Here is a 56,292-nt window from a genome sequence, read left to right as displayed (position 1 = left end):
CGTCTACAGCCGCAGCGGCCTTACCTACCAGGCGCAGGTGCTCGACGAGCGCGGACTGGTGACGCGCGCACCATCGGCCGACGACGAACGCAGCACCACCGTCACGATCACCGACGCCGGGCGCGACGTCCTCTCCCGCGTCTTCCCCGGCCACATCGCGGTGCTCGACGAGCTGCTCTACGAGCCCCTTGCCCGGGCAGACGTCGAAGCGCTCGCACGCATCCTGGGAGCGGTCCGCGACCACATGCGCTCCGCCCCGCCCCGTTCCGCTGCGCCGCGGCGCCGCGCGGCGCGCTGAGGTCCGCTCCGCGCTCCGGCGATGCTCCCAGGCCAGAAGGTCGCCTGGACAACGGAGGCATAATGAGCGGATGCCGAAGATCTCCGCCCCCACCGTCGCCGAGCATCGCGTCGCGAAGCGCGCAGCCCTCCTGACGGCGACAGAACACCTCCTCGTCGACGTCGGACTCGCCGGGGTCACCCCGCGGTCGATCGCCGAACGCGCCGGACTCGCGCGGTCGAGCTTCTACGAGTACTTCGGCTCCCGCGACGACATCCTGGCCGCCGTCGCCATCGCGGCATTCGATCGCTGGGCGGAGGAGATCGACGAAGCGCTGGCCGGCGTTCCGGAGTCCGACCGGATGCGCGCGTACGTCGAGGCGACCATGCGCATGACGGCGGACGGAAAGCACTCCATCGCGTCCATCCTGCAGCAGGCGGACATCTCGCCGACCAAGTACGACGACATCATGGCCCTGCACACCACGCTGCTGCGACCCATCAACACCCTTCTCCGCGAGACGGGTGTGCCCGACCCGGATGCGCACGCGACCCTCATCCAGGGCCTCCTGAACGCCGGTGTGCAGCTCGTCACCCACGGCGTCGACCCGGATGCTGCGACCGCCATGATCGCCGACCTCCTCGCGAAGGGACTGCCTGCAGACGCGTCGATTTGAGATCAGCGAGGTTTAGTGACAGACTGTCGGTATCTTTACCGACACACTGTCGGTACCCCTCGCCCTCTCCAAGGATGTGTCATGTTCCTCGCTCTGCGCGAACTGCGGTTCGCTCGAGGCCGCTTCACCCTGATGGGCATCGTGATCGCACTGATCGCCGTGCTCGTGGTGCTGCTCTCCGGCCTCTCCTCCGGTCTCGTCAACGACGGTGTCTCCGGCCTGAAATCCATGCCGGCCACCGCGTTCGCTTTCGACAAAGGCACCATCACCGACAACGCCTTCAGCCGGTCGCTCGTCGACAAGAAGCAGCTGAACTCCTGGCAGGATGCCGACGGCGTCGCTCAGGCGGAGCCGATGGGCGTCAGCATCGTCAATGGCGTCACAGACTCCGACAAGCAGGTGGACCTCACTCTGTTCGGCGTCGAGCCTGGCGGCTTCCTCGACCCCGCCGTCTCCAGCGGAACCCGGCTCTCCGGCCCGGCGGGAATCGTCGTGTCCGAGACCGCGAAGGACGCCGGGCTGAAGCTCGGCAGCACGGTGAAGCTGGATCGCTCGAACGTGGAGTTGACCGTCGTCGGCTTCACCGAAGGCCAGGCGACCTTCGGCCACGTGGACGTCGCGTACCTCCCCATCGGCACCTGGCAGCTGATCGCCTCGAACACGGCCCCGGCCGGTGCGCCGACCCAGGCCGCGATCGACCAGGTCGCATACGACTACTCGAGCGTCGTCGCCATCAAGGCGAAAGACGGCGTCACCCCCGACTTCGCCGCGATCGACAAGACGGCGGGCACCATGACGATGACACGCACGGCCGCATTCAACGCCTCCCCCGGGTACGAGGCCGAGACGATGACGCTGACCATGATCCAGGTGTTCCTCTACGCCATCTGCGCCCTCGTGGTCGGAGCGTTCTTCACGGTGTGGACCATCCAGCGCACCCACGAGATCGCCGTGCTGCGGGCGGTCGGCGCATCCACCGGCTACCTCCTGCGTGACAGCCTCGCCCAGGGAACGATCCTGCTCGTCGGCTTCACCGCCCTCGGCGTCGCAGCGGGTGTCGGGATGGGCGCGCTCATGCCGGACGCCATGCCGTTCGACCTGGAGGCCGGCCCGATCGCCATCGCCTCCCTTCTCACCATCGTCCTCGGGATCATCGGAGCCGGGATCGCCGTCCTCCGCATCTCCCGAGTCGACCCCATCACCGCTCTCGGAGGACAACGATGACCGGAAACACCACCACCCCAGCACTCGAGATCGTCGGAGCACGCCTCGAGCTCGGCGACGGAGACGCCCGCGTCACCGCCCTCGACGACGTCTCGCTCACCGTCCAGCCCGGCGAGTTCGTCGCCGTCGTCGGTCCATCCGGCTCCGGCAAGTCGTCCCTTCTCGCGATTGCGGGAGCGCTCGGCCGGCCGGACAGCGGAACGGTGCGCATCCACGGCACGGACATCACCACACTCAGCAAAGGCGCGGCGGCACGCTTCCGCCTGTCGACGATCGGTTTCGTCTTCCAGTCCGGCAACCTCCTGCCCGCTCTGACAGCCTCCGACCAGCTGCGACTGACCGCCCGTCTGGCGGGCAACCGCGACGCGGACCCCGCAGCCCTCCTCGACGCGGTCGGCATGAGCCACCGCGCCGGCAACCGCCCCGGGCAGCTCTCCGGAGGCGAGCGCCAGCGCGTCGGCATCGCCCGCGCCCTGGTGAACAACCCGTCGCTCCTCCTCGTCGACGAGCCGACGGCTGCGCTCGACCGCGCGCGCAGCCACGAGGTGGTGAGCCTCCTGGCCGAGCGAGCCCACGCATCCGGAGTCGCCGTCGTCATGGTCACCCACGACCGCGGCGTCCTCGACTACTGCGACCGCGTGCTGGAGATGACTGACGGCCGGTTGGCGGAGCTCAGCCCGGTGGTGTGAGCGGACGCGCCGTGCGGGTCGCGAGGAACGGCAGATACGACGCCGCGTGATCGTGCCCGCACGCGCACCGCTCCACGTCCCCGTGCAGCAGCTGCCGCGGCGTCAGACCGGTCAGCCGCAGGCACTCGCGGTTGAGGTGGGCCTGGTCGGCGTATCCGGCGTCGACCGCGAGCCCCGCGATGCCGTCGTCTCCGCGCCTGCCGCTCGGGGCGATCCCGGCCTGCGCCAGCGCGAGGAAGCCCTGGAACCGCAGCGTTCGCTGCAGCACCTTCGGGCTGAGGCCCACCACCTGCAGGGAGCGGCGGCGCAGCTGGCTCTCGGAGAGCGCGACGTGTTCGGCGACGTCCCCGATCCCGACGGGATGCCAGGGCATCAGCACCGCCACCGCCTCCCGCACCTGGCGGTCGCCGCCGCGCTCCGCCCTCCTGAACTCGTGGAGGAGCGTCTCTTCGAGCACGGCGACCGCTCGGCGCACATCCCCCGCCTCCGCCATCCGGTCGGAGAGCCGGTCGGCCAGGCCGCCCCAGGCGTCGCGCAGAACGATCCGCGTGTCCACCAGCTCGTCCAGCACCACGGGCAGCGGCGGCGGGGCACCGGGGAAGAACCGCACCCCCACGATGGTCGTGTGCGGCGGGATGCACTCGATGCTGTGCGCTGTGAGCGGCCCGATCATGGTCGGCGCGCCACCGATCGGGATGTGCAGCTCGACACCCCCGGTCGGCAGGTGCCGCTGCACGTACGGAGCGTCGCCGGTGCGGTGCACCCACACGGTTCGGATCACGTGCGCGAGCGCAGGCGATGGCCGCCGCTCGATGTACGACTCCGTCATCCGTGGCACCTCCCCACCCGCGAATACTAACGGTCGTTGCCCGCGCGCCAGGCCACGTAATCGGCCACCGCCGCCCGCAGGTCGAACCGCGGCGCGAACCCGGTGGCGGCCGTGAGCCGCCGGATGTCGAGGTACGGATCGTCGCCCGCGTCGGAGGAACGCCCGTCCAGCAGGTCGACCCTGGTGCCCGGCAGCGCGGCAGCGAGCGCTTCGACCAGTTCCCGGTTGGTGTAGCGCGTGCCGCTCGACACGTTGTACGCCGTGTGCTCGAGCGTGTCGGCGGTAATCAGCAGCGCGATCGCCCTTCCGTTGTCCGGCGCGTATCCCCAATCGCCGCCGTCGTCGGCGTACAGCGGAGGCGGTTGCTCGCCCCTGCGGAGCGCTCCGACGTATGGCGGGATGATGCTGAACGGCGACTCCGGATCCATCAGCGGCCCCCAGGTGCCGCCGATGCGCAGCAGCACGGGCTGCACACCGGTCCCCGCGAGGGCGAACAGGGTGAGCGGCTCGACCGCCTTCTTGAACGCGACGATCGCGTGCGGCAGGTCCGCGAGCGGGAGCGCCAGTTCCTCGTCCCACGGGATCTCCGGGCGCCCGGTGTAGACCCCGATGCTGCTCGCGACCGCGAACCGGCGCACCGACCACGCCTGCGCCGCCTCCAGCATGGTGAGCAGCCCGGCCAGGTCGTGCCGGAAGAATGCGAGAGGGTCGCCGTCCGGGATGCTCCCGGCGAGGTGCACGATGTCCCGGATGTCGTACCGCTCCCCCAGAGCCAGAACCGCGTCCCTGTCTGTGACGTCGATCGTCTCCACCTGCACGCGCCCGGCGAGGAACGACGGGATGCGCGTGGAGCGGTGCGCGGTCACCACCACCTCCTCCCCGCTGTCGGCGAGGGCGGCGGCGGTGTGCGCCCCGATCATCCCGAGCCCTCCGGTGACCAGGATCATCGCTCGACCTCGAAGTGCAGGTGGGTGACGTCCGGCGCGGACACGACCTCCAGGATGCGCAGCCGGATGTGGCCGGGCAGTTCGTGGAAGAAGCGACGGCCGGCCCCGAGCAGGATGGGCACCTGGTGCAGGATCAGCTCGTCCACAACCCCCGCCGCGAGGGCCTCGGTCACGAGCACCCCGCCCATCAGGCCGACGTCCTTACCGCCGGCCGCGCGTTTGGCCGCAGCGACCGCATCCACGATCCCGGTGCTCACGATGGTCTGACGCTCGTTCTCCGGCGGGAACGCCGAATGGCTGAGCACCACGAGCGGGGCGGTGGGGTGCGGTGCCCCTCCCGCGAAGTCGTTGGAATCCGTGTACGTGGTGTGACCGGCGAGGGTTGCGCCCACCCGGGAGGCGAGCTCGTCGAAGACGCGAGCGCTCGGCTCTGTCAGCCGGAACCCGTCGAACACCCTGCTCTGCACCTCGCCGCTGCCGTACCAGTCGAAGAGCGCTCCGCCGTCTCCGAGCCCGCGGCCGGGACCGGGATCGCGCCCGGTGATGTACCCGTCGACGGAGACGGACAGGCCGCAGATGACTTTGCTCATGATCGAACCTCTTTCGTGTCGTGTTTCGTGGTGCCCGGATCGATCGCTTGCGGGAAGCGGAAGAAGCCGTGCGGGTCGTAGTGCCGCTTCACCTCCGCGAGACGCGCGGCGTTGCCCGCGTGGTACGCCGCGACGGGATCGGTCAGGGCGGCATCCGGGAAGTTCGGGTAGACCCGGCCGGACGCCTCCGGATGCGCTGTCGTCCACGACACGTCGACCCAGTCGTCTCCCGGCGCGGCGGCGTGCTCGAGGAGGAAGCGCTGGCCGCGGTGCGCGAAGGCCGTCTCGTGCTCGGCGACACGGTCGTATCCGCCGCCCATCGGGGTGAAGGTCAGCCGGCGCGTGCCGCCTCCCCGCTCCGCGGCGGTGACGGCGGTGGCGGTGAGCGCCGTGGCGAGCCGGACGAGCGTCCCCTCGGACAGCTCCCCGTCGAAGAACTCCGAACGGATGCGCAGCGGCTGTCCGTCCGCTGAGCGCGCGTCGTCGGCGAGCGTGTCTTTGAGAGCCGAGAACGGCATCGGCCCGCTCAGCCGCAGCTCGATCGGCACCGGCGCCGTCGCGGCGAACGCGTCCAGCAGCTCGCGGGTGTGCACCACCGGAAGAGTGGATGCGCCGGATAGGCTCACCAGAACGCCTGGCCCGCCGGATGCGCCCTCGACCGTGAGGCAGACGGTGAGTGCATCCGGAGCACCGGGAGCCCACCGCTGCCACGCCCCGATCAGCCCGGCGGCCGCATCGAGATCGAGGACGTGCGGGCGTGCATCCACCCGCACGGTGTCGGGTTCGGCGATGGTGGCGAACCGGAACGAGGTCACCACCCCGAACTGCCCTCCTCCCGCGCCGCGCAGCGCCCAGAACAGGTCGGGTTCGCGTTCGGCGTCGCAGTCGACCACCGCGCCGTCGGCGAGCACGACGCGCGCGCCGACCAGCCGGTCGGAGGTGAGCCCGGCCGAGCGGCCGAGCAACCCGATCCCGCCGCCGAGGGTGAGACCGGCGATCCCGACACCGGCGCCGCAGCCGCCGGGAAGCGTGCGACCGTGCGCGCAGAGCGCCCGGTACACCTGCCCGAGACGGGCGCCGGCGCCGATCGACGCCGTCCCGTCGCTCCGTACGTCGATCCCCGACAGTGCGGAGAGGTCGAGCACCATGCCATCCGTGCTCGACCGCCCGGCGAAGCAATGTCCTCCGCCGCGCGGGGCCAGGCGAAGGCCCGAGCGGGCGGCGTACCGGACAGCGGCGACCGCATCCCGTTCGGAGCGGCACAGCACGATCGCGCGGGGCCGCACATCGGCGAAGGCGACGTTGCGCGGCCGCCGCACGTCGTCGTATCCGGCGACGCCCGGGGTCAGCAGTTCCCCGTCGAGCGTGGCACCGAGCACTCCGAGATCGGACATGGCTCGACCATAGAAGCGGGCGGGGGTGCCCCTCTTGAACAAATCGTGCACGGGAGCCGAGCCCTGACTGCGCACGCGCGTGGGCGGACGGCTCTCGTCCGGACCTACCCCTGCAAGATCTTCACCCGACGCTGGTGCCACACGATCGGCGTCGGGAGCTCGTCGCTCATCATGGCGAGGACGCGGAGCACGATGATGTCGTGGTCGCCCGCCGGATAGCTGTGCTCCACCACGCACTCCAGCCAGGTGGGCGAGCCCTCCAGGAAGACCGCGCCGGAGCCGACCTCGGCCTTGCGCACCCCGAGGAGCCTGTTCCTCTTGTCGCGAGAGGCGAGCTGGCTGGTCTTCTCGGCGTGACCCTCTCCGAGGATGGACACTCCGATCACCGGCGCCGCCGCGAGTTGCGGCCAGGTGGTCGAGCTGCGCTGCGCTGCGAACGACACCATCGGCGGTTCGTAGGACACTCCGACCGAGAAGGACGACGCGATCATCACCACCGCCTCCCCGTCGATCGACGCGGCGAGGGCGGCGACCCCGGAGGGGAAGCCGGAGAAGGCCGCGCGCATCTCTTCCGGGTCGGTGGTGAAGTCGTACATCATGGTCATGGCGATCACTTCTCTCGAACGAAACCGAGGATGGCGGGTGCCCACGCGGCGACCCACGTGTCGAGCGAGCCCTCGTCCGCGTAGCGCGAATCGAGTTGGTAGAGGCCCTGGGCCGGGCAGATCGCCCCGAGCTCCACGAGCACCGGCTTGAGGCTGAGCTCAGGCGCGAGCGCGTGAGCGGGGCCGGCGCCGAGCATCACCGGCACTGCGACCTGACCGGCCAGGCCGGTCCCCGTCGCGAACTGGTCGAGGAAGAGCTTGAGCAGGCCGGTGTACGTGCCTTTGAACGTGGGCGAAGCGGCGATGACGATGTCCGCGCGCTGCACGTGCGCCACCGCGTCGGCGACCAGCGGGTCGCCGAACCCGAGCAGGCCGGCCCCCAATTCGGACACCTCCACGGTCGTCGACGTGGCCCCGAGGGCTGCGGCGAGACGCTCGGCGGCGTCGCGGGTGCGGGAATGGGGTTTCGGGTTGCCAACGATGACTGCTGCTGTGACCATCAGACCTTCGTCCGTTCTACTCGGTGCTGGATTTCTGTCTCTCCGTGCCGGCTTTCGGCGAGCAGCGACCGGGCGCCGCGCTCGTCCTCGCGCATCGCGTCGATCAGCTCGTCGGCGTTCGCGAACGTCCGCTGGGCGCGGATCAGTCGGTCGGTGCTCACCTCCGCGCGCAGTCCGTACAAGTCGCCGTCGAAGTCGAGGACGTGCACTTCGATCGTGTGCGCGCGACCGGGGAAGGTGTCGTTCGTCCCGATCGAGACGAGCGCAGGCAGTGGGGCCGGCCACGAATCCGCACGGAACCCACCGAAGTAGACACCGTCAGCCGGCGCGGCGACCGGATGCTCGACCGCCAGGTTCGCCGTCGGGTAACCGAGTCCGTGCCCAGCGCCCTCACCGGGCACCACGACGCCCACGAGGAGGCCGCTCACCTCGGGCTTCGGCGGCGTGAGCCGGAGCAGCGACGCTGCCACGACGCTCAGCACCCCCACGGCGGCGAGCACGCCGAGCGCGACGGCGTTGCCCGCGGCTGCGAGCACCACAGCGGTGACCGCGCTGCCGAGGACGGCGCCGAGCTGTTTCAGCGAGTTGAAGGTGCCGGAGGCCGCTCCGACCGACGACCGGTCGACCGAGGTCACCGTCGCGATCGAGAACGGCGACCAGATGAACGAGTTGGCGATACCGAACAGCGCGAACGCGACCGAGATCGTCCAGAGCGGAGCCGCCACCGCGATGAGCGCAGCCGTGCCGCCGATCGAGACGACGAGCGCCACGGCCCCGATGATCGCGACCACCCGCGGCCCGACCGAGTTGTTCATCGCGGCCGAGATCGGCGCGGCGACGAGGCAGACGACCCCCATCGGCACCAGCACGAGCGACGCGGTCAGCACAGCCAGCCCTCGGTCGTCCTGCAGGGCGAGCATGAGCGGGATGGGCGCGGAGCCGACACAGAACGCGGCGGCCGCCGCTCCCCACGACGCGGTGACGAACCCCCGGCTGCGGAACAGCGAGAGGGGAAGGAGCGCACGGTCGGCCGCTCGCCGCTGCAGCCAGATGACCGCAGCGACCACCAGAGCACCAGACACCGCCAGTGCCCAGCGCGGAACGCCCGCCACGGACGCCGACGACGCGACCGTGCCCTGGATCCCGAGCACCAGCGTGAAGAGCCCCAGCGCGTTGCCGACCATCGCCCACAGCGGGATGCGCGCAGACCGGCGCTCCGAGACGGGCACCCAGAGCAGCACCGCGACCGCCGTGATCACCCCGATCGGAATGTTGACCGCGAAGATCGCCGGCCACCCGGCTGTCCCGACCAAGAGCCCGCCGACGAGAGGACCGGCGACCGTCGCTGCCCCGCCGACCGCTCCCCAGATCCCGAGCGCGACCGCGAGTCGCGGCGCGGTGAACAGCGACCGGATGATCGTGAGGCACTGCGGGGTCATCAGCGCCGCCCCGACACCCTGTGCGACGCGCCAGCCGATGAGCCAGCCGACCGACGGGGCGACGGCGCACAGCAGGGATCCGATCGTGAACGCTGCCAGCCCCACGAGATACACGCGCCGGTGCCCGAACCGGTCGCCCAGCCTGCCCGCGATCAGCAGCGGCACTGCGTATGCGATGAGGTATCCGCTGTTGACCCAGATCGCGAGGGTCTGCGTCGCGCCCAGCCCGGTCATCATCGCCGGCAGGGCCACCGACGTGATCGTGCTGTCGAGGAGCAGCATGAAGAAACCGAGGCACAGGCTGCCGAGCGCGAGCCAGTCGCGTGTCCCCTGTCGCACGACGCCGTTCACGTCACACCGCCAGGTTCTCGCGCAGCGTCGCACCCGGATAGCGCGGGGCGAGTGCGCCCCGACGCCGCAGCTCCGGCACCAGCGACTCGCTCAGCTCGGCGAGCCCGGACGGCATGGAGAGCGGGCTCGACAGCATGTACCCGCCGCGCGACCCGGTCAGCGCGAAGTTCTCCTCGAGCGCGTCCGCCACCGTCGCCGCGTCGCCGACGATCGTGTGGTCGAGGCCGGTCGCCGCCTCCCAGCCGTGCTCGAAGAACTCCGTCCTCGACATCGTGTGCTCGCCGCCGAACTCCGCGACCAGTGCACCGACGAATCCGGCCGGGCTGGCGTTGGCGGCGACGATCTCGTCCCGCAGCTCGCCGAGGCGGAACGATGCCGGCAGCGTGGAGAAGTCGTAGCCGGCGTTGTGCGACAGCATGGTGCCGACCGCCTCGTCCGTCCAGAAGTCCACGACGGCGTCGCGGCGGGTCTGCGCCTCCTGCGCGGTGCGGCCGACGATCACCTGGGTCGCCCAGAGGATGCCGATGTGCGCGGGGTCGCGCCCTTCGGCCACGAGGGCTTCGTCGAGCATCCGGCGATGGCGCTGCTGCCCGGCGAGGTTGCCGCCGAAGCCGAAGATCAGGTCGGCGAACGACGCGGAGCCGGCGATCCCACGCGGGGAGTTGCCCGCCTGCACGATCACCGGATGCACCTGCGGGCTCGGCACCGACGCCAGCGGTCCCTTGACGGTGAAGAACTGCCCGTCGTGGTCGATCGCCCGCACCTTCGACGGGTCGGCGAACCGGCCCGTCGCCCTGTCGCGGATGATCGCATCCGGGGCCACCGAGTCCCACAGGGCACGGCAGACGCCGATGAACTCCTCCATGCGCTCGTAGCGCAGGTCGTGGTCGATCAGCTGCGCGTATCCGTAGTTGGCCGCATCCGCGCCGCGGCTCGACGCCACGACGTTGAACGCGATCCGGCCGCCGGTCACGTGATCGAGCGAGTTGAGCAGGCGCGCGACGTAGAACGGGTGCATGAACGTCGACGAGTACGTGAGCCCGAACCCGATGTTCTCCGTCACCGTCGACATGGCGGCGATGATCGGCGACATGTCCTGGCGCGGCCACTGGATGCCCCACTCCACGGCAGGGTCGATGCTGCCTCGCCACGTGCTGGGGATTCCAGAACCGTCGCCGAAGAAGAGCATGTCGACGCCCGCGCGCTCTGCGGTGCGGGCCACCTCCATGTACATGCGCACGTCGGGGAACTGCTGGCCGACCCACGACCCCGGTTGCGTCCAGCGGCCCTCGGTGTGGGTGAAGGAGAGGTCGTACGCGATGTGCATGCCGCTCACGATGTGGCCTTCTTCCAGAGGCCGACGACCTCGTCCACGTCCGAGATCACGGCGACGTTGAGTTCGAGCTGAGTCAGCGCGGCCTCGTGGACCGCCAGGTCGTACGCCGCTGTCGCGTCCCTCGGCACCACGACGGGCCAGTCGAGCTGCATCGCATCCTGTGCCGTTGCGTCGACGCAGCACTCGCTGGTGAGCCCGACGATGGTGAGCCAGTCGTAGCCGTTCGCCCGCAGCCGCTCGTCGAGGTCCGTGCCGAGGAAGCCGCTGTATCCGCGCTTGACCACCCGGAGCTCGTCGGCGGCGGGCTCCATCCGGTACCACTCGGCGCCGGCTGTCCCGACGATGCACGGCTCGGTCTCGCCCATCGGTGCGTCGTAGTCGCCTTCGCGCAACCAGTTGCTGGACTTCCACGGCCGGGCCGGATCGCTGCCGAGCTCCACCCAGACCACCGGCACGCCGAGCTCCCTGGCACTGTCGACCAGCGCCGCGATGCGGGAGACGGTGGCGTCGAGCCCGGCGACGACCTCGTCGGTCAGGCCGTACGCACCGAGCGCAGCCGGGTCGCCGAAGTCGCGCTGCACGTCGACGACCACCAAGGCCGGCTTGCTGCCGGGGGCGGTGAGCCGGCCGAACTGGGCTTCGCGGAGGGCGCTCATCGGGTTCCCGCCTCGTCGTGCGCGCGCAGAGCGGGGAGAACGGTCTCGCCGAACAGCACCATGTCCTGGTCGTATTCGGGGAAGATCAGCATCAGCCCGTCGAGGTCCGCCTCGCCGACGATGTACTGGATGTGCTCCGTCACGGTCTGAGCGGACCCGGCGACGTACGCCGTCTGGAACGCGGCCTCACCGACAGCGCCGGATGCCCAGGCCCGCGCCTGGTCCTCCGGCACACCCCAGGATGCGCGCATGTTGGCCAGCGCTTCGCGGTCGACGCCTGCTCCCCACTCCTTCACCTTCTTGTCGGCGAGCGCATCCGTCTCGTCCTGCACGACGGTGAGCATCGAGTACGTCTTGCAGGTCCGGCCGTTGGCGGCTGCGCGGGCGTGAACGTCGGCGGAGAGTTCCGTCATCTCCTCCAGGCTGTCGCCCGCGAGGAACGCGCCGTCGGCGAAGCGGGCCTGGAACGCCCGCGCGGCCTCCGATTTGCCCGCGCTGATGATGGTGGGCTGCGACGAGGGGTGCGGCCGCGATTCGCAGTCGACCAGGTCGAAGTAGGGGGTGTGCATGGTCACGGAGTCCTCGCTCCAGAGCCGGGTGACCGCTTCGGTCCACAGCTCCGTCATCGCGTACCGGTCGGCGTGACTGAGCGTCTCGTCCCAGATGCCGAACTGCTCGAACTCGCCCGCGTACGCGCCGTTCACGATGTTCATGCCTGCGCGACCGCCGGAGACGTCCTGCAGGGTGGCGTACATCTTCGCCGCGACGGCAGGGTTGTGCACGTTGGCGTGCATCGTCGCCCAGATCTTGACGCGATCGGTCGCTTCGGCGAGCGCCGACATCATCGTCATGGATTCGAGAGAGCGGCCCCAGTGGTCGGTGGTGCCACCGAATCCGCGCCATTTGGCCATCGACATGATGAAGTCGAGTCCGATGTTCTCGGCGTGCAGCGCGGCTCGCTTGTTCCAGGCGTATGAGGCTTCCGGATGCGGGGCGGTGGTCGAGAGCATCCATCCCCCGTTCCCGATGGGGAGGAAGATTCCATAGTCTTTCGCTGACATTCTGCGGGCCTTTCGGTGCGGTTCCGTGCTGGTGCTGAGGCTGGTGGTACCCGGGGCGGGGAGGCGTTTCCCCGCCCCGGGGTCGGTGCTGTCCGGGCTACGGCGCGGGCCAGATGAGGGCGTCGCCCTTGTAGATGGCCTTGATGTACGAGTCGTCGAACCAGTCGGCGGCTTCGGTCCCGGTCACGCCGGCCGGCACGATCTCGAACTGGTGCAGCATGTCGACGAGCTTCGTGATGTTCTCCGCATCCATCCCGCCGAGCGGCTGGCCGGGAGTGGGGTTGTCTGCGACGACCTGGGTCTCGGTCTTCCAGATGGTGGCGTTGAGCTTCGTGTCGTAGGTCGCTCCGCCGGACAGGTCGGCCGCGAAGCCGACACATTTCTCGATGTTCGCGTCATTGGCCGTGCAGTATTCGTAGGCGTGCAGCGCGGCCCGGAGGACGTCCTGCACCGCGGTCGGATGCGCCTTGGCGAACGCCGGGTTCACCGCCATCGCACCGAGCGAGCTCGGGATGCCGTACTTCACCGGCTGCCAGACGGTGACCTTGTCCCCGGCCGCTTTGAGCTGGTTGGGCTCGTTCGAGATGAATCCGGTGAGGGCGGCGAGGCCGTCCTGCTTGCGAGGAAGCACCGACGGGTCGTAGCCCTCCTTGACCAGCTTCAGCGAGTTCCAGTCGACGCCGGCCTTCACCATCATCGCTTCGACGGAGGCGGGCACGTAGCCCTTGTGGCCGACGACCTGACCGTCGAGCTGCGTGAGGTCGGTGATGCCGGGGTTCGTCATCAGGATGTCGAGCCCAGCGTTCGAATAGGAGGAGATGCCCTCGATGTCGATGCCGTTCGCCCTGGCCTGGATGAGGTCCTGCTGGGAGATGGCGGACACGGTCGCCTGGCCGCTCGCGAGGAGCTTGGTGTTCTGGGCCGTGTCGCCGCTGCCCGGCTTGAGCTGCACATCCAGGCACAGGTCGGAGAAGTAGCCGAGCTTGCTCGCGGCGATGTATTCGAGGATCGACGCCGACGACTGGAACTGGTATCCGGAGAGGTAGTTGATCGTTCCGGCTGCCTTGTTCTTCGCGCAGCGGTCGGCGGAGATCGCGCTGCCGGCCGATGCGGAATCTGCCGGGGCGCCGGAGCTGCACGCGGCGACGCCGAGTGTCAGGACGACAGCGGCGACGGTCGCGAGACCGGTCTTGATGAAGCGGTGCTGCATGGGTCACTCCTTCGGGGATGGGTGGTGCAGGGGGGGGTGCAGGGGTGCTGTGGGTGGGTGGAGACACGGGACGACCGCCGTTGCCGCGGGAGCGGCAGCGTGAGGTGGTCGGTGAGCGGCGGTCGGCTAGTCCGTCGAGCTCTCGTGCCAGTGCAGGACGCGCCGCTCGATCAGCGTGATGAGTGCGAGCAGAAGGACGCCCATGACGGCGAGGACGAAGATCGAGGAATACACGACGGCGAGCTGGTTCATCGACGATGCGACGCTGATGACCGTGCCGAGTCCGCCCGTCGAACCGGATGCGGAGAGCTCGGCCACGACGGCGCCGATGATCGAGAGCGGGAAGACGATGCGCAGCGCGGCGAAGATGTACGGCAGGGCGTTGGGCACCCGCAGGTGCACGAGCATCTCGAGCCGGGAGGCGTTCATCGTCTTGTACACCTGCATCACCTGCTGCGGCACGGACCGGAGGCCCACCGCGGTGTTGATCAGGATCGGGAAGAAGCAGATCAGGGCCGTGATGATCAGTTTCGGCAGCGGCCCGAAGCCGAACGCGACGACCAGCGCAGGAGCGATGGCGACGAGCGGCGTGACGTTGAGCACGACGGCGATCGGCATGATGGCTCTCCGCGCCACCGGCAGCTCGCTGATGAGCACGGCGACCACGAAGGCCGCGACGAAGCCGATCGCCAACCCGGCGGTCGCCTCCCCCAGCGTGATCAGCGCGTTGCCGAGGTAGTAGCCGAGGTTGCCCGCCAGCGAATCGCCGATGGCCTGCAGCGGCGGCAGCAGGTACGGCATGGATGCTGCGCCCCACTGCCAGAGGACGGCGAGGACCGCGAGCATCACCACCAGCGGCAGCCAGACGGCCGGCCGGATCCACGCGATCCGCGACCGGGGATGCTTCAGGCTGAACCGCGAGAGCTCGGCAGGCGGCTCGACCTCGACGTGCTGCGACACGGGGACCCGATTCGTTGCGACAGTCATCTCGATCTCCCTCACGCCGCATCCGTCGATCGCCACGCGGTGTGCAGGCGATCTCTGATCAGGTCTTCGTATTCGTGGAACCGGCGCTCTTCGAACAGTTTCTGGTTGCGCGGGCGGGGCAGGTCGATGTCGATCACATCGACGATGCGCCCCGGTCGCGGCGCCATGACGACGACGGTGTCCGACATGCGCACGGCTTCGGAGACGGAGTGGGTCACGAACACCACGGTCGTCTTCAGCTCATCCCACAGGTCGAGCAGCTGGTCCTGCAGGCTCTCGCGCGTGAACTCGTCGAGCGCGGAGAACGGCTCGTCCATCAGCAGCACATCCGGTTGCAGCCCGAACGCCCGCACGATGGCGACCCGCTGCTGCATCCCGCCGGAGAGCTGGGCGGGGAGCTTGTCGGCGGCCTCGGCGAGTCCGGCGCGGTCGAGCAGCTCGAGCATGTCGGGGGCGCCGCTCCCCTCCTGGCGGGTGGCCAGGTCGCCGATGCGCTCCCGCCGCTTGGCAGCGCCAGGGTTGATCTTCCGCGGCAGCGTCACGTTCTTGAGCACGGACAACCACGGCAGGAGTGCCGGGGTCTGCGGAACCAGCCCGATCAGTTTCGCCGCTCCGGCCTCCGCGGGCGTCACGTCGTGCACCCGCACGTCTCCGCGATCGGCGGTCTCGAGGCCGGCCACGATCCGGAGGAGCGTCGACTTGCCGCATCCACTCGGCCCGATCAGGCTGACGAACTTCCCCGGTTCGATGGACAGCTGAACGTCGTTCAGCGCGATCATCGCCGACGGGCCGTATCCGTAGACCTTGCCGACGGAACTCAGCTCTACCGCTGGTGTAACCATTCGCACCCTCCATACCGTGTACGGACACACATGCCCGTTCCCAGATGGCGGAGAGCGTGCGTAGCGAGTTCGATGTCTGCCACGCGGAGTCCGCTTGTTATGACCCCAACCTATTCAGGCCGTGTTTCGTGCAGCAGCACCGCAAGATTGCGCGCACGTTAACTCTGGCGGGGCAGCGAGGCCACCTCACGGCCGTCGAACACGTAGACCTCGACGCCGAGGTCGGCGGCAGCGACGGCCACCCAGCCGTTCAGCGCCTGGGCGGTCAGCGCGGTGACCACGAGCACGGCGCGCTCCACCTCGGGAACGCTCGACCGCAGCCAGAGGAGCTTGAACATGTCGGCCATCACCTTGTTGCGATACGACGGCTTGTACGCGCCCTGGTTCGCCACGAGCTGCACCACGACGGTGCCGGCCGGATCCATCCCCTCGACTTCGACCCTCGTGCCGCCCGCCAGGGTGAGCGACCGCGGGCGCAAGGCCACGCCGACGCGGTGACTGAGTGCGACGAGCATCTCCCGCTCGATCGAACCGTCGGTGAATCGCCGCCACTCCCCAGACCCGCTCGTATTCGACGAGGACATGGCGCAAGCGTAGATGCGCGACGTTTCACGGGTGTTTCCGCCCGATCGCGGCCGCCGCGCTATCGTCGTACCGTGTCAGAGTCAGCTCCCGTCATCGTCGAGTTCACTCACGCCGGTGCGACACTGATCGCCGAGGAGCGCGGCGACGGGCGCCCGGTCTTCCTGCTCATCCACGGGATCGGGATGGGCCGCAAAGTCTTCGACGGACTCGTCGACATCCTCGCCACCCACGGCCGCGTCGTCGCCATCGACCAGCCCGGATACGGGGACGCCCCCGAGCCCCCGCGCACCCCGACGATGGAGCGGACGGCCGACCTCCTCGCCGCCTACCTCCGCTCGCGCGACCACGGCCCCGTCGTGGCGATCGGCCATTCGATGGGCACGCAGATCGCCACGGAACTGACCGTGCGGCATCCCGCACTCGTCGAGCGACTGGTGCTGGTCGCGCCCACGGTGGACCCGAGCGCGCGCCGGCTGGCGCCCCAGCTCTGGCGGCTGCTCCGCGACCTCGCCCCGGAGAAGCCTCTCGTCCTCTACCGCGGCGGCCGCGAATACCTGCGCGCCGGCCCGAACCTCCGGCGCAAGCTGCACGCCATGCTGGTGCACCGTCCGGAACTCGCCTACCCACGGATCGCGGTGCCGACGCTCGTGCTGCGCGGCGCCGACGACCGGGTCTGCCCGCGGCCCTGGTGCACGGAGGTGGCGGAGACCATCCCGGGCGCCCAGTACCTGGAGGTTCCCGGCCACCGGCACGAGACGATGATCCGAGAACCGCGCGAAGCCGCGGTGAGGATCCTGGCGTTCCTGGCGCGTGCGGCCGACGGTGCTGCGTGACTATCGGCGAACGCGCTCGGGCTCGGTGACGGCGACGCCTGCCTGGATGAGCTGACGACGGAGGCCGGCGACGCCCTCGAAGAGGTGGGTTCGTATCGAGAGAGCGTCGGCGCCCACCAGTTTCGAGGCGGAGTCGTCGGTGAAGAACACGTCCTCCGCCCCGACCCCGAGGGCGTCGAGGACGTGCCCGAAGGCACGGACGTCGGGCTTCACGTACCCGATATCGGCCGAGTTGAAGACGGCATCGAACCTGTTGCCGATACCCATCGCGGCGATCTCGGCGTGGATGGTGTCCGTCCCGTTCGTGAGCACGGCCGTCCTCAGCCCCACGGCGCGGATCTCGTCGGAAAGCTCCAGAAGTTCCTCATCGACGACCGGCGATTGAGAACCCCATTCCTCCGCGGCCGCCGCGCTGCCGACCAAGGCGCCGACCCGACGCATCCAGTCGGCTCTGCTGATTCGACCGGTTGTGACGTCGTCGATCAGTGGCTGCGCGAACGCGATGCCTTCGAGCGTTCCCGCCTCAAGCCCGTGTCTCTGTTCGATGTCTGCGGCGTGCGCCGGGTCGAAGTGCCGAATCACGCCGTCGAGGTCGAAGAGCACTACGCGGATCATCCAACGATCCTCTCGCAAACGCCCGGATCGGTGAAACGGCTACTGACGGTGGGCGCCGCGGCGACGGGACAGGACGAGCGTGAGGAGGGTGCCGAACACGACCAGGGCGGCACCGCCGACCCACCAGACACCGTCCGCGTTGGAGCCGGTGTTCGCGAGTTCGCCTGCGCCGGTTGTCGGGGTGGCAACATCCTGCGGGGTCACTGGGGTTGCCGGCGTTCCTGGCGTTCCCGGCGTTCCCGGGGTTCCCACGACGGCCGCAGGGGTGATCGTCGTCGTGTAGATGGCCGACACGTCGGGCGCGACCCCGTTCGTCGCCGTGATCGTGTACGTGCTGCTGCCCGCCCCTGTCGGGGTGCCGGAGATCTCACCCGTCGCCGTGTTCAGCTGAAGCCCGGCCGGGAGGGTGCCTGCAGTCACGGCGAAGGTGGCTGCCGGCGTTCCGGATGCGGTCACGTCGAACGTGTACGGCGTTCCCACGACCCCGTCCGTCGGTGTGCCCGAGGTGATCGCCGGGCTGCCGGTGACGACGGGCGCGGCGGGAGCCGCGCATCCACTGGGCAGCGTGACCGTGTTGTCGTCGAGGGTGACGGCCGCGGTCCGAGCGAGCAGGCGTCCGCTGACGGCGGCGCCGTTGGTCGCGGTGATCGACTGGTCGGCCATGATCGTTCCGACGAAGAGAGACGAGCTCCCGAGCGTGGCCGAGCTTCCCACCTTCCAGAACACGTTGCACGACGAGGCTCCGCCGGTGAGCGTGATCGTGCTCGCGGACCCGGTGATCAGGGTGCTCGCCGCCTGGAACACCCAGACCGAGTTCGCGCTCCCGGCGAGGGTGAGGTTGCCGGTGAGAGAGAGCGCGCCGCCCGAGTAGACGCCCGGTGTGAGCGACTTGCCCGTCAGATCGCCGAGCCCCGACGTGGTCGGCGTCAAACCGGCCGCCGAATTGAATGCTGTCGTCAGGTCTGCCTGCGCCTGACCCGCGAATGCGTCGGTCTGGTGCAGGGTGCCCGTGAAGCTGCCAGCGGGAGGCCCGGTGAAACCGGTGACCGATGTGCCGGGGCTGACGCCGACATCCGCGTTGATCACGGAGGGGCCGGTGTTGGTCACCGCGCTCCCGCCGAGAACGCCGAACGACGTGGCGTCTCCCAGGTCGATGGGGCCGCTGATTGTGGTCGCGGCCTGGGCCGCGCCTCCGGCGACGAGAGCCAGACAGCCGCCGGCCGCGATCGAGAGCACGATCAAACCGGAACGAATACGACGAGAACGATGCATAGTCACACGCAATCCCTCAGTTGGGAAAGGGTTATGAACAGAATGCGATACCGCCCGGTCTGCCTCTACTAACTGATGTCTATCATGTAACGCTCTGGTCGCCTAGCAAAGGAGAGCAACTCTCAGGAACCGTCCGACGACCGCCCGCGAGGATCAGAAGTCGAAGAGGCCCCGAACGGTTCTTCGTCGTCTCCGGTATCCCGCGGATCGAACTGGACGGTCTCGACGGAGATCACACCTGGCTCCGCAGGGTGATGAGCACACTCACCGCTCGATTGCCGACCACGGTGAAGCTCACGAACCGCCCTGGCGAGGCACTGGCCGCCTCTATCCGGTCCTGCAGATCCTCAATATCCTGGCCCTGCGCCAGCAAGTAGCCGGTTCGACTGATGGCCACGGTCGTCCGAACCTGGACGACGTCGTGTCGACCATCCGCATCGTCAGCTGACTGCGCTTCTATGCCTTGCGATCCGCCTGCGCCGAACGTCACGGCGGAGGGCGTGGGATTCGAACTCTAGCCGCGGGTCAGCGGACAGCTTCTCGTCTTCCAAGATCCCCGGAACCACGGTGATTCGTAGTTGTCCTCGATGTTCTTCAATTGGCTCCAGTTTCGCCCGAGTGTTGTCAAATTGTTGTCATACGGGCCCGCTAGGCAGGGCTATCACTGCCTCCCTTACCCGAGGACCGCGTAGCGCAAATAGGCGATCCAGCAGTGGGTGCCGATAACCTCCATTTGGAGAAGTCACCAAAGGGGTATGTTATGGATCTTTCGCAGGAAGAGGCGCGCCGGCTGCGGATCCTGGCTGCATTATTCGAGCTTGCTGGGCACCACACGGCGAGCGATGTTTCACTCGCCGAGTTGAACGACAAGCTCATCCAAATGCGTGACCTCGGTTCGTTCGATCTGCAGGACGAGTGTCGCCGCATGAAGTACCGTGGGTGGGTCGACTTCTTTGACTCCCTTGCCGGAATCGGTGGGGTAATCGTCACCCCGAAAGGAGCCGACGCCTATCAGCAATTCGATACGTTCCGCAGATCGGTGGTCGCTCGACGCAAGCAACTCCGCGACACGTACTTACGTTGGATCTACGAGGAACAGGAGGAGGGTCGCGCCCCCACGCCGGCTGGCTTCTTGAATGGGGAACCAAACTTCCTAGGCGTCGTTTATACCGAAGACGACATCCAACGTGTAGGTGACTGGCTGGAGCAGGAAGGCTTCGTCGAGGGGCCGGGAGCGTGGGGCCATGGCGGGCCGCTGCGCCCACGAGTGACGACCAAGGGCTCACGGAGGGTAGAGAACGGGACAAGCGTGAATGATGAATCCCAGGATGGAGTCGTGCATCACTCAACGGTGATTAACGGCAATGCAAACATCGCCAATAACAGCTCGCATTTCTCGCAGACCATCCATACACCCCCGAGCGAATGGCTTTCGGGAGCGATGGAGCTTTCGTCGCTCCTTCAGCAGTCCATGCCTGTACTTCCCGAGAGCGTTAGGCGTGACGTCTCTTCCGAGCTCGAGCTTCTTGATGGGGAGATCGCAGGGTCAGCTGACCTGGGGAGAGTCCACAGTATTGTCTCCCGGATTGGCCAGTTCCTCGATAAGGTCGGCACTAACGTTCTGGCGGCAGTTATCAGCAGGCAGGTGAACGACTTTCTTTCTGGTTTACCCCAGTAGGCGACAACTCACCGAAGCGCGGCCGCAGGGTTCTCTGCAAGTCTGCGCCATGCTGCAAGAGCGGCTTCAAGGTACGTAACACCGATCTCGTAGACAGTTGCGAGCAGGTCGACATTGTTCGCTATTCGAGAGAGGCCTCCGTCCTTGTCAATCCAGGTGTGCTCGAGCAGAGCGAGGGCAACCTGAGGGTTTGAATGCGCAATTCCGCTGCAAATCCGCCAAGCTTCGAGCCCCGAGATTTGGCCGGTATTGACGTGCCGGTCGGCGATCATCAGCACCTCGGTGATCGAGGGCATGTTTTCGATCGAACCTTGGCGAGCCGGACCGGCTGCCTGGATCTCGAGAAGGCGATCCTCGATCTCTAGAAGGTGGTTGCGATCGTCGCCGGCGACACGCATCAACGCGGCGGCGTCGCTTGCCGAATCCCAGGACAACCGGAGTGAATTCTTGACTCGCTTGATGCGAGTACCCCCGGTCGCTAGCCAGACCGCATAGGCGCTAGCTTCAATCGCGCTGCGGATAACGGAGTACTCGGCCATTACTGCAAGATCCTGTCGGGTACTGATCGCGTCTCGCACGAATCGTAAATGATCTACGGAAACGAGTGCGAAGTAGGCGAGCTGGTAGCTAATCGGGTTGTACGGCGTGAGTTCGTCATCGCGCTCCAACGTGGAACCCGAGGCGTTCGATACGACGGTCCGCCCGGACTCGATGAGGCTAGTCAGCCTGTCGAACGCATGTTGCAGCACCGCGCCGGCGGCTTGAGCTGCGGCGGACTCGAACGCGTCTAGGCGTGTGTACCTTGGTGAATACTGCTCCTCCATGCGGTCCCAACTCCGACTGACCGGTATCTGCGCGGCGGATGAAAGCTTATGAATTTGCCCGTCAGTCGTCTAAGGCTTCTGCCATTGCGCGGGCGAGTTGGCCGGCGTTTCCGCTTCGCTGGGCGCTCAACGCCTTCCGCACGCGATCGCGGCTGAAATTCGACGGGGCCCCAGCGGATACCGCCACCCAGTATGGGTGAGATTCGAGGGCCGCATCAATGCGGGCGATTCTGCTTAGTATCCAGTCGATCTCCTCGGCAGTCAGGCTCGGCTTCCAGAGCATGAACTGGTCGGTGGGTGAGCCATCCTCCGTGGCCAGAGCGACCACGTCAGGAAGGACTTCGACATACATTCCGTCGGCGGCGCGACCGGCGCCTCCATGCAAGAGGGGGTTTCTGAATCGGGAAGCCATGAGACTCAGGTCGCTCTTCGCGCTCCCGATCGAGACATCAGCGAACGCTACGTCGAATTTGACGGCCCATGATTCTCGCAGTAGCTCGCTTACGGCGAATCCATCTTCGGAAGCGGCAGACGAGTACGCGGCGAGGAGGACCGATACATGCTCGATGTAGGCGAAGTAAGACGCTACGAGAGCAGTAGCCACGTGTGCAATCTCCCCGGCCCTTTGCTGCTCATTCTGAAACTCCGAAAAGTAGCTCATTGTGTCTGCAATGAAGTCGGGTGCCGGGACCTGTTTTCCACTCTCGAAGTCGTGAACCGTAAACGTCGACCTGTCGACCTCAGGCATCGGTGCACCTCGGAGGCCTCGCAGCTGCGCAATGAAGTAGTTGACCATCCCCCGGTAACGGAAGAACTGGTTGACAACCTCCACTGCATTGACGCTGATTCCAGCATCGATAGCATCCCTCAGACCGTTCTGATGCAGGAACCTCAAAGCCTTCGTCAACTGCTTGCCGAGTTGGTCTGCGAGCCGCGCGCCTTCATCTTCCCCAATCCAGAAGTCGGCCCAGAGGCCGGATCGACCAAGCTGAAGTCGACATTCCTCGCCACGGTACCGCAGTCGGTAGACCCAGTCGATTTTGTCGAAGCGTCCTTCGTAACGTGCCCCTACACCGGCGCGAAGCATCAGAGCGACGAGGTCTCCAGCTGATGCGAGAGGCGTCGGTAACGAGTGTCTGGCGGGTTCGCCATCCGGGTCTTCTCGTGGTCGGGCAAAGTTCCGGAGGAAGTTTGATCTCAGTCTCATCAGCCCTTCAACTAGCCCCCGCACATGCGAAGGAATTGCTGGCTGGCCATCTTGTTCGGAGCTGGTTAGCTTTGCTTCTGCTGCCGGCTGATCGTCAGCATCTAGCTGTAAGCGCGCCTCTCGATATCGAGTCCATCCCGTCGTCGCAGTTGCGATCACTGACCCGAAGGTGACCAGCGGGATAGCGAACACGAGCGGGTCAAATTGCTCACCGCTGCCGAGCTTGAGGCCGCTCGCGCTCCAAGCTAGGGTCGCGGCCAACAACAAAATCCATGCCCAAAGCACGCCTCGGGCGACTTCGGTCGCTTTCGCGTACTCAGCCGACGGAAGGTTGCGAAGCTTGAACGCCCAGACTGTGAGGACAATTGCTACGGCAAACGCGGGCACGAAAAGCGTCAGAACGACAACAAGCTGCGTGCGGTCTCCTGAGGTGGAAAGCTGCAGCAACATCCATGCGTCCAGAGCGACCGGCAGCAAGAATGCGAAAGGTATGTACTTGCCCGGATAACGCTCCGCAAGTCCAACCGCGAGCGCGGCGGTCGCAACGCTCAACCCCGCCGCCCACCAACCAGGTGCGACAAGGGCTGCGAGTATACCAACGGTCGCGGCAGCTGCTCCGGACAGCGCAAACGCAAATATGTATACTCGACGCCGCGGTGAGGCTGACGCGTTCCCACGGTTCGGCATCAGCTGATATGCGAGACCGATGAGAACTCCAGCGGTAAAGGAGTATGGCAACCGTTGCCAACCGCTCAGATTTGGCACGACGAACATCGCGAGGCCCAGGGCGACACCGACCACGCCGACGATCCAGGCACATAGGATTCGCCACTTACGAGATCTCCGCCATCGTCGAACTATCGCCTTCGTCGCCCAATCAACGATTTGCCGCTGCTCCGCTTGGGAAGTACGCGCCATCATCTTCTCCAAGTCAGCTATGGCCGTCATCACCACCCTGACACGACACGACGGTGGAAGATCAGCGACCCACTACCCGCTTACTGGGGTCAATCCGGGGCCGACGTCCGCAACTTCTGCGAACTCAGTACCGCGTTACAACGGATCGCATCTGCAGGCCCGTGCGGGGATCACGCCCGACCTGCCAACGAGCCTTCTGCTCTTCTGGGCTCACGATCGAACCGTCAGGAGCGGTAATCGGAGCCAGGAAATTCGGCATCCCCAAGCTCAGCGCACATGCGTCGATCGCGTGTTGAAGCTCGTCGTAGTATCCGAGCGGCCACCGCTCGGCGCGCTTGATCGTGAAGTGGTCGACCCGGTACATCATCAGCGTTTCGTGGGTGCGCTGATGCACCGCCGGCCCGTACTCGATCACGAAATGGATGCGCGTTCCAGCGTCGGCGACGACTAGCCAGACGCGCTCTCCGGCCTGCAGAACCCTCATGACCCACCACCCAAACATTCGAACATATGTTCTATTGTGGCCAGTAAGACCGACACCCGCTACCCGATCGGAGGAACTGGTCATGAGCATTGCTCCCGCCGCTGACATCGTCCACATCTGGACCGATTCCGGGACCCCGAACCGGCTCGTTTGGCGCGATCACCGCTACCGCGTCATCGCAGCTGAACCCGTTCGCTCTTCCGCAGTACACGACGCGCTCACCCACCCCGCCGAGCGGCTCGTCGGGTGGTCAATTGTCGCCATCTCAGACCAGGACCCCTCCGAAGTCCGTTCGATGCAGTTGCAGTCCGTCGGCACCGGCTGGGTGCTGGTCGACGTCGACCCCGCCTGACGGTGGGACAGAACAGCCGCTACCCGGGATCCGGGATGGACCGAGTGATCGAGCAAATCGTCACCCGGCCCCGACCCGTCTGGCTGACCGAAGAGGAGGTCGATCTCGACCACGACCCGGCCGTCGTTGCTACCGTGCCAGCGCCGGCGATTGCGTACGTGCGCTTCCACGAAGCGGTTGTGCGACCGGAAGTTGAGGTGGTGGCGTGGAACGAGCACGCCGTCCGCGTTCGGTTCACCGCCCGCGATGGCCAGACCCACGAAGGGTGGGTGTGGAAGGACGCCGTCCGCTCGAAACCACCGCGGACGATCGAGCGTCGACGCTGACCCCACTGTTCGATGCACCTTGTCACCTCACCTGGTTGGTTGGTGTGCCGTGAAGCCTGCGGCGATCGTTCGGTCGCGCACCCTGCGCGCAAGCCCCTGACGGGGCCGACTGGCGTCGCCCTACCGGGTGGCACTCCGGGCGGGTCTCCCTGATCGGCACTGCGTGCCTTCACGGCACACCAACCAGCAGGGAGGAAACGATCATGAGCACCCTCATCAGTGACAGCAACGAGCTCATCCACTTCACGGCCGTGTTCAGCAAACACGACCTCACAGCCGACCTGGCACCCCGGCTCAGCTGCATCGAAGTCGAAGCCCTCGCCGGCCTCCTCCGAGCACTCGGAGAACCCGCCGCCGCCAACACCTGGATCCAAGAACACGCCACCGACGACGAACTCGGCGACGCCCACTATCAAGGCGACACCCTCGAGTATCTGGTCCCGATCGACCCGATGGACGACCTGGGCTGCGACAGCTGCCAATAACAACCCGCGAGCCCACGCCAATCTGGCGCGGGCTCGTCTCATGTGACGGGCAGAGGTGAATGAGCCGCGAGCGGCGCCGTGTTTGTTGGGTTGTCCGTCTGCCTGGCCGTCGATCGTAGTTCACTCCCGCGGGCTGCGTTCCGGGCTTTCGCGGCATATCCTCACTCGCTGCGCTCCCTGCGGTATTCCACTGTGAGTCTTGGACTGGCTGGTCTGGGACTGGCTGGCAGGGTTGATGTTGGTCGTCTCGCCCGGTTCGTGACTCATATTCCACGTGGCCTCGACAGAGTGCCTTCGGGTCGACTTGTCCGTTCGGGGCGGGGCGGCTGGCGTTGGCCCGGCCCACGTCGGTGGCTTGATTAGAAGCTTGTCCAACCCCGTCAGGGTTGTGGCCCCTCACAGTGTTGCCCCGAAGTGATTTCCTCCCGGATCAGCGCCGGCCGCGTCGCGGCCGTTCGAAGGACCCCTAGAGAGAGGAGGCGGCCGCTGTGACTATCGTTGCGCACTCCCGCCCGTATGTCGTCGGGGTGGACTGCCACGCCCGCACCCACACCTACGTCGTCATCGACACCAGCACCGGGCAGCAGCTGGGTTGTCAGCAGTTCCCCACCAGCACGGCCGGCATCGCCCGAGCGATCGCATGGGCCGGCCGCGGAACCGGCGGTGACGCCGAGACGTTATGGGTGATCGAGGGCGTCGGCAGCTATGGCGCCGGCCTGGCCCGCGCGGTCACCAATGCCGGCTATCAGGTAGCCGAGGCGCCGCGGATGAACGCCCGCGTCCGCCGCGGAATCGGGAAGTCCGACCCGTTGGATGCCCACACGATCGCCGCCACCGCCCTCAGCCTCGAGGAGACTCAGCTGCGGACGCCGCGAGAGGGCCAAGGCGCCCGCGCTGCGCTGCGGACGCTGGTCGCCGCGCGTGACCAACTGAGCCACGAGCGCACGATGAACATCAACGCGCTCACTGCGCTGCTTCGCGTGAACGACCTCGGAATCGATGCCCGCAAACCTCTCAGCGCAGCGCAAGTGAGCACCGTGACCCGATGGCGGGAACGGGATGAACCCTTGGAAGCGGTGATCGCTCGGGAAGAGGCCGTCCGTCTCGCCCGTCGCGTTCACGAACTCACCGAGCAGCTGGCAGCGAACCTGAATCGCATGACCGGACTGATTCAGACCAGCCCCGCCGCTCCGCTTCTTCAGATCACCGGGGTTGGGCCGGTCACCGCTGCAATCGTGCTCACCGCGTGGTCCCACCCCGGCAGGGTGCGCTCCGAGGCCGCCTTCGCTGCCCTCGCCGGCGTCAGCCCCATCCCCGCATCCTCGGGCAACACCACCAGGCATCGTCTCAATCGCGGAGGCGACCGACGTCTCAACAGGGCGCTCCACACGGCCGTGCTCGTCCGCATGGTCCACGACCCCGAAACCCGCGCCTACGTCGAAAACAGGCTCCAGGAAGGACGCAGCCGACGCGAGATCCGACGGGCACTGAAACGCTACCTCGCCCGAAGCGTTTATCGATCACTCAACGCGCTCCACCAGCCAGTGCTGACGACTTGACAGATATAGAAGCGTCGCTGCGCTCGCTCCGGTATTTCACGGTCTCTTGCTCATTCACCGTCGGCGCTGTTTCGGCAAGAGCGCCGAACGGCAAATGAGTTGATATGAGAGAGGAGTGCGCCGTGACCGCGAACGTCACCTTGTATGTCGAGTCCGGGTCCGCAACAAGCGACAAAACCAGAGCAGCAATAGACAGCGCCGGCATCGTCCATGAGATGGTACCGGTGAGCGCGAACGACTGCCCCCTGCAGGCCGCAATCACCCGCAGTGTGCCCTTCTCCCACCATTCGGAGTCGCGACGTGTGAACCGCCACGCGACAGCCGCCGCAGACAGAATTTCGATTGTCGAGTCGAGACCGAAGCCGATCAGCGCCGCCGATGATGCGGCGGCGCCCGCGGCGATCGCGACAACGGCCTCGACCAGTTATAGATGATGGTCGCAGCGACGATCCCGGATTCGGTGCTGGAGGACGTGCCGGCGCTCGTCGGCAAGTGCGGGACTCATGGCCGTCATGCGAAGGTGCAGTTCTCTTCGGCGCAGCAGCCAGATTCGACGTAGAGCACGACACGCAGTAGCTCGTCGAGCGCTGGCGTGAGATGACCGTCAGCGAGCCGGTACCAAGTGCGTCGACCGTCCGGACCGAAGTTTTGCCAAAAGGGAGCGGTGGCGGCTGGTGTGACCTCGTTCTGGCCAAAAGTGGTCGGCACGATCAGCTTCGGGCGCGGTTTCGTTTCTGCCTGATGCGTCCTTTGTGTCGGGCTTCAGACGTAGCTGCAGATTAGTTCCGCGTCACACCGGGTTGGATCCCCGGCGTTGGCGGCCTCGTGGAAGCTGGCGACCGTGGCGCGCAGCGCGGTGAGCTCGGCGATCTGAGCGTCCAGGCGCTCGAGTTCGTTGCCGAGCAGCGTCACGACGTGGCGGCAGGGCGCCGTGCCGGCGTCCCGCAGGCGGAGGATCTCGCGGATCTGGGCCAGGTTCAGTCCGGCGGCCCGCCCTCGGCGGATGAACTGCAGCCGGCCCACGGTTTCCTCTCCGTAATCCCGATAGCCGTTCGGGGCCCGCTCCGGATACGGAAGCAGTCCCTCGACTTCGTAGAACCGCAGCGCCTTCGTTGTCATGCTCGCCGCTGCCGCGGCCTCACCGATTCGCATCTGACCCTCCCGGAGCCCCACCTGACCGTCCAGTATAGGGGAAAATGGGGGATGTCGTGCGCGCGTGCCGAATACGTTGAGGAACGGCCAGGCGGTCACTTCCTTGGCGCACGATGTTGCGACGGGGACCGCGATCGTCACGACCCGGCGCTGCGCAACCCGAGAGGCCTCGACGTGAACACGGTGCGTGGCCTGGGACGGGAGCGAGGTGGGCATCATTTGAGCCGCCCGAGCTGCTGCTGGAGTTCTCGCAAGTGCTCGGCACGGGGGGTTGACCTTGCCTTATAGGGCAAGGCGCATGATGGGGGAAATCGAAGCATCTGCACCTCGTATTCAGGAGTCCTCATGACCAACAGCGCACCCGCCGAGTTCGATCTGGCGGTGATCGGCTCCGGAGGCGGTGCCTTCGCCGCCGCGATTCGGGCGACCAACCTTGGCAAGCGAGTCGTGATGATCGAGCGGTCGACCGTCGGCGGTACCTGTGTGAACACCGGTTGTGTGCCCTCAAAGGCACTAGTCGCGGCCGCCGAGGCACGCCACGTCGCGTTGGACGCCGCCCGGTTCCCGGGGATCGACGCGTCCGTGGAGCCGGTGGATATGCCGGCGCTGATCGAGGGGAAGCGGGTGCTGGTGGAGGGGATGCGCTCGGAGAAATACGTCGATCTGATCGGCGAGTACGGCTGGGAGCTGCTGCAGGGCGACGCCACCTTCACCGGATCCCCCGACGACCCGGCGCTGACCGTCACGGACTTCGAGAGCCGCCAGGTTCCCGTTCGTGCTGAGCAATATCTGGTCGCGACCGGATCACGGCCGTGGGCACCGACGGTCGAGGGGCTGGCGGAGGTCGACTTTCTGACCTCGACGACGGCGATGGAAGTGTCGGAGGTTCCGGAATCGTTGCTGGTCCTCGGTGGCGGACCGGTGGCGATCGAGATGGCGCAACTCTTCTCCCGCCTCGGATCGAAGGTGACCATGCTGGTCCGGTCGCGACTGGCCTCCACGGAGGAGCCGGAGGTCGCCCGCGCACTTGCGGCGGTGTTCGCCGACGAGGGTATCCGGGTGGTGCGTCGCGCCGCGCTCACCTCCGTGAGCGCCGACCCGACGACCGGCGAGATCCTCGCGACGGCCACCGTCTCGGGCGGCCGCGAGGAGTTTAGGGCGGCACGGCTTCTCGTCGCCACCGGTCGCCGGCCCGTAACCGAGGGACTGAACCTCGAGGCAGTAGGTGTGCAGACCGGGGATCTTGGCGAGGTCGTCGTCGACGATGAACTCGCGACCTCGAACCCGCGGATCTGGGCAGCGGGCGACGTGACCGGGCATCCGGAGTACGTCTATGTCGCCGCGGCGCACGGTGCACTCGTGGCCGAGAACGCGTTCAACAACGCCGGCCGCAAGATCGACTACGGGCACCTGCCCCGCATCATCTTCTCCAGCCCTACTGTCGCCGCTGTCGGGATGACGGACAAGCAAGCCAACCACTCCGGGGTCCGCTGCCGCTGCCAGGTGGTGCCGCTGGAGTACGTGCCCCGAGCGATCGTGAATCGCGACACCCGCGGCTTCATCAAGATGGTCGCCGAAGCAGACACCGGCCGCATAGTCGGACTCACCGCTGTCGGGAAAGAAGCGGCCGACCTTGCCGCGGCCGGGGTCTACATCCTCGAAGCCGGCATGACGGTTGACCAGGTCGGCAAGCTCTGGAGCCCCTATCTGACCATGGCCGAGGGTATCAGGATCGCCGCGCAGTCCTTCAGCACCGACGTCAGTAAGCTCTCCTGCTGCGCCGCGTAACCCCTTGTTCCTTCATCACACCAACAACGAAAGCGGGTCACAATGACCGAGAACGACACGCTCGCAGAGCGCCTCACGTCGAGCGAGACCGGGCAGGAAGCCTCTCTCTGGCTGCCGCTGATGAAACTACTTGCCCAAGGCGACCCGGTTGAGGTCAGCACCCTCGCGACGGTGACCGGGCGCAGCGAAGCCGACGTGCAACAGGCGCTGGCCGCGGTTCCCGACATCGAGTACGAGTACGGCCGCATCATCGGCCAGGGCCTCACCCTGCGTCCCACCCCGCACCGCTTCGAGGTCAACGGTGAGCAGCTCTACACCTGGTGCGCACTGGACACCCTGATCTTCCCCACCCTGCTGGACGCGTCAGCGCGGGTCGAGTCCGTTAGCCCCGCAACCGGCGAGCCGATCGCCGTCACCGTCGGCCCCCACGGGGTTCAGTCGGTCTCGCCCGAGACCGCCGTGGTTTCCCTCGTCAATCCCGAGGACATGACCTCGATCCGATCGGCGTTCTGCAACCAGGTGCACTACTTCACGTCCGCCGAGGACGCGCAAACCTGGCTCGAGACACACCCAGGAGGAGAAGTCATGCCCGTGGCCGACGCCTACGCCCTCGGCACCCAAATGGCTCGAACCATGATCGAGAATGCCCAGGAGGGAAGCGGCCCGTCAGGCGCCGACAGCTGCTGCTAGAACACAGGCGGCTCAGCGACCCGACGATCAGCAAGAGCCAGCCGACGCCCAACGGCACCCGAAACGATCAATGACGACAACACAAGGAGTAGCTAATGAGTGAACGTGTCGATGTTGCGGTGCTCGGGATGGGCCCCGGCGGTGAGGTCGCGGCGAGCCGGCTGATGAAGGCTGGCAAGAAGGTTGCCGTGATCGAGCGGGAGCTGATCGGCGGGGAATGCGCCTACTGGGCCTGCGTCCCCTCGAAGACCGTGCTGCGGCCGCCGGAGGCGCAGACCGAGGTCCAGCGAGCGGCCGGAGTCAGCGGTGCGGAGTTGAACTGGTCGGAGACTAGCGACTACCGCGACTACATGATCCGGAACCTCAATGACGCTGGCCAGGTCGAGGGCTACAGCAAGCGAGGTGCCCTCGTCATCAAAGAGGATGCCCGCATCACCGGCCCTGGCCGTATCCAGGCCGGCGAGCAGGAAATACTGGCCGAGCACATCATCATCGCCACCGGTTCCGATGCGGTCGTGCCGCCACTGGAGGGTCTGGAGGACATCACCGCCTGGACGAACCGGGAGACCTACACCGCGACGTCACTGCCCGGCAGTGCCGTAATCGTCGGCGGGAGCGCCGTCGGGGTGGAAACGGCGACGTTCCTCTCCCGGTTCGGTGTGAACGTCACCCTGCTGCAGCGTGGCCCCAGGCTGATCGACCGCGAGGATCCGCGCGTCGGGGAGCTTGCCAAGCACTACCTTCAGAGCGCCGGGGTCGACGTGCGGCTGAACGCGGTGGTCCGAAGAGGGCGCCGCGATGGCGGCGCGAGCGTGATCGAGCTCGAGGACGGCAGCACGGCCACCGGAGACGTCGTGATCTTCGCCACCGGCCGCAGCCCCCGCAGCGGCGGCCTCGGCTTCGAGGACGTCGGCGTCTCGCTCGGTGAGCACGGTCAGGTGCTGGTGGACGACCAGTGCCGGGCGGCCGAGAACATCTGGGCGATCGGCGATGTGACCGGGGTCATGCCGTTCACCCATGTGGCGAAGTACCAGGGCCGCATCGCCGCCGAGGCGATCCTCGGCGGGACGCGGAAAGCGTTCTACGACGGCATCCCTCGCGTCGTGTTCGGGGAGCCGGAGATCGCCGCGGTGGGGCTCACCCAGCAGCAGTCCGATCACGCCGGTTTGCACACCACAGCCACCGAGCTCGACCTCGCCGACGCAATCACCCGGCCCTGGACTTACGAGAAGGACCCCGTCGGCAACCTCGGGCTCCTGGTCGATACCGAGGCGAAGGTGCTGGTCGGCGCCTGGGCCGTCGCACCCTTGGCCGGGGAGTGGATCCACCACGCCTCGCTCGCCATCCGGGCACGGATACCGCTAGACACCCTCCGCGACCAGGTCGCCCAATACCCCACCTACAACGAGGCCTACCTCGCCGCCCTCGACCACATCAAGGCCTGAGCTCGTGCGCGGGAGGGGCGGTCTGAAGAGCTGCCCGAGCTGGTTTCGTTCCCTCAAGAGCCGTGAAAAGATCAGCGTGAAGATCCCAGGAGCGATCGAAGACGTACTCACCGCGTAAGTCGGCGGCTACGTCGGCACGAAAGTTGCGGAGCCGGTGAGCACCAAGCTCAACGAAGTGCAGCCAAGCAGGCCCCGGCCGATGGAGGACGCTGTCCGACCCGGGGGCAACTGATCGCCGACGACATGGTGACACCGACGGCCGGCTTCAGCGCCCCGAATCGCGCCTACCGCTGGTCACCCACCTGCACGGTTTCCTCGCCCACCAAGTCTTCGGCCTCGCTGCCGTGGTCACCCTGCGAAGCCATCTAGCCACACGGTGGCGCCGCCGCTGAGACTGTCGGATCGGCCACTTGGAGCGACGTCCGGGCCCCGCGGCTACGCGCACGCCAGGCGGGCCGAATTCGGACCGTCCGAGCGGTGTGGACGGAATTCCGGGTCGGTGTCGAACTGTCGGCGCTCTTGCATGATGCGGTCAGTAGCCGCTCGGCCAGGCGAACCTGGGGGGCAACCGGACTGTTGCCGCCGTGGGTCACGATGATAGCGATGTCCTCCTTGCTTGACAGCGCGCCGCCTGCCGGCGGTCGTTGTTCGATAGCATCGATCTCCTCGGTCCCTCGTCCAGCGCGGCCACCGTCCCACGGCGGCCTCGAATTTCCCGGCTGCGATTACCGTGATCGCGGCTCGTCATCGTCGGCCGTCACTGTGTTCCGGGATCGGTTCCGCGCGCGGACGAGAATTGCGCTGATCAAGATGACCGCGACCGCGGCCAGGGCGGAGCCGGTGACCAGACCTATGTTGCTGCTGAGGAAAGCGGTCATAGCGGAGGAAATGCGGCTGCCGGTCGTGGCCAGGCTCTCATTCGCGCCCCCGGCGACCAACGCAGGTGCCCAATAGGCGACGAGGTAGATCCCGGACAGCAGCAGCACCGCCCCGGCGATCCGGGGCACATACCTTGCGGTGCGGTGCAGGATCCGCGCCAGCAGGCCGCTGGCCAGGGCCGAGGACAGAGCCAAGAGCACCAGCACCATCGCCGCTCCGGCTGCGTACGCGGCGAACACCACCACCAGGCCGACCGCGCTGCCAGCTGCCAGAGCCTGGCCGATCACCGCAAGCAGCACCGCGAGGGTGCAGGACAGGGACGCCACCCCGTACGCGGCACCAAAGGCGAGCATCGCGCTCGGGCCGCGTCCTTGCCGAGCGATCCGGCTGGAGTTCATGGTGAACCCGACGTGCCGGCCGGCGAGCAAAGCGGTGCCAAGCCCGACAAGCAGCACACCGACCAGCACTGCTACCCACGGCACCGCTCCGATCAGGCTGCGCATTCCAAGTGCGACCAGCAGCCCGGCCACGCTCAGCACTCCGGCGAATCCGGCGCTGACCAGCAGCCCGGCTCCGAGCCCGACCAGCGCACGCCGTACGAGGCTCTGCTGCGCGCCGGGTTCGTCGCGGCCAATGTAGTAGGCGAGGAACGCGGGCAGCATCGCGAATCCGCACGGGTTCACCGTCGACAGCATGCCCGCCGCGAAGGCGAAAGCGAAGGTACCCAACACGCCTCCTATGAGCCCGCGGCCGCGATGGCCTGGGCCGTCTGGGCCGCTGAGGGGTCCACCCCGCGGTAGACCACCCGCCCGGCTTTATCCAGCACCATCGTCAACCCGAGCGCGTCCACGTTAAACCGCTTCAGCAGGGTCCCGTCGTCGCGTACCACCGACAACGGCGGATTCCCGACGTCCTGCATGAACCCGTTGATTATGTTCACCGGCTCGCCGGGGTCCAGATCGACCGCGACGGCCTGCACCCCCGAGCCAGCCTTCGCCACACCCGCCCCGACGGACTTCGCGCCCGTCACGCAACTCGAACACGAGGCGGTGAAGAAGTAAAACAGAGCCGGCTTGTTGTTCGGCACCGTCAAATTCGTCCCGGACACCGTCCGCACCGTCGTGGACGGGAACGAGGACCCGGCAGCTGAGCCACCCGACGGGCCCGTTGCCGCGCCCGGCGACGTCTGCGCTCCGCACCCGGTAAGCAGCAACGCCACCGCGATCCCTGCCAAGGCGACGGCGAAACCACGACCTCGACGGCTTCGCAACAGGCTGGATCCCGAACCGCGCCTCACTTGCGCGCCGCCCGCTGGCGCCGCTCCTTATTCGGCGGCACCACTGCAGGGCTCGGCACAGCACAGCAGTCGTCAACCATCACTGGCAACACCTGCTCACCAGCACCCTCGCGGCCTGCGCTGTTGGTTTCCGCTGAACGGGCGGCCGAACGACGCCGCGCCCGAAGCACCGTGTACACCACGGCGGCGGCCATCACCAGGGCCGCCACAGCCAAGACCGGCCAGCTGCCCAGCACTCCACCAACCAACGCGAGTCCACCCGCCGCGATCAGCGCCGGGCCGCCGCAACACGCAACTGCCAGCCCCACCGCGCCGATGGCGATCAACGCCACGCTCATCCCGCCTCCACGATTCTCGGACATCGCACTCTCCATCCACGGTCAGACAATCCCGGCCATACCCGACCGGTCTGTATTCATCTTTCACGTTTCCCTATAGGGGAATGTCAACCCACCGGGCGCGAGCTGCTGCTGCTCTGCGCTGGTCATCCTCACATCCATCGAGGTGCGGGCTACAGTGCGGGAGGCCGGCCTTAGCAGATGAACCCTTGGAAGCGGTGATCGCTCGGGAAGAGGCCGTCCGTCTCGCCCGTCGCGTTCACGAACTCACCGAGCAGCTGGCAGCGAACCTGAATCGCATGACCGGACTGATTCAGACCAGCCCCGCCGCTCCGCTTCTTCAGATCACCGGGGTTGGGCCGGTCACCGCTGCAATCGTGCTCACCGCGTGGTCCCACCCCGGCAGGGTGCGCTCCGAGGCCGCCTTCGCTGCCCTCGCCGGCGTCAGCCCCATCCCCGCATCCTCGGGCAACACCACCAGGCATCGTCTCAATCGCGGAGGCGACCGACGTCTCAACAGGGCGCTCCACACGGCCGTGCTCGTCCGCATGGTCCACGACCCCGAAACCCGCGCCTACGTCGAAAACAGGCTCCAGGAAGGACGCAGCCGACGCGAGATCCGACGGGCACTGAAACGCTACCTCGCCCGAAGCGTTTATCGATCACTCAACGCGCTCCACCAGCCAGTGCTGACGACTTGACAGATATAGAAGCGTCGACCCGGCACTGCGCTCCGCTCCCGTTCACCCTCGATCCCCTTGCCAGACAGGCGAACAAGAACAGTTGAAGGGATCCCAGAACCATGAGCGACACCACCACCGTTGCGGGCACCATCGAACACCTCGACCCACACGCCCTGATCATCGAAACCAACGTGCGCCCCTCCGCACCCATCACCCCCGCGTTCGTGCAGAGCATCCGCGAGAACGGCGTTCTCACCCCGGTCCTCGGGCATCGAAGCGACGACGGCCAGGTGACCGTCCGAGCTGGACAGCGCAGGGTGTTCGCCGCCCGCGAAGCATGACTTGCCACCATTCCCGTCTACCTGGTGGAGGCTGACGAGGTGACCGCGGAGCGGATCGTGCAGCAGATGGTCGAGAACGACCAGCGCGAAGCCCTCACCGACGGCGACCGGGCCGCCGCCTTCCAACAACTCGCATTCGAAGGACTCAGCGTCACCGCGATCGCCCGACGCACCGGCACCAAGCAGAAGGAGGTCAAGACCGCACTCGCGGTGGTCGAGAACCAGGTGGCGGCGAGCGCAATCCAGGAGCACCAGCTGACCCTGGATCAGGCGGTCGTGCTGATCGAGTTCGACGGCGACGACGAAATCCGCAACGACCTCATCCAGGTCGCCACCACCGACCCAGCCCAGTTCGCGCACGCGGCCCAGCGGGCACGCGACGACAAAGCCCGCGCCAAGACCAAGGCGGATGCGGAAGCCGACCTGGCGGGACGTGGCTACCTAATCCTCGACGCGAACCCCGGCTACTACGACACCGAGTACACGCGCATCAGCGAACTCCTCACCGCCGATGACCAACGCGTTACCGTCGAGCACATCGAGAACCTGGACGGGCGAGCGGCCTTCGTGCGTGTCTACGCGGACGGCGACGCCACCATCAGCTACTTTCTCCGGGACGCGAGAGCGGCAGGCTTCCACACCTACGGCGGTACCCCGTCCAAGTCGGGGCCGATGACCGACGAGGAGAAGGCCCAACGGCGCATCCTGATCGCGAACAACAAGGCGTGGGCGTCCGCTGAGATCGTCCGCCGCGAATGGCTCGCCACGCTGCTGTCCCGGAAGGCTCTGCCCAAGGACGCGGCGGTCGTGATCGCCAAGGGTCTGACCGTCCACCGGCAGGCGATCAGCACCGCCACCCGTGAGGGCAACGAGCTCGCCCACCAGTTGCTCGGCCTGGAGCCCTCCGGCTACTTCGAGAACGACAAGCTCGTCGCGTTGCTTGAGCAGACCCCGGCAAAAGCGCAGCATGTCGCGCTGGCGGTCGTCCTCGGGGCGTGCGAGTCGGTCACGAGCAAGCAGACCTGGCGGTACCCCTCCCCCACCGATAAGGACTACTTCACCCAGCTCGCCGCGTGGGGCTACAACCTCAGCGATGTCGAGCAGATCGCGACAGTAGGCGAGGCCGTCCAGACGGCAGAAGAAGCTGGGGCGGTCAGCTCGGACCCTGGCGTGAGCGACTGATCCTGCCGGAGGGAAGCGGGCCTGCGCACCAGGCCCGCTTCTCGCTTGCGCTGTCAGGACAGTTCGCGAGTCGCCGCTTGCACCGTCGACGGCCCGACCACTGGACCTCCGCGCTGGGATACCCGGTTGAAGGCGACGAACGGCACACACGCCGTCTCAGCCGTGAGCGCCGCCAGACGGCCGATCGGTGTGCGGGGATCGGCGGCGATCGCCCATCCATCGACTGCGTACCGGCTCACCGTCTCGACGCACTCCCGCTTCTCCTCCGCCGAGGGGCTCGTCGAGCCGACCACCCCGACCAGACCGCCCCGCAGTTCCGGACCCATGTTTCTCGTATCGATGGCGAATACCCGCATCCTGATCACTCCCCTGGTTGATCGTTTTGTTTGCCTTTCCGGCGGGGAGATCAGTGGCGAGTGGGAGGTGCGCAGTGCCGGGACCGTGGAATACCGGACTGGAGCGAAGCGGAAGGAGGATATGCCGCGAAAGCCCGGCACGGAAGCACCGGGAACGAGCTACGATCGGGCGGCGGAAAGACACACAAAGCTCTGGGAACAGCGCCGCCGGGGGCGGCTCCTCCCGTCGTTGCCCGAGCGGTATCGCACGAGGGGGCCATCCAGTCGATCTCCGACGCCCGTCACCGACTTATTTCTCCGAGATCGGCTGGTCACAACGGCACCGGTCGACCACCGAGGCGGGAGTATCCCTTGCGCGAGCGGTTCGATGGCCGGCCGACCCGAACGGCGCGGCCATCGAACCATGCGCGCTGACAACCGGCTGGGGGGAGGCGGCGTCAGATGCGTGCCACCATACCCGGAGGTTCGCTAAGAATCCACCAAGGTCAGGGCCGCCATGAAAGCTGCCAGCCTTAGTTGACCTGGATTAGGGGACTTCCGAAAGAGTTCGCGTTCTCCATCACGGGTGCGCGAGCTCATCCGCGACCGCGGTCTGCGCCTGGGCGTGCGTGCCCAGCCCGTGCGCGGCGAGATAATGCTCCGCATCTAGGGCGGCAGCGCAGCCGGTGCCCGCTGCTGTGATGGCCTGCCGGTAGCGACGGTCGACGAGGTCGCCGCACGCGAATACGCCGGGCAGGTTCGTCTCGGTGGTCGGATGCTGAACCTTCACGTAACCGTCGGCGTCCAGATCGATCTGACCCGCGACCAATGCGCTGCGCGGGTCGTGACCGATCGCCACGAACAGGCCGGTCGCATCCAGGGTGCCCGGCTCGCCCGTGACGGTGTCGCGAACAGTGAGCCCGTTCAGCTTGTCGTCACCGTGGGCTTCGGCGATCTGGGTGTTCCAGCGGATACTGATCTTGGGGTTCTCTTGCGCCCGATCCTGCATGATCTTCGATGCGCGCAAGGCATCACGCCGGTGGATGAGGGTTACCGAGTTGGCGAACCGGGTGAGGAACATGGCCTCCTCCAGCGCCGAGTCGCCGCCGCCGGCGACCGCGATGTCCTGATTCTTGAAGAACGCGCCGTCGCAGGTGGCGCACCAAGATATCCCGTACCCGGAGAGCCGATCCTCTCCCTCGATGCCGAGCTTGCGGTGCGCCGACCCCATCGCAAGGACCACGACGTGTGCCTCGTACACGGTTCCGCTTCCGGTGGAGATCGTCTTGATCTCGCCCGTCAGGTCGACCGCGGTCGCATCGTCGTAGACGAGCCGGGCGCCGAAGCGCTCGGCCTGCTGCCGCAGGCTCTCCATCAGGTCCGGGCCCTGGATGCCGTCAATGAAGCCGGGAAAGTTCTCGACCTCGGTGGTGTTCATCAGCGCCCCGCCGATCTCGACCGAGCTGGTCAGCACGATCGGGTCAAGGCCGGCGCGGGCCAGGTAGATCGCGGCGGTGTATCCGGCGGGGCCGGAACCGATGACGACGACGTTCTCGACGCTCACGCGGGCGTGACCTCCAGGCTCTTCAGCAGCTCGCGCACGTGCTGCTCCACCTCGGCTCGGATCACCCGCACAGCCTCGACCGGCTGGCCCTGCGGATCAGCGAGCTCCCAATTCTGGTAGCGCTTGCCGGGGTAGATCGGGCAGGCGTCGCCGCAGCCCATCGTGACAACGACGTCTGCGGCCTGCACGACATCGTCGGTCAGCGGCTTCGGGAACTCGCGACTCATGTCCAGCCCGAGCTCCGCCATCACCTCGACCACAGCTGGATTCAGTTCGTACGCGGGCATCGACCCCGCGGAGCGGACGTGGACGCGTCCTCCGGAAAGAGACTCGGTGAGGACCGCCGCCATCTGTGAACGCCCAGCGTTCTGCTCACACACGAACAGCACCTCTGGCCAGATCACCGGCAGCGCACCCTTCGCTTGCGCCAGGGCGGTCAGCCGCTCCGTCGCGAAGTGGATCGTGCGCGTCGTCAGATGCGCCTTGACCTTCGCGGTGCGTAGCAGCGCGGTGTAGGACTCGAGGACATACCGCTCCACCGTCTCCCGGTTGAACACCCCGTCGAACTTGGCGGCCAGATCGTCGGCGAGCCGACGCAGGTACGCCTCCGGATAGGCCAGCTCAGGCTGGCTACGGCGCCCCGTTGCGTCGATAGTCATGATCGTCACACCACCGCGGGCAGGAGCTCAGCGAGCAGGTTCTCGACGCGCTGCTTGATGTCGTCGCGGATCGGGCGGACCTCGTCCACCGGGCGCCCGGCGGGGTCGGTGAGCTCCCAGTCCTCGTACCGCTTCCCCGGGAAGATCGGGCAAGTGTCGCCACAGCCCATCGTGATCACGACATCGGACTCCTTCACCGCAGCGGTGGTGAGGATCTTCGGCTGCTCGCCCGCGATGTCGATACCCTCCTCGGCCATGACCTGAACCGCGACCGGGTTGATCTGGTCCTTCGGCTCCGAACCGGCGGACAGTACCTCGACGCGGCCTCCGGAGAGCTCACGCATGAACCCGGCGGCCATCTGGGAGCGGCCGGCGTTGTGGATGCAGACGAACAGGACGGTGGGCTTGGTATCAGTCATGGTTCTCCTCGGTTCTCAACGATCTTCGTTAAGCATAGATGTAGGTCAATGCTTTTTCCAGTCGTCTATCGCCGAATTCGGCAATCGTTCACTTTTCGATCCGCTCGAGAAGGTCGCGGACGCGACCCTCGATGTCGTTTCGGATCTCGCGGACGCGGGCGATCGGTTGCCCGACGGGGTCGGGGATGTCCCAGTCCAGGTATTCGCGGCCCGGGTAGATGGGGCAGGCGTCACCACAGCCCATGGTGATCACGTAGTCGGCTGCGCGGACCGCCTCGTCGGTGAGCGGCTTGGGGAACTCGCCGCCGAGCGGGGTGCCGATCTCGTCGAGCACGGTGACGATCGTGGAGCGCACGGCCTCCGCCGGCTCCGAGCCGGCCGTACGGACGATGACCCGGTCGCCGGCGAGCTGGCGCAGGATCGCAGAGGCGAGCTGGGAGCGGCCGGCGTTCTGCACACAGACGAACAGCACCTCCGGCACGGTGTGGGTGGTTTCGTCGGCCCGTAGGAGCGCGTCGAGCCGATCGATCGTGAAGCTGCTGGTCTGGGACGCTCGGGTCGGGTGCGAGCCCGCACGCTCGCCCAGCATCCGGTAGCTGTCCTGCACGTACGAGCTGACGATGTCCGGTGCCAGTACCCCTCGGTATCGCGTGGTCAGGTCGGCGACGATGCGCTCCAGCGCCGCCGCGTCGTCGCGTGTCTCGCCGTCGCGGACCAGGTTGGCGACGCGGTCGAGCTGGGAGGGCGTGATCGAATACCACGCCGTGCGGCCGATCTGTTCGCGCTCGACCAGTCCCTCGTTCTTGAGCATCCGCAAGTGGTGAGACACGGTCGGTTGCGTGAGCCCGAGGGTCTCGGCCATGCGGGTCACCGACCCCCGGCCCTCCTCGGAATCGAGGATGATCCGGAGGAGGGCGGCGCGGGTGGGATCGCTGATGCGCTTGAGGCTCTGCAGGTCCGGGCTAACCGCTTGCGCTCCGCTCATAGATGGGAGTCTATGCGCGAGAATTGTGCAATGAACGTAATCGTGCTCCACATCGATGACTGCCCGAATTGGGTAGAGGCGTCCGACCGAGTTCGAGCAGCTCTTGACCTCGTGCGGCCGACGGCGCATCTGGAGACGCGAACGGTGACCACCCCCGACGAAGCAACGGTGCTCGGATTCGCGGGCTCGCCCACGATCCTTGTGGACGGACAGGATCTGTTCGACGGCATCCCCACCGACGCTCTCGCCTGTCGCGTGTACCGGACGCCAGAGGGCCTTGCGGGAGCTCCGACGACTGGAATGATCATCGAAGCCCTCCGCGAGAAGGGCACTGCTTAGGAGCAGCAGGACGACCCGCTCGCGCCGGTCGAGCACACGCCTGTGGCCGGGAGCACCAGTTGCACGTTGCGTGCCGACGCGATGTCGCCGGCGAGGTAGGCGGTGATGGATCGGACCTGCTCGTATCCGGTGGCGAGGAGGAACGTCGGGGCGCGTCCGTAGGACTTCATCCCGGCGAGGAAGAAGTTCGGCTCGGGCTGCTGCAACTCGGCGAACCCGTGGGGCTCGACCGTGCCGCAGGAGTGGATGTTCGGGTCGATCAGCGGCGCCAGCCGGACGGGAGCCTCCACGATCTCGTCCAGGTCGAGCCGGATCTCGCGCAGCATGTCGAGGTCGGGCCGGAACCCGGTCGCGTTCACCACGATGTCGGTGTCGTGCTCGACCCGCTCGCCCGCTCGCTGGCCGATCAGCTTGACGCCGTTCTCGGTTGCGGCGAGGCGAAGGATTTCGAACCGGTCGATCTGCTGGATGGCGCCGGTGGCGATGAGACGGTCGACGCGCTTGCCGATAGCGGCGCGCTCGATCAGCTGGTCGTCATCCGAGGTGGTGACCCGGACGGCGCTCGCGTTGCGGATCAGCCAGGTGATCCGCGTTTCCGGCACCTCACGCTTAAGGGCGGCGAGGTTCAGGAGGGTGTTGGCGGCGGAGTGTCCAGCGCCGACGACGGTGACGCGCTTGCCGGCGAACCGGGCGCGCTCGCGCCCGACCACATCCGGCAGCGCGTGCGAGACGTGCCCGGCGACCGCCGGCAGCCCGAGAGGGTCGAGTCCGGACGAGGCGAGGCTGTTCGGGGTCAGGTAGGTGCCGGATGCGTCGATGACGGCGCGGGCCGTGACCTCCCGCACGCCGTCCGCATCGCTGATGCGCAGCAGGAAGGGGGTGTCGGCGCGGCCGGTGCTCCGGGTGCGATCCATGCCCTCGCGACTGACGTCGGTGACGGTGACGCCGTAACGGATGTGCGGACGGATCGAGTCGATTGCAGCCAGCGGCGCCAGGTAGTCATCCAGGAACTGGCCGCCGGTGGGCAGCTGCTTCTCGTCGGGACTCGCCCACCCTGTTTCAGCCAGGAGCCGAGCGGCGGCCGGGTCCACCAGCATCTTCCACGGCGAGAAGAAACGGATATGCCCCCACTGGGAGACGGTGTGGCCGGACGTGTCGCCGGTCTCATAGATCTCGAACGGGATGCCCCGTTCGACCAAGTGGGCGGCGGCCGCGAGCCCGATCGGCCCGGCGCCGATGATCGCCACCGGGAGCCCGTCGAGGCGGCTGCTGCGGATCGTGGGGACGGTCAGGTCGACGAGAGTCATCCCTCATTCTCCATTCATTGAAGGTTTTCGATTTACAGTGTGCCTGCTTCATCGAAATCTGTCAATGTACGGCTAGACTAGTCGCATGGCCGTTCTCGAAGCACTCCCGATCACACCCGTGAACGCCTGCTGCACTCCTGTGACGAGCGAGACCCTCTCCCTCGACGAGGCGGAGTCGATGGCGGCGGCGTTCAAGGCTCTCGGCGACCCGACCCGACTTCGCCTGCTCTCGATCGTGGCCAACTCGGAGGGCCAGGAAGCGTGCGTCTGCGATCTGACCGAACCGATCGGGCTCAGCCAGCCGACGGTGTCACATCACCTCAAGCTTCTGCTCGACGCGGGCTACATCACCCGGTCGAAGCGTGGCACCTGGTCGTACTACAAGCTCGTCCCAGGAAGCCTGGAGCGCGTGTCGAAGGTCCTCACGACAGCGCTCTAACCGAGTGGCCCGACCGTCGTGCGCTATGCGCTCCGCGTCAGGTGTGCGGCGAGGGAGCCGACCCGGCGTGCGATCTCGTCGAAGGCAGCCTCGAACGCTTTCGAGCTGCCGTCCGGCACCGGATCGGGAATCGACCAATGAGCGTCGCCGTACCCGAGCTCCTCGTGCGCTCGGTCACAGACCGTGACGACATAGTCACCAACCTCGACGACATCCGCGTACAGCTTCGGTCGTCCCGCCAGAACGACACCATGTCGCGCCGCGACCTGCACCGCACCCACCGCGACCCCGGGCGCCGGGTGCGTCCCCGCGGAAAGGGCCGGGACATCGCTGGAGCGCGACCAGAGCGCCTCCGCCAACTGAGACCGCGCCGAGTTCGCCGTGCACACGAACACGACCCGACGCGCGGCATCATCCGCAGACGGCCCCAGCGCAGTGAGCGCGGCCGGCCGCAGGCGCACGTACGTCCTGCGGCGATCGCCCTCCGAACGCTCGCGCACGATGATGCCTTCACGCTCCAGGACCGCAAGGTGGTGCGCGAGCAGATTGGTGGAGACCGCCAGCTGCGCGACGAGCTCTCCCGGAGTCAGATCGCCGAGCACGAGAAGGTCCACGATTCGCAGACGCAGGGGATCCGCCAGAGCCGCGTGCAACGCGGCTCGCGTCTCCAACGGATTTCGCCCAGTGTTCATTACCTCAATGTTGACTGAGGTATCTCCTACCGGTCAAGATGAAGCCAATGAACACGCGCCTTCTCTCTCGCCTGCTCGCCGAATTCCTCGGAACCGGACTGCTCGTCACGGTCGTCGTCGGCTCCGGGATCGCCGCCAGCCGCCTCTCTCACGACACCGGCCTGCAGCTGCTCGAGAACAGCATCGCCACCGCCCTCGGCCTCGCCGTGCTGATCCTCTTGTTCGGCCCCGTCTCCGGAGCCCACTTCAACCCGGTCGTCTCACTTGTCGACTGGATCGTCGGCCGCTCCGCCCGCAACGGACTGACCCTCGCCGAGGCGGGGGCATACATCCTCGCGCAGGTCGTCGGCGCCATCGGCGGAGCCCTACTCGCCAACGCGATGTTCGAGCTGCCCACGCACGTCGCCACCACCGAGCGGGTCACTGCCGGGACGCTCATCGGCGAAGTCGTCGCGACGGCCGGGCTCATCATGCTGATCCTCGCGCTGGCGCGATCCGGCCGCAGCGCCGCTGCCGCCCCCGCGATCGGCGCCTACATCGGCGCCGCCTACTGGTTCACCAGCTCCACCTCGTTCGCGAACCCCGCCGTTACGATCGGCCGGATCTTCTCCGACTCGTTCGCCGGGATCGCCCCGGCGTCCGTCCTCCCCTTCATCGCCGCCCAACTCGTCGGCGCCGCCATCGACGTCGGACTCACCCTGGCGCTATTCCGCTCGGAGAAGGTCTTGGCCGAGGCCGCAGCGGACGTCGTCATCCCGCAGACCACCGATCGCTGAACGGAACCATCCCATGCATCTCGTCGCCATCGGCGGCAGCGACGCCGGAATCTCCGCCGCGCTGCGCGCCCGCGAACTCGACCCGGCGACTGACGTCACCGTCGTCGTCGCCGACGAATACCCGAACTTCTCCATCTGCGGCATCCCGTACTACTTCTCCGGTGACGTGCGCCCGTGGCAGTCGCTCGCCCACAGGACCCACGCCGACCTCGAGGCGACCGGGATGTCACTCAGGCTCAACACACTCGCCACCGGCATCGACGTCGCGGGTCAGCGATTGAACGTCCGGGCGGCGGACGGAACCGAGTCCGTGATCGGCTACGACGAGCTGATCGTCGGCACCGGCGCGCTCCCCTCGCACGCGGGCATAACCGGACTCGACCAGCTCACCCCCGCCGATGGGCTGCACGTCATCCACTCGATGGGCGACACCTTCGCCCTGGACCGCGACCTAGAAGCACGCGACCCGCGCACCGCGATCATCATCGGCGCCGGCTACGTCGGTCTCGAGATGGCCGAGGGATTCAGCGCGCGCGGCATCGACGTCACCGTCCTGCAGCGCGGACCCGAAGTCCTCTCCACCCTCGACCCGGAACTCGGCTCCTCCGTCCACGAGGAGCTGACCAGCCACGGCGTGCACGTGCGCACCCGCACCGTGGTTCGCTCGGTCGAGAAGGACACCGACGGTTTGCTTGTCCGCGCCGACCACGACGGCCAGCCCGTCAACCTGCGAGCCGACATCGTGCTCGCTGTTGTCGGTGTCCGCCCGAACACTCAGCTCCTGGAATCCGCCGGAGCCACCCTCGGCGCCGGCCGCGCGGTCGTCGTCGACGAGCAGATGCGAACCGGCCTGCCCCACGTCTACGCGGCCGGCGACGGGGTCGTCACCCACCACCGGCTGCTCGGGGTCACCTATCTCCCGCTCGGGACGACCGCGCACAAGCAGGGACGCGTGGCCGGGGAGAACGCAATCGGTGGCGACGCCCGCTTCGCCGGCTCGGTCGGAACACAGGTCGTCAAGGTCTTCGACCTCGTCGCCGCGCGAACCGGTCTTCGCGACCACGAAGCGCACGCCGCCGGCTTCCAGAGCGTCACCACCCAGACCACCGCCGACGACCACAAGCGCTACTACCCGGGCGCCCAGCCGATCAGCATCCGCATCACCGGAGACGCCGACAACGGACGCCTCCTCGGCGCTCAACTCGTCGGCCGCCTCGGCACCGAGACCGCCAAGCGCGTCGACACCTACGCGACGGCGCTGTTCGCCGGCCTCACCGTGCAGCAGATCAGCGACCTCGACCTCTCCTACACGCCGCCACTCGGCTCACCGTGGGATGCCGTCCAGGCGGCGACCCAAGCCTGGACACGAGCCACCATCGAAACCGAGATCACGGTATGAACGACGCCCCCACCGTCCTCTTCCTCTGCACCCACAACGCCGGCCGGTCGCAGCTTGGATCCCACCTCTTCCGTCGCGTCGCCGGCGATCGCGCCCACGCCACCAGCGCCGGCACAGCACCGGCCGACGGGCCAAGCCAGCCTGTGGTTCAGGCTCTCGCCGAGCTCGGTATCGACAGCTCCGACGCGCAGCCTCGAGCGGTGACGGTAGAGGACCTTGCGGCCGCTGACATCGTCGTGGCCATGAAGCCCGGGCTCGAGCTCCCCGGCCCTGTGGCGGGTCAGTTCGTGCAGTGGGAGTTCCCCGACCCGGCGACCTGGGACCTCGACGGCGTTCGGGAGCTCCGGGGCACGATCTTGGTGCAGGTCGAGGAGCTGGTGGAATGGGTGGCACCCGCTGAAGAATGATCCGGTGACGACTCTGGGAAGCACGGCAGCCGAATGATCATTCGCACGCTCACGCTCGCGGACTGGTCCGAGGTCGAGCGGATCTACGTCGAGGGGATCGCGACGGGCAACGCCACGTTCGAGTCGGAGCCTCCATCGTGGGAGCAATTCGACGCGAGCAAACTGCAGGTTGGGCGACTTGTCGCGGTCGATGAAGGCGGCGTCGCCGGCTGGGCAGCCGTGTCTCCGGTCTCCTTACGCGAGGTCTACCGGGGCGTCGTCGAACACTCCGTGTACGTTGCCGACCGCGCGCGCGGCCACGGACTTGGACGGCTGCTCCTGGACGAGCTGATCAACGCGTGCGACAACGCGGGCATCTGGACGATCCAGTCGAGCATCTTCCGCGAGAACACCGCCAGCCTCCGTCTCCACGAGCAGGTCGGCTTCCGAGTGGTCGGACATCGCGAACGCATCGCCCTGATGACCTACGGGCCGTGGGCCGGGCAATGGCGCGACACCATCCTCATCGAGCGGCGACGGGAACAGTAGTCCGCACCCCCTTGCGCAGCGCTACCCTGAGCGCACCGGAGGGAGGCCTCTCATGCGCACGGAACCCCTGCTCGGACTGGACGTAGCCTCGCTCTCCGCCGTCTTCCTCGCCCTGCTCGGAATCCACGTCGCGGCGGCTCTGGTCGCAATCGCGAGTGGGCTGGTTGCCATGTTCAGCCGAAAAGGCTCCGGCCGGCACGTTGTCAGTGGCCGGTTCTACTTCGGAGCGATTCTGATCGTCTTCGCTTCCGCGTGCGCGATGTCCGCCTTCCGGTGGCCCGCCGATCTGCCCCTTGTTGCGGCGGGTGCCGTCGCTGCCGTCGCGGCCTCCTTCGGGTTCATCTACCGTCGGCTCCACCGACCCGGCAACGCTCCACACATCATCGCCATGGGAGTCTCCTACGTCGCCATGCTGACCGCGTTCTACGTCGACAACGGACCCCAGCTCCCCCTTTGGCGCCTGCTGCCCTCGTGGTTGTTCTGGTTTCTTCCCGCGATCGTCGGGGCTCCGCTCATCATCCGCGCCGTGCTCAAGCACCGCCACCTCAGTTCCGACAGTGACAACCCGAGTATCAGGAATCCCGCGTGACGGGTCGCCGTGCCAGTGTGCCAACGCCCAGGTCGCTGGCCGCGGCGGTCGTCACGGAAGGAATCAGTCGAACCCTCAACGAGAAACGTCAGCGCGGTCTCCGCGCCAGAACACAGCTATCCAAAAACCGCAGCGCCGACACACGTACACGTCATTGCGCTCACCAAGCGCGTGAACCTGACGCCGGAGCCGCTCCCGGCCGCAGCAGGAGCACTCCACTGACTCATTGGTCGACATAGTTCACGATAACTCCGTGACACCGCTCCCGGTATGCGCGCAGATTTCTTCGCGGGTCACCGTCCTGGGCGCTTAAAGCCGTATCGTGCGTGGTGGTTGTCGGCGTGAAACGCTCGTGTTCGTGTTCACCTTCCTGTGCGACACTCGGCGCGTGGCGAAAGACGTATCCGACGAAGACACCATCCAGCAGGTAACTGAACGCCTCCAGGCGAAGTTCCCGGACATGTCCCGGGAAGAGATCGAGAACGCCACGCGCGCCGAGTTCGACGACTTCGTCGGCCGACCGGTGAAGGACTACCTGGCCATTCTGGTTGAGCGCTCTACGAAGAAGAGGCTGAAGAAATCGGCCAACGCGAAGGACTGACTGCCGAAACCCGTCAGCCCGGGGCCGATCTACCAACTTCCTCCTTTGCTGCCTGCCTTGTCCCTCCCGTGGGCGTCAGACACATGGATCATCGGCAGCGCTTGAGTTCAACGCCGCCCTAAGTCGCCATCCCATTTGCCGTCTACCTGCGTGATCGGATCGCACAACTCAGGGGACGTTGATAGAGCTCGCCCACGCAGGGTTGACTCAGGTACGAGTTTCTGCGCGGAGCCGACTACGTCGGCGCGAGCCGTGTCTTCTCCCCGCTCCGGCCTGCGATCGTAACGGCCTCCGGCTGCTCCGCGACCGACCCTCACTATTTGCAGACTCCGTCGCTGCGCTCCTCCACTTAGCAACCGCTCCTGCCGGTCACTGCTCAGCCTCCACCCGTTCTTGATCTTCGTGCCGGGACGGCGAGAAAGACGAGTGGACAAAGGAGCAACCGACATGACGCACACGACCATCACCCGATCCGCGGAGGCACGCCAGACGGAAGCAGAGGCACTGCACGCGTCGATCCTGGAGCAAGTCCAACAACTCGCCGACAGCGGCCAGTGGCGGGCATTCCTCGAGTTCGCCCGCTCCTTCCACAACTACAGCCTGAACAACCTCCTGCTGATCCTCGCCCAGAACCCCGACGCGACCATGGTCGCCGGTTTCCGGCAATGGCAGGCCAAGGGGCGCCAGGTCCGTAAGGGTGAGAAGTCGATCAAGATCTTCGGATACCGCGAGCGGAAGACCGAGACCGCTGCCGACGATGAGACCCCAGCCGACGACGAGCGTGTGGTCCGATACTTCCCGACTCTGTCCGTATTCGACATCGCACAGACCGACCCGATCGAGGGAGCCGACCCGGTCCCGAGTGATCCTACTCACCGACTCGTCGGCGACGACGACCACGGAGTCATTGCTCCGCTGACCGCTCACCTTGAGTCCCGGGGATGGAGGGTTAGCCGCGAACCGTTGGCCGATGCGAGCGGATACACGGACCCCGAGACGCTGCGCGTGATCCTTGCGGAAGGTATCAGCGTCGAGCAGTCCGCGAAGACTCTGATTCACGAGACGGCGCACATTGAGCTCCGCCATATCGACAGCGTCGAGGAGTACCGCCTGCACCGCGGACGCATGGAGGTCGAGGCTGAGTCGGTCGCCTTCGTGGTCGCAGGCCTGTGCGGCTTCGACACCAGCGCGTACAGCATCGGCTACATCGCCGGATGGAGCGACGAAGACGTCACCATGATTCGCGAGTCGGCTACGCGAGTCCTCGCGGCGGTTCACGACATCGTGGGGATGCTCGACCAGTAATCGCGACCGGACGAAAAGAACCCCGACCCAACTTGAGTGGGTCGGGGTTCTTTCGCGCTCGGGGGCGCGAAGTGCGGGCCGGCGGAAGAGGCGGCAAATGTTGAGCGGGAGAGATGGCCGTGACAAGAAAAGGACGAGACGAAGGGACGAGAAGCAACGAATGAAACCAAGGCGAAGGAGACCAACGAGAGAACGAGACCAGAAACGAGAGAGAACGATAAAGACGACAAGCCAAAGGGAAAAGAGCGAATGCACGTAGGCACTCTTCGAGTGTGCGCGCTCCGTGCGCGCCAAAAAGCGCGCGTAACCGGAAGTTCTAAGTGTGAGAGGTGGAGTGGCGCGCTGGAAGCGCGGGCAGGCGGCCCAGGGGGTCAAGCAGGCGGTGCACTACGCGTTCGGCGGCGTCTGCGACGCGACGCTGACGGCCAAGACCGCCGATGGCGCACTGGCCGCCGCGGGCTATGCGGACGCCGTGATGACCCGGTACATCGTTGAGAACGGCGCGATCCGTGACGACCTCCTCACCCGGTCCCAACTGAAGGATTGGGTCGATGGTGTCGACCCTCTGACGGGTGAGCGTCGGGGTCGGGATCTGGAGTCGCCGGTCGCGGATCTGATTTTGGATGCGACGATCAACGCACCGAAGTCGTTCTCGATCGCGGCGATGCTGGACCACGAGTTGGCGGCAGCGTACGAGGATCTGCAGGACCGGTTGCGGGACCGGATCATCAAGCTGTGGCAGACCGAGCTCAACGCCCGCCGCGGAAAGCAAGGTGCTATCCGAGAAGACCTCGCCCGCATCGAGGTCGTCGAGTTGCGACACGAACGGTCCCGCTCACTGGACCCTCATAAGCACCGCCACCTGTGGCTGAACGTCAAGGTCGAAGGACTCGACGGGAAGTGGTCCAACGTCGACACTCGCGTCGCGCTCCGGTTCCAGAACATCGTGAACGCCGAAGGCGACCTCGCCTGCAAGACCGACCCAGCATGGGTCGCTGCTCTCGCGTCGAAGGGCTTCACGCTGAATTCGGACGGGGAGATCGCGCAGCTGCAGCATCTGGTGCGGCCGCTGTCGAAGCGGTCCGCTCAGATCGAGTCCAACAAGGCTGCCCATCTTCGCCAGTGGAGGGAACAGCACGCGGACGAGGAGCCATCCGCCTCCGTCCTGAACCAGATCGATCAGTGGGCATGGGCGGCTGGCCGGCCGAACAAGCCGGGGCAGCTGGACGAGAACGATTGGGCGTCCGTTGTACTGACCGAACTCCTAAACGCCGACCCGCAACTCGTACAGCCACGAGGCGCGAAGGTGGCGCGCCCGATCGCCATCGAGGACCTGGACATCGAGCTTCTAGCGGCCAAGGCGATCGTCGATGCGGACGGTCGATCGACCGGGACGGGAGGACGATTCAGCGACATGGACGTCCGGGCAGGAGCCATCCGAGCGATCGCAGCATCAGGCGTAATCAATGATCGGACCCAGCTAGGTGTGGTCGTCGACGAAGTTACTGCCTACGCCGCCAGCACATACACGGTGACACTGCTGTCAGAGGCCAGCACTCCCCCACACATCAAGAGCCGGATGGCCATTGCCACTGCAACTCTCAAGGCCACAGTCGCGCATCGCACAGAGTCCCTCGCTACGCCTGGCACCGTGCCTTCCGTAGGGGAGATGACCGAAGTAGCGAAAGCCATAGATCCCAACCGCGCGCTGGACGAAGGGCAACTGGAGGGCGCCTCCTCGATCGCAGGTTCCGACCGAGTCGTGACGATCTCCGGTGCCGCTGGCACAGGCAAGACGACGATGCTCAAGGTGGCCGGAGCGGCTCTGCGTCGTGGCGGTCGAGCCATGATCATCGTCGCGCCAACGAAGAAGGCTTCCGCGGTCGCTGGACGCGAAACCGGGAGCGAGTCGTCATCTCTCCATCAGTTGCTATACGACTACGGATGGCGATGGATCAGCAATCCAGCCGGTGCCACCGAGTGGTCATGCCTAACGATCGGCGAGCTCGATCCGTCGACGGGTATGCCCTACGTCGGTCCGCGCATCGGCGTTCGACCGGGAGACCGTATCGTGGTTGACGAAGCTGGAATGCTTGACCTCGAGGCAGCGAACGCCCTGCTCGACGTCGTCGCCCGCACCGGCGCTTGCGTCGCCCTCGTCGGAGACCAGCATCAAGCTCTTCCGGTCGGTCACTCGGGCGCCATGGCCCTCTTCTGGCGACGCGCAACCCGCCAGGTCGAGCTCTTGACTATCCATCGATTCAAAGACCCAGCGTGGGCCAACCTGAGTCTTCGACTTCGGCAACCAGATGACCTAAAGGAAGCCGGTCATACGGCCGACGAATTGATCAACACGGGACACGTAGTGCTCTCAAACAGCCAGACTGACGCGCACGATGCCCTCGTAAGTGCCTGGTTTGAAGCCTCCCGAGAGCGACAGTCCATCGCCATAGTCTCCGCGACCCACGCCGAGGCGCAATCGGTGAGCGAGGCCATTCAGGCTCGCCGGATCTCGGTCGGCGAGGTCGACACCAGCGCAGCCGTTTCGGGTCAGGCCGGACAGGCGATCTTTGTCGGCGATGTCGTCCAAACGCGACGGAACGACAGCACGATGGACGTACAGAATCGCCAGAACTGGACGGTGAAGAACGTGACTGCGCAACATGTCATGTTGGCGTCCGCAAACGACTCGACAGATCTGCGAATGATCGATCACGAGTATGCAGGAACCCACCTCCACTTGGCATACGCCACGACCGTTTACGGCGTGCAGGGCGAGACAACGGACCGATCTATAGTCGGCCCTGGCGTCGACGGCGCCGGCCTGTATGTAGGAATGACGAGAGGCACGTCCAGCAACCTAGCGGTAGTCGTAGCTCCCACCGAGGCGTCGGCTCGGGCTCAGCTAGTCGAGACCATGCAACGGCAACCTGTGGAGGAGACGATCGAGATCTCTAGGGCCGCCGCACGAGCCGAATTCAACCGCGCGGCTCGTTCTCAAACGGGGCCCGCTACGAGCGTCTCGCCTCTCAGCTCTACAGGCCGTGCCCTGCACTAACCGGAACAGCTATCCCACAAGTCCACTCGCGAGTATCTGCCGACCAACAGCATTCGCGCCATCCAAAGCGCCCGTTCGTGGGTCGAAACGAAGCAGACCCACCGTTAGATTGTCTGCTCGGTCTTGTACCGTTGGGAAAACACCTCCCCTGAGGAAAACAAGTGATGAGCGGCCATCAACCGACCCGACGGCTGCAGCGCGCTCGACAACACCAAGGTCAAGATTTCCTCTGCGGCTTTGAACCCATGCAAGATACCGCGAGCTGTACAAATCACAAATGTCGGTGGCGGAGCCTTCCGCCACAACAACGTCGACTGCGCCCAGGTAGGCCATCCACTGGCGGCAGATCTCTACCGCTTCGCGTCCGGTAGCTCCGGACGGCGCTGGCGCTGGCGCATCGAGACTCATGTCACCAGTGTCCACCAGACCACGGCGGTTGGTGCGGTTCCGACCGGAAGGGCCATCCCCGGCAGCCGACCTTGGGAGCCAATAGCATCGATGAGTGATACCTTCGCTTCTCCCGCTCGCGCCCTTACTCATCTACTGGCACCCGGAGTGACGATGCGGCCATCCGTCCGATCATTTGTCCCAAATCGATCCGGCGCTTCCGCCTTCGAGGTCCATTCGAACCTAGGATTCGGCTGTGGACTTCTGGCAGCAGTTCTGGGCGACAATGTGGGGCGCGCTCGCGGGTGCGATCGTGGCCGGCGGGGTGACCGTGTTCGTCGCGTGGAGGAGCTGGGCGGTCTCGAGAGACTCCCAGTACCGGGACCGCTTCGATGATGCGTTGAGTGGCCTATTCAGTCACATCCGAGACCTTGTAGATAAGAGCTTTCGCGACTCGACTGACGTGATCCGAGTTAATTGGCCGCCGAAAGCTAGGGGGCTGCTAGTCGAGGTCGATCGTGTGCACATGCTCGCGCGGGGCCAAGACGCCCACATGATGGTTTTCGTTGGCAAGGTCGTGTACCGGCTGCCGAGACGTTCACACACTTGGATCGTTGCTAATCTTCCGGACCTGGTCGCATCCCTCCGAATGTGGCGAACCGGTGAAGTCGGCTTTGCAGAGACGATGCGCGCAGTCGAGAGCTTGGACGGATAGCCCTTCGCTCGATGCCGAGCAACCCGACCCTTCACTGCTTGCCCCCCCCCCCCCCCCCCCCAAAAATGGCACCTACCAGAACACCCGCTGCCTGAGGCAGGATACGGTGCCAGTGTGGATCGTGCTTGGAGGTGTCGTGGGAAAGGGACAACCCGGGGGCGCTAAACGCGAGGCTTTGAAGCGCCAACGCCAACGGGAGGCGCGCGCCGTCAGTTTGCTTTCGGAAGAGTCTTCCGATGAACTCTTTGCCCGGCTCCGAAGCGGAGCGGCGAACGTCGCGGGGGTGACCTATCAGATCAACCTTGCGACCCTGCTCCTCGGTTCCGGGAGGCTGTCGGACTCTCCACTTCCTCGGGTGTCCGCTGTCCGTCCTGAGGGTTTTGAGGACATTGATTGCCGCCTTCAGGACGGCAGCTGGCTTCTTGTCCAGAGTAAGCAGCGGAGCGCGCGGACCATGAGTCGCGCGGAGACTGCGTCTGTAATCGCGCATGCCGCTCAAGTCGAGGCGGCTCGCGACTACGACGGAAGCGTCGCCGGGTACGCCATCGTCAGCAATGCAGGCTTCGCCGCGGGCGCTACAGGATGGGGTTCAACAATCCCCCAAGGCGACGCTGAGCTTACGCGAGCGGTGCGAGACCAGCTATCAGCCAGTCGTCGCGACCCGGACACAGCGGAACGCCTAATTGGCCGAACCCACCTTGTCGTTGTTGAGGACCCACTTGTGGTCGAAGTCGAGTCGCTACTCGCAAGGGCCTACTCGATTCCTCCCGCGGTTGCCGTTATTGCGCGATCGCACCTTGCTGCAGATCTTGCTTTGGTATCGTCAGCGCAGCGTGGCCGCGACGTCGCGACTGCCCATCTTCGAACCCTCGCTGACGTGGACTCGATGATCTCCCGGTTGCGCGAGACTGTCGACCAACAGAACTTCGAGGCCGCGCTTCGGGAAGGTGTATGCGAGTTTGCCGACTTCTCACGCATAGCAACCGAAAGCGAGGAGCAGTTCTTCTCCGGCGTAAGGGTCGTCCCCAGCCACGTCGGGGCAGACCTCGACGTGGTCCGCGTCCCTGAGTGCGAGTCAATTCTGTCTTCACTCGAGTCGAGCCGTCAGGTCCTAATCGTCGGCGCGAGTGGCACAGGGAAATCAGGCCTGCTTTGGCGATCCGCGTCGCTGCTTCAGGACGGCCCAATGCTCATACGTGTGCTTCGGGTCTCGAGCGATTCAGACGTGCAAAGCCTGATCCGACTTGTGCGGATGCTTTCTCCGACGCCTGAACGCAGAGTAGTTGTTTGCATCGACGATCTAGGGCGCGCGGCAACCGAGCGTTGGCCAGAGGCTCGAGACCGGCTGCTCGAATTCTCAGGGGTTTCGATCCTGGCGGCATGTCGGCAAGAAGACCTTCTTCCGTCGATTGCTGAGGGTGCACACCTGGTGGACTCGCGGCTTGCGCGAGAGTCGGCTGCGCGAATATACGCTCGTCTCCGTGCCGCTGGGTTCGAACTTGCTACCGAACCCGAAGAGGCAATCCACCGCGCAGATGGACTTCTCATGGAGTTCGTGGCGATCGCCACGACAGGACGTCGGCTGCGCGAAGTGTTGCGCACTCAGCTGCAGGGACTCGATGACACTGACCATGCTGATTCAAGAGAACTCTTGGCAGTAATCACCGCCTTGCACACTCTCGGTCGATCCGTGCCCGCAGACGAATTGCCACGTTTAGTTGGGGAGTCTCCTGCGATCGTCGCGCGTCGTTTGTCACGACTGCGAGATGAGCATCTGATCGTCTCCGACGACGGCACCTCGTGGCGCGCCCTTCATGACCTGCGCGCGGAGGTGCTGCTGGATTTGCTCCACGAGGTCCCCCCGCCCACACTGGCCACAACATACGCACGGAGCATCGCCGCTGCTCCGGCGGAGGTGAGGCCAATGCTGTACCGGCGCGCTGCAACCCGCGTTCTGCGTGCGGCTAGGCTCGAAACCGTGTCGTCGGTTGCGGATCGACTCACTTCGGCCCGCCGCGTTATAGACCCGCTCGTGAAGTCAATTGCTGATCGCGTAAACGACCTCGCAAACGCGCCGGGCCCGACCTCGGCTAGGGAAATTGCAGCGCTTGTCGATGCTGCCGAGCGGCTAGACGTTTCGGCTTATGTGGCTGCGACCCTCGGATACGTCAAGCAAATCACGCCGCCGACGATTGATGTGTCTTCCTATTACCTCTTGGCCTATACCTCCAGGTTCAGCGACATCTTTACCGGCAATGATCTGTTCCGGCAGATTGCGTCCGCCGGCGCACGCCTTCCCGAGTGGGATTCTTCAGCCCGCCAAACGGTAGTCTCGAAGATTTCGGACGACGTGATTCTGCAGACACTCATGGAGGCCCCACTCGATGTTGCTGTGCGGTTCTCTGAACGGCTTGAGGGATATCGGACGCTGCCGCTAGCCGCTGCTGCCGCTGTATTTGCGAAACACTCGGCTCGAGTGGCAGACCCACTTCGTGTTGATGTAGTGGATGTATTCGCTCAGTTGATCGCCACGTTGGCCGTGGTTGCCGAACTTGAAGGGCCCAGAGTCGAGCAAGCATTTGGCCCACCTCGCCAGCGGGCAAGATGGGCCGTTGAGGCTGACGATTCCGGTTTTGCTGTGGATGTGGTCCTCTCGGATCGAAGAGAACTGCCCTCGTCGTCGAGCAACCTTGCGCGGGCCTCGACCTACACTTCGGACACATTCTGCGAGGTGTCCGCTAGGGCAGTGGCCCGATTTGGCACCGTGGATGTTCAGCGCGGATATCAGCCTCAAGCAGGTCAAGATCCGACCTCGCTCAATTCACAGGCAGTGTTTCTCGCGCAAAGACTGTTTGATGCGTGCCCAGAAGCTGACGTCGTTTCGGTTGAAGTCGTCGTGCCAGCCCGAGGCGCGTCTGCGCCAATCGACGGGAAGAAGCGAATGCGGGTCGGCGCTCTCCCAAGACGCATCGCGACGGAACGCTCCATCGCTTTGCAGATCGCAGTGACAGAGCTTCTGAGTACTGAACGATGGACCGATCGTTGCCGTAGACAAGCAGACGCGAGTGCCCAGCTTTTGGAACTCTTGATGGCGCTCCCTGCTCGTCTTTCCGAGCGAGACAGTTCGCGTGGGCGTCGAGAGTGGATCGAGAAGGTCGTCTCTGTTGCCGCGCTGGTTGCCCAACTTCCGGGACCGCCGCTCGATCCCCAACTCATTGGGCGACTTAGTGCCGAGCTACCGT

Annotated in this window: 60 protein-coding genes and 1 pseudogene (2 of these 61 running past the window's edge); 30 read left to right on the top strand and 31 right to left on the bottom strand. The window is 66.3% G+C overall.

Annotated elements, in window-relative coordinates:
- The 4 genes from HF024_RS02005 to HF024_RS01990 form a co-directional block, all read left to right on the top strand.
- Positions 1-298, top strand: partial view of a MarR family winged helix-turn-helix transcriptional regulator gene (locus HF024_RS02005; protein WP_168688455.1) — the 3' portion only. The gene continues 203 nt to the left of window position 1, outside the view; only the last 298 of its 501 coding nucleotides appear in the window; its start codon lies off the left edge, out of view; the stop codon is at positions 296-298.
- 70 nt (positions 299-368) lie between these two features.
- A complete protein-coding gene (locus tag HF024_RS02000; protein WP_168688454.1) occupies positions 369-953 on the top strand; it encodes a TetR/AcrR family transcriptional regulator in 585 nt (194 codons plus the stop codon).
- A gap of 81 nt (positions 954-1,034) precedes the next feature.
- Positions 1,035-2,177, top strand: coding sequence for an ABC transporter permease (locus tag HF024_RS01995; RefSeq protein WP_168688453.1), 1,143 nt, complete (start codon positions 1,035-1,037; stop codon positions 2,175-2,177).
- Positions 2,174-2,866: an ABC transporter ATP-binding protein gene (locus HF024_RS01990; protein ID WP_168688452.1), complete on the top strand. Its 693-nt coding sequence runs from the start codon at positions 2,174-2,176 to the stop codon at positions 2,864-2,866. The genes HF024_RS01995 and HF024_RS01990 overlap by 4 nt, the downstream gene beginning before the upstream one ends.
- On the opposite strand, the gene HF024_RS01985 is transcribed toward HF024_RS01990, so the two are convergent.
- The 14 genes from HF024_RS01985 to HF024_RS01920 all read right to left on the bottom strand — a co-directional run bounded on the left by HF024_RS01985 (position 2,850) and on the right by HF024_RS01920 (position 16,197).
- Entirely contained in the window at positions 2,850-3,695 is an 846-nt protein-coding gene (locus tag HF024_RS01985) for a DUF6597 domain-containing transcriptional factor (protein WP_085369926.1), read from the bottom strand. The genes HF024_RS01990 and HF024_RS01985 overlap by 17 nt on opposite strands.
- 26 nt (positions 3,696-3,721) lie before the next feature.
- Positions 3,722-4,642 (bottom strand): NAD(P)-dependent oxidoreductase, encoded by a 921-nt coding sequence (locus tag HF024_RS01980; RefSeq protein ID WP_168688451.1) that lies wholly within the window; start codon positions 4,640-4,642, stop codon positions 3,722-3,724.
- On the bottom strand, positions 4,639-5,232 hold the full coding sequence (locus tag HF024_RS01975; protein WP_168688450.1) for a dihydrofolate reductase family protein: 594 nt from the start codon (positions 5,230-5,232) through the stop codon (positions 4,639-4,641). Before HF024_RS01975 ends, HF024_RS01980 begins: the two co-directional genes overlap by 4 nt.
- The gene (locus HF024_RS01970; RefSeq protein WP_168688449.1) at positions 5,229-6,626 is read right to left on the bottom strand and encodes an FAD-binding oxidoreductase; all 1,398 of its coding nucleotides are present in this window, start codon (positions 6,624-6,626) and stop codon (positions 5,229-5,231) included. Before HF024_RS01970 ends, HF024_RS01975 begins: the two co-directional genes overlap by 4 nt.
- A 104-nt stretch (positions 6,627-6,730) precedes the next feature.
- Positions 6,731-7,231 carry a flavin reductase family protein gene (locus HF024_RS01965; protein ID WP_247597256.1) on the bottom strand — a complete coding sequence of 167 codons (501 nt, stop codon included), beginning with the start codon at positions 7,229-7,231 and terminating at the stop codon, positions 6,731-6,733.
- 5 nt (positions 7,232-7,236) lie between these two features.
- Positions 7,237-7,731: an NAD(P)H-dependent oxidoreductase gene (locus HF024_RS01960; protein WP_085369930.1), complete on the bottom strand. Its 495-nt coding sequence runs from the start codon at positions 7,729-7,731 to the stop codon at positions 7,237-7,239.
- A complete protein-coding gene (locus tag HF024_RS01955; RefSeq protein ID WP_168688448.1) occupies positions 7,731-9,509 on the bottom strand; it encodes an MDR family MFS transporter in 1,779 nt (592 codons plus the stop codon). Before HF024_RS01955 ends, HF024_RS01960 begins: the two co-directional genes overlap by 1 nt.
- Before the next feature lie 13 nt (positions 9,510-9,522).
- Positions 9,523-10,848 (bottom strand): NtaA/DmoA family FMN-dependent monooxygenase, encoded by a 1,326-nt coding sequence (locus HF024_RS01950; RefSeq protein WP_247597397.1) that lies wholly within the window; start codon positions 10,846-10,848, stop codon positions 9,523-9,525.
- Positions 10,849-10,853: 5 nt separating this feature from the next.
- On the bottom strand, positions 10,854-11,513 hold the full coding sequence (locus HF024_RS01945) for an isochorismatase family cysteine hydrolase (RefSeq protein ID WP_168688446.1): 660 nt from the start codon (positions 11,511-11,513) through the stop codon (positions 10,854-10,856).
- Positions 11,510-12,574 (bottom strand): LLM class flavin-dependent oxidoreductase, encoded by a 1,065-nt coding sequence (locus tag HF024_RS01940; protein ID WP_168688445.1) that lies wholly within the window; start codon positions 12,572-12,574, stop codon positions 11,510-11,512. The genes HF024_RS01945 and HF024_RS01940 overlap by 4 nt, the downstream gene beginning before the upstream one ends.
- 97 nt (positions 12,575-12,671) lie before the next feature.
- Entirely contained in the window at positions 12,672-13,784 is a 1,113-nt protein-coding gene (locus tag HF024_RS01935) for an ABC transporter substrate-binding protein (protein ID WP_168688444.1), read from the bottom strand.
- Between the two features lie 126 nt (positions 13,785-13,910).
- On the bottom strand, positions 13,911-14,771 hold the full coding sequence (locus tag HF024_RS01930) for an ABC transporter permease (RefSeq protein WP_168688443.1): 861 nt from the start codon (positions 14,769-14,771) through the stop codon (positions 13,911-13,913).
- A gap of 11 nt (positions 14,772-14,782) precedes the next feature.
- The gene (locus tag HF024_RS01925) at positions 14,783-15,613 is read right to left on the bottom strand and encodes an ABC transporter ATP-binding protein (RefSeq protein WP_085369546.1); all 831 of its coding nucleotides are present in this window, start codon (positions 15,611-15,613) and stop codon (positions 14,783-14,785) included.
- A 158-nt stretch (positions 15,614-15,771) separates the two neighbouring features.
- Positions 15,772-16,197, bottom strand: a complete 426-nt coding sequence (locus tag HF024_RS01920) for a hypothetical protein (protein WP_168688442.1) — start codon at positions 16,195-16,197, stop codon at positions 15,772-15,774.
- A 72-nt stretch (positions 16,198-16,269) separates the two neighbouring features.
- Here HF024_RS01920 and HF024_RS01915 point away from each other — a divergent pair, with 72 nt between their 5' ends.
- Positions 16,270-17,031 carry an alpha/beta hydrolase gene (locus tag HF024_RS01915; protein WP_247597255.1) on the top strand — a complete coding sequence of 254 codons (762 nt, stop codon included), beginning with the start codon at positions 16,270-16,272 and terminating at the stop codon, positions 17,029-17,031.
- On the opposite strand, the gene HF024_RS01910 is transcribed toward HF024_RS01915, so the two are convergent.
- From HF024_RS01910 to HF024_RS01900, 3 genes are all read right to left on the bottom strand, one after another.
- Entirely contained in the window at positions 17,032-17,646 is a 615-nt protein-coding gene (locus HF024_RS01910) for an HAD family hydrolase (protein ID WP_168688441.1), read from the bottom strand. It abuts the gene before it with no gap.
- Between the two features lie 39 nt (positions 17,647-17,685).
- Positions 17,686-18,882 carry an ice-binding family protein gene (locus HF024_RS01905; protein ID WP_168688440.1) on the bottom strand — a complete coding sequence of 399 codons (1,197 nt, stop codon included), beginning with the start codon at positions 18,880-18,882 and terminating at the stop codon, positions 17,686-17,688.
- A gap of 268 nt (positions 18,883-19,150) precedes the next feature.
- Positions 19,151-19,408, bottom strand: coding sequence for a hypothetical protein (locus HF024_RS01900; protein ID WP_247597254.1), 258 nt, complete (start codon positions 19,406-19,408; stop codon positions 19,151-19,153).
- 270 nt (positions 19,409-19,678) lie between these two features.
- Here HF024_RS01900 and HF024_RS01895 point away from each other — a divergent pair, with 270 nt between their 5' ends.
- Positions 19,679-20,596, top strand: a complete 918-nt coding sequence (locus HF024_RS01895; RefSeq protein ID WP_168688439.1) for a hypothetical protein — start codon at positions 19,679-19,681, stop codon at positions 20,594-20,596.
- A gap of 8 nt (positions 20,597-20,604) precedes the next feature.
- Here HF024_RS01895 and HF024_RS01890 read toward each other — a convergent pair whose 3' ends face one another.
- From HF024_RS01890 to HF024_RS01880, 3 genes are all read right to left on the bottom strand, one after another.
- Positions 20,605-21,420, bottom strand: a complete 816-nt coding sequence (locus tag HF024_RS01890) for a hypothetical protein (protein ID WP_021762915.1) — start codon at positions 21,418-21,420, stop codon at positions 20,605-20,607.
- A 61-nt stretch (positions 21,421-21,481) separates the two neighbouring features.
- The gene (locus HF024_RS01885; protein ID WP_179603904.1) at positions 21,482-23,575 is read right to left on the bottom strand and encodes a hypothetical protein; all 2,094 of its coding nucleotides are present in this window, start codon (positions 23,573-23,575) and stop codon (positions 21,482-21,484) included.
- Between the two features lie 94 nt (positions 23,576-23,669).
- On the bottom strand, positions 23,670-24,029 hold the full coding sequence (locus HF024_RS01880) for a hypothetical protein (RefSeq protein ID WP_155829011.1): 360 nt from the start codon (positions 24,027-24,029) through the stop codon (positions 23,670-23,672).
- A gap of 82 nt (positions 24,030-24,111) precedes the next feature.
- Between HF024_RS01880 and HF024_RS01875 the strand changes: the two genes are divergently transcribed.
- The 6 genes from HF024_RS01875 to HF024_RS19960 all read left to right on the top strand — a co-directional run bounded on the left by HF024_RS01875 (position 24,112) and on the right by HF024_RS19960 (position 27,310).
- Positions 24,112-24,381: a hypothetical protein gene (locus HF024_RS01875; RefSeq protein WP_021762912.1), complete on the top strand. Its 270-nt coding sequence runs from the start codon at positions 24,112-24,114 to the stop codon at positions 24,379-24,381.
- Between the two features lie 44 nt (positions 24,382-24,425).
- Positions 24,426-24,707 (top strand): hypothetical protein, encoded by a 282-nt coding sequence (locus HF024_RS01870; RefSeq protein WP_168688438.1) that lies wholly within the window; start codon positions 24,426-24,428, stop codon positions 24,705-24,707.
- A gap of 203 nt (positions 24,708-24,910) precedes the next feature.
- A complete protein-coding gene (locus HF024_RS01865) occupies positions 24,911-25,192 on the top strand; it encodes a hypothetical protein (protein WP_021762910.1) in 282 nt (93 codons plus the stop codon).
- 488 nt (positions 25,193-25,680) lie between these two features.
- Positions 25,681-26,751 carry an IS110 family transposase gene (locus tag HF024_RS01860; protein WP_168688437.1) on the top strand — a complete coding sequence of 357 codons (1,071 nt, stop codon included), beginning with the start codon at positions 25,681-25,683 and terminating at the stop codon, positions 26,749-26,751.
- A gap of 122 nt (positions 26,752-26,873) precedes the next feature.
- Positions 26,874-27,185 carry a hypothetical protein gene (locus tag HF024_RS01855; protein ID WP_155829054.1) on the top strand — a complete coding sequence of 104 codons (312 nt, stop codon included), beginning with the start codon at positions 26,874-26,876 and terminating at the stop codon, positions 27,183-27,185.
- Entirely contained in the window at positions 27,182-27,310 is a 129-nt protein-coding gene (locus HF024_RS19960; RefSeq protein ID WP_281727841.1) for a hypothetical protein, read from the top strand. Before HF024_RS01855 ends, HF024_RS19960 begins: the two co-directional genes overlap by 4 nt.
- Before the next feature lie 203 nt (positions 27,311-27,513).
- Here the strand turns inward: HF024_RS19960 and HF024_RS01850 are convergent, their stop codons facing one another.
- Positions 27,514-27,903, bottom strand: coding sequence for a heavy metal-responsive transcriptional regulator (locus HF024_RS01850; protein WP_039922792.1), 390 nt, complete (start codon positions 27,901-27,903; stop codon positions 27,514-27,516).
- A 345-nt stretch (positions 27,904-28,248) separates the two neighbouring features.
- Between HF024_RS01850 and merA the strand changes: the two genes are divergently transcribed.
- The 3 genes from merA to HF024_RS01835 all read left to right on the top strand — a co-directional run bounded on the left by merA (position 28,249) and on the right by HF024_RS01835 (position 31,826).
- Positions 28,249-29,691: a mercury(II) reductase gene (gene merA, locus HF024_RS01845; RefSeq protein ID WP_168688436.1), complete on the top strand. Its 1,443-nt coding sequence runs from the start codon at positions 28,249-28,251 to the stop codon at positions 29,689-29,691.
- Between the two features lie 42 nt (positions 29,692-29,733).
- Positions 29,734-30,381: an organomercurial lyase MerB gene (gene merB, locus HF024_RS01840; protein WP_021763756.1), complete on the top strand. Its 648-nt coding sequence runs from the start codon at positions 29,734-29,736 to the stop codon at positions 30,379-30,381.
- A 95-nt stretch (positions 30,382-30,476) separates the two neighbouring features.
- Entirely contained in the window at positions 30,477-31,826 is a 1,350-nt protein-coding gene (locus HF024_RS01835; protein ID WP_021763755.1) for an NAD(P)/FAD-dependent oxidoreductase, read from the top strand.
- A gap of 725 nt (positions 31,827-32,551) precedes the next feature.
- Here HF024_RS01835 and HF024_RS01830 read toward each other — a convergent pair.
- The 3 genes from HF024_RS01830 to HF024_RS01820 form a co-directional block, all read right to left on the bottom strand.
- Positions 32,552-33,436, bottom strand: coding sequence for a cytochrome c biogenesis protein CcdA (locus HF024_RS01830; RefSeq protein ID WP_021763754.1), 885 nt, complete (start codon positions 33,434-33,436; stop codon positions 32,552-32,554).
- Between the two features lie 5 nt (positions 33,437-33,441).
- On the bottom strand, positions 33,442-33,813 hold the full coding sequence (locus HF024_RS01825; protein ID WP_168688435.1) for a TlpA family protein disulfide reductase: 372 nt from the start codon (positions 33,811-33,813) through the stop codon (positions 33,442-33,444).
- Positions 33,814-33,998: 185 nt separating this feature from the next.
- The gene (locus tag HF024_RS01820) at positions 33,999-34,364 is read right to left on the bottom strand and encodes a hypothetical protein (protein ID WP_168688434.1); all 366 of its coding nucleotides are present in this window, start codon (positions 34,362-34,364) and stop codon (positions 33,999-34,001) included.
- A 176-nt stretch (positions 34,365-34,540) separates the two neighbouring features.
- Between HF024_RS01820 and HF024_RS01815 the strand changes: the two are divergent.
- The 3 genes and pseudogenes from HF024_RS01815 to HF024_RS01805 all read left to right on the top strand — a co-directional run.
- A pseudogene (locus HF024_RS01815) lies at positions 34,541-35,041 on the top strand (IS110 family transposase); the annotation flags it as partial.
- A gap of 101 nt (positions 35,042-35,142) precedes the next feature.
- Positions 35,143-35,364, top strand: coding sequence for a ParB N-terminal domain-containing protein (locus tag HF024_RS01810; RefSeq protein ID WP_168688433.1), 222 nt, complete (start codon positions 35,143-35,145; stop codon positions 35,362-35,364).
- A gap of 39 nt (positions 35,365-35,403) precedes the next feature.
- A complete protein-coding gene (locus HF024_RS01805; RefSeq protein ID WP_168688432.1) occupies positions 35,404-36,546 on the top strand; it encodes a chromosome partitioning protein in 1,143 nt (380 codons plus the stop codon).
- 53 nt (positions 36,547-36,599) lie between these two features.
- Here HF024_RS01805 and HF024_RS01800 read toward each other — a convergent pair whose 3' ends face one another.
- The 5 genes from HF024_RS01800 to HF024_RS01780 all read right to left on the bottom strand — a co-directional run bounded on the left by HF024_RS01800 (position 36,600) and on the right by HF024_RS01780 (position 40,508).
- A complete protein-coding gene (locus HF024_RS01800; RefSeq protein WP_155829196.1) occupies positions 36,600-36,872 on the bottom strand; it encodes a hypothetical protein in 273 nt (90 codons plus the stop codon).
- A gap of 589 nt (positions 36,873-37,461) precedes the next feature.
- A complete protein-coding gene (gene trxB, locus HF024_RS01795) occupies positions 37,462-38,445 on the bottom strand; it encodes a thioredoxin-disulfide reductase (protein WP_021765552.1) in 984 nt (327 codons plus the stop codon).
- Positions 38,442-39,104: a low molecular weight phosphatase family protein gene (locus HF024_RS01790; RefSeq protein WP_039924270.1), complete on the bottom strand. Its 663-nt coding sequence runs from the start codon at positions 39,102-39,104 to the stop codon at positions 38,442-38,444. Before HF024_RS01790 ends, trxB begins: the two co-directional genes overlap by 4 nt.
- A gap of 5 nt (positions 39,105-39,109) precedes the next feature.
- On the bottom strand, positions 39,110-39,523 hold the full coding sequence (locus tag HF024_RS01785) for an arsenate reductase ArsC (protein WP_021765550.1): 414 nt from the start codon (positions 39,521-39,523) through the stop codon (positions 39,110-39,112).
- 88 nt (positions 39,524-39,611) lie between these two features.
- Positions 39,612-40,508 carry a metalloregulator ArsR/SmtB family transcription factor gene (locus HF024_RS01780; protein ID WP_021765549.1) on the bottom strand — a complete coding sequence of 299 codons (897 nt, stop codon included), beginning with the start codon at positions 40,506-40,508 and terminating at the stop codon, positions 39,612-39,614.
- 30 nt (positions 40,509-40,538) lie between these two features.
- On the opposite strand from HF024_RS01780, the gene HF024_RS01775 reads away from it, so the two are divergent.
- Positions 40,539-40,847 carry a hypothetical protein gene (locus HF024_RS01775; RefSeq protein ID WP_021765548.1) on the top strand — a complete coding sequence of 103 codons (309 nt, stop codon included), beginning with the start codon at positions 40,539-40,541 and terminating at the stop codon, positions 40,845-40,847.
- Here the strand turns inward: HF024_RS01775 and HF024_RS01770 are convergent.
- Positions 40,844-42,154 carry an NAD(P)-binding domain-containing protein gene (locus HF024_RS01770; RefSeq protein ID WP_021765547.1) on the bottom strand — a complete coding sequence of 437 codons (1,311 nt, stop codon included), beginning with the start codon at positions 42,152-42,154 and terminating at the stop codon, positions 40,844-40,846. The genes HF024_RS01775 and HF024_RS01770 overlap by 4 nt on opposite strands.
- Before the next feature lie 85 nt (positions 42,155-42,239).
- Between HF024_RS01770 and HF024_RS01765 the strand changes: the two genes are divergently transcribed.
- Complete coding sequence (locus HF024_RS01765; RefSeq protein ID WP_021765546.1) at positions 42,240-42,593, top strand: metalloregulator ArsR/SmtB family transcription factor; 354 nt, start codon at positions 42,240-42,242, stop codon at positions 42,591-42,593.
- A 23-nt stretch (positions 42,594-42,616) separates the two neighbouring features.
- Here the strand turns inward: HF024_RS01765 and HF024_RS01760 are convergent, their stop codons facing one another.
- The gene (locus tag HF024_RS01760; RefSeq protein ID WP_039924259.1) at positions 42,617-43,285 is read right to left on the bottom strand and encodes an ArsR family transcriptional regulator; all 669 of its coding nucleotides are present in this window, start codon (positions 43,283-43,285) and stop codon (positions 42,617-42,619) included.
- A gap of 47 nt (positions 43,286-43,332) precedes the next feature.
- Here HF024_RS01760 and HF024_RS01755 point away from each other — a divergent pair, with 47 nt between their 5' ends.
- The 10 genes from HF024_RS01755 to HF024_RS01710 form a co-directional block, all read left to right on the top strand.
- Entirely contained in the window at positions 43,333-44,061 is a 729-nt protein-coding gene (locus HF024_RS01755; protein ID WP_021765544.1) for an MIP/aquaporin family protein, read from the top strand.
- A gap of 13 nt (positions 44,062-44,074) precedes the next feature.
- Positions 44,075-45,460 carry an FAD-dependent oxidoreductase gene (locus HF024_RS01750; RefSeq protein WP_021765543.1) on the top strand — a complete coding sequence of 462 codons (1,386 nt, stop codon included), beginning with the start codon at positions 44,075-44,077 and terminating at the stop codon, positions 45,458-45,460.
- A complete protein-coding gene (locus HF024_RS01745) occupies positions 45,457-45,867 on the top strand; it encodes a low molecular weight phosphatase family protein (RefSeq protein ID WP_021765542.1) in 411 nt (136 codons plus the stop codon). The genes HF024_RS01750 and HF024_RS01745 overlap by 4 nt, the downstream gene beginning before the upstream one ends.
- 33 nt (positions 45,868-45,900) lie before the next feature.
- Positions 45,901-46,395, top strand: a complete 495-nt coding sequence (locus HF024_RS01740; RefSeq protein WP_021765541.1) for a GNAT family N-acetyltransferase — start codon at positions 45,901-45,903, stop codon at positions 46,393-46,395.
- 52 nt (positions 46,396-46,447) lie between these two features.
- Positions 46,448-46,984, top strand: coding sequence for a hypothetical protein (locus tag HF024_RS01735; RefSeq protein ID WP_051337076.1), 537 nt, complete (start codon positions 46,448-46,450; stop codon positions 46,982-46,984).
- A gap of 358 nt (positions 46,985-47,342) precedes the next feature.
- Positions 47,343-47,585, top strand: a complete 243-nt coding sequence (locus HF024_RS01730) for a hypothetical protein (protein WP_155829193.1) — start codon at positions 47,343-47,345, stop codon at positions 47,583-47,585.
- Between the two features lie 447 nt (positions 47,586-48,032).
- On the top strand, positions 48,033-48,890 hold the full coding sequence (locus tag HF024_RS01725; RefSeq protein WP_168688430.1) for an ArdC-like ssDNA-binding domain-containing protein: 858 nt from the start codon (positions 48,033-48,035) through the stop codon (positions 48,888-48,890).
- A 334-nt stretch (positions 48,891-49,224) separates the two neighbouring features.
- A complete protein-coding gene (locus HF024_RS01720) occupies positions 49,225-51,948 on the top strand; it encodes an AAA family ATPase (protein WP_247597253.1) in 2,724 nt (907 codons plus the stop codon).
- A gap of 643 nt (positions 51,949-52,591) precedes the next feature.
- Positions 52,592-53,050, top strand: coding sequence for a hypothetical protein (locus HF024_RS01715; RefSeq protein ID WP_039921959.1), 459 nt, complete (start codon positions 52,592-52,594; stop codon positions 53,048-53,050).
- 877 nt (positions 53,051-53,927) lie between these two features.
- Positions 53,928-56,292, top strand: the 5' portion of a protein-coding gene (locus tag HF024_RS01710) for a hypothetical protein (RefSeq protein WP_168688429.1). 1,079 nt of this gene lie beyond the right edge of the window; only the first 2,365 of its 3,444 coding nucleotides appear in the window; the start codon lies at positions 53,928-53,930; its stop codon lies beyond the right edge, outside the window.

This window comes from Leifsonia sp. PS1209, from assembly GCF_012317045.1.
Taxonomy (GTDB): domain Bacteria; phylum Actinomycetota; class Actinomycetes; order Actinomycetales; family Microbacteriaceae; genus Leifsonia.
The sequence above is the reverse complement of the archived record's forward strand: the minus strand, read 5'-3'. Positions and strand labels throughout refer to the sequence as shown.

Coding starts and splice junctions, on each gene's coding strand:
- HF024_RS01965 (WP_247597256.1), bottom strand. CDS start 7,231: ATGACCATGATGTACGACTTCACCACCGACCCGGAAGAGATGCGCGCG.
- HF024_RS01990 (WP_168688452.1), top strand. CDS start 2,174: ATGACCGGAAACACCACCACCCCAGCACTCGAGATCGTCGGAGCACGC.
- HF024_RS01885 (WP_179603904.1), bottom strand. CDS start 23,575: ATGACGGCCATAGCTGACTTGGAGAAGATGATGGCGCGTACTTCCCAA.
- HF024_RS01980 (WP_168688451.1), bottom strand. CDS start 4,642: ATGATCCTGGTCACCGGAGGGCTCGGGATGATCGGGGCGCACACCGCC.
- HF024_RS01985 (WP_085369926.1), bottom strand. CDS start 3,695: ATGACGGAGTCGTACATCGAGCGGCGGCCATCGCCTGCGCTCGCGCAC.
- merB (WP_021763756.1), top strand. CDS start 29,734: ATGACCGAGAACGACACGCTCGCAGAGCGCCTCACGTCGAGCGAGACC.
- HF024_RS01770 (WP_021765547.1), bottom strand. CDS start 42,154: ATGACTCTCGTCGACCTGACCGTCCCCACGATCCGCAGCAGCCGCCTC.
- HF024_RS01895 (WP_168688439.1), top strand. CDS start 19,679: ATGGATCTTTCGCAGGAAGAGGCGCGCCGGCTGCGGATCCTGGCTGCA.
- HF024_RS01820 (WP_168688434.1), bottom strand. CDS start 34,364: ATGTCCGAGAATCGTGGAGGCGGGATGAGCGTGGCGTTGATCGCCATC.
- HF024_RS01850 (WP_039922792.1), bottom strand. CDS start 27,903: ATGCGAATCGGTGAGGCCGCGGCAGCGGCGAGCATGACAACGAAGGCG.
- HF024_RS01725 (WP_168688430.1), top strand. CDS start 48,033: ATGACGCACACGACCATCACCCGATCCGCGGAGGCACGCCAGACGGAA.
- HF024_RS01800 (WP_155829196.1), bottom strand. CDS start 36,872: ATGGGTCCGGAACTGCGGGGCGGTCTGGTCGGGGTGGTCGGCTCGACG.
- HF024_RS01945 (WP_168688446.1), bottom strand. CDS start 11,513: ATGAGCGCCCTCCGCGAAGCCCAGTTCGGCCGGCTCACCGCCCCCGGC.
- HF024_RS19960 (WP_281727841.1), top strand. CDS start 27,182: ATGATGGTCGCAGCGACGATCCCGGATTCGGTGCTGGAGGACGTGCCG.
- HF024_RS01960 (WP_085369930.1), bottom strand. CDS start 7,731: ATGGTCACAGCAGCAGTCATCGTTGGCAACCCGAAACCCCATTCCCGC.
- HF024_RS01930 (WP_168688443.1), bottom strand. CDS start 14,771: ATGACTGTCGCAACGAATCGGGTCCCCGTGTCGCAGCACGTCGAGGTC.
- HF024_RS01970 (WP_168688449.1), bottom strand. CDS start 6,626: ATGTCCGATCTCGGAGTGCTCGGTGCCACGCTCGACGGGGAACTGCTG.
- HF024_RS01760 (WP_039924259.1), bottom strand. CDS start 43,285: ATGAACACTGGGCGAAATCCGTTGGAGACGCGAGCCGCGTTGCACGCG.
- HF024_RS01740 (WP_021765541.1), top strand. CDS start 45,901: ATGATCATTCGCACGCTCACGCTCGCGGACTGGTCCGAGGTCGAGCGG.
- HF024_RS01810 (WP_168688433.1), top strand. CDS start 35,143: ATGAGCGACACCACCACCGTTGCGGGCACCATCGAACACCTCGACCCA.
- HF024_RS01975 (WP_168688450.1), bottom strand. CDS start 5,232: ATGAGCAAAGTCATCTGCGGCCTGTCCGTCTCCGTCGACGGGTACATC.
- HF024_RS01750 (WP_021765543.1), top strand. CDS start 44,075: ATGCATCTCGTCGCCATCGGCGGCAGCGACGCCGGAATCTCCGCCGCG.
- HF024_RS01925 (WP_085369546.1), bottom strand. CDS start 15,613: ATGGTTACACCAGCGGTAGAGCTGAGTTCCGTCGGCAAGGTCTACGGA.
- merA (WP_168688436.1), top strand. CDS start 28,249: ATGACCAACAGCGCACCCGCCGAGTTCGATCTGGCGGTGATCGGCTCC.
- HF024_RS01940 (WP_168688445.1), bottom strand. CDS start 12,574: ATGTCAGCGAAAGACTATGGAATCTTCCTCCCCATCGGGAACGGGGGA.
- HF024_RS01865 (WP_021762910.1), top strand. CDS start 24,911: ATGAGCACCCTCATCAGTGACAGCAACGAGCTCATCCACTTCACGGCC.
- HF024_RS01790 (WP_039924270.1), bottom strand. CDS start 39,104: ATGACTATCGACGCAACGGGGCGCCGTAGCCAGCCTGAGCTGGCCTAT.
- HF024_RS01780 (WP_021765549.1), bottom strand. CDS start 40,508: ATGAGCGGAGCGCAAGCGGTTAGCCCGGACCTGCAGAGCCTCAAGCGC.
- HF024_RS01935 (WP_168688444.1), bottom strand. CDS start 13,784: ATGCAGCACCGCTTCATCAAGACCGGTCTCGCGACCGTCGCCGCTGTC.
- HF024_RS01950 (WP_247597397.1), bottom strand. CDS start 10,848: ATGCACATCGCGTACGACCTCTCCTTCACCCACACCGAGGGCCGCTGG.
- HF024_RS01765 (WP_021765546.1), top strand. CDS start 42,240: ATGGCCGTTCTCGAAGCACTCCCGATCACACCCGTGAACGCCTGCTGC.
- HF024_RS02000 (WP_168688454.1), top strand. CDS start 369: ATGCCGAAGATCTCCGCCCCCACCGTCGCCGAGCATCGCGTCGCGAAG.
- HF024_RS01735 (WP_051337076.1), top strand. CDS start 46,448: ATGCGCACGGAACCCCTGCTCGGACTGGACGTAGCCTCGCTCTCCGCC.
- HF024_RS01995 (WP_168688453.1), top strand. CDS start 1,035: ATGTTCCTCGCTCTGCGCGAACTGCGGTTCGCTCGAGGCCGCTTCACC.
- HF024_RS01875 (WP_021762912.1), top strand. CDS start 24,112: ATGAGCATTGCTCCCGCCGCTGACATCGTCCACATCTGGACCGATTCC.
- HF024_RS01920 (WP_168688442.1), bottom strand. CDS start 16,197: ATGTCCTCGTCGAATACGAGCGGGTCTGGGGAGTGGCGGCGATTCACC.
- HF024_RS01745 (WP_021765542.1), top strand. CDS start 45,457: ATGAACGACGCCCCCACCGTCCTCTTCCTCTGCACCCACAACGCCGGC.
- HF024_RS01890 (WP_021762915.1), bottom strand. CDS start 21,420: ATGGAGGAGCAGTATTCACCAAGGTACACACGCCTAGACGCGTTCGAG.
- HF024_RS01785 (WP_021765550.1), bottom strand. CDS start 39,523: ATGACTGATACCAAGCCCACCGTCCTGTTCGTCTGCATCCACAACGCC.
- HF024_RS01910 (WP_168688441.1), bottom strand. CDS start 17,646: ATGATCCGCGTAGTGCTCTTCGACCTCGACGGCGTGATTCGGCACTTC.
- HF024_RS01880 (WP_155829011.1), bottom strand. CDS start 24,029: ATGAGGGTTCTGCAGGCCGGAGAGCGCGTCTGGCTAGTCGTCGCCGAC.
- HF024_RS01835 (WP_021763755.1), top strand. CDS start 30,477: ATGAGTGAACGTGTCGATGTTGCGGTGCTCGGGATGGGCCCCGGCGGT.
- HF024_RS01775 (WP_021765548.1), top strand. CDS start 40,539: ATGAACGTAATCGTGCTCCACATCGATGACTGCCCGAATTGGGTAGAG.
- HF024_RS01755 (WP_021765544.1), top strand. CDS start 43,333: ATGAACACGCGCCTTCTCTCTCGCCTGCTCGCCGAATTCCTCGGAACC.